General features: G+C 67.9%; 46 protein-coding genes and 2 tRNA genes (2 of these 48 only partly in view). 27 read left to right on the top strand and 21 right to left on the bottom strand.

Annotated elements, in window-relative coordinates:
- From C265_RS12725 to C265_RS12705, 4 genes are all read left to right on the top strand, one after another.
- Nucleotides 1-163: the 3' portion of a lipocalin-like domain-containing protein gene (locus tag C265_RS12725; RefSeq protein ID WP_010814593.1), read on the top strand. It extends 914 nt beyond the left edge of the window; the window shows 163 of its 1,077 coding nt (coding positions 915-1,077); its start codon lies off the left edge, out of view; its stop codon occupies nucleotides 161-163.
- Nucleotides 164-922: 759 nt separating this feature from the next.
- Complete coding sequence (locus C265_RS12715; protein WP_037024240.1) at nucleotides 923-4,186, top strand: BTAD domain-containing putative transcriptional regulator; 3,264 nt, start codon at nucleotides 923-925, stop codon at nucleotides 4,184-4,186.
- A 120-nt stretch (nucleotides 4,187-4,306) separates the two neighbouring features.
- Nucleotides 4,307-5,692 carry an FAD-binding oxidoreductase gene (locus tag C265_RS12710; protein ID WP_010814590.1) on the top strand — a complete coding sequence of 462 codons (1,386 nt, stop codon included), beginning with the start codon at nucleotides 4,307-4,309 and terminating at the stop codon, nucleotides 5,690-5,692.
- A gap of 206 nt (nucleotides 5,693-5,898) precedes the next feature.
- Nucleotides 5,899-6,252 (top strand): hypothetical protein, encoded by a 354-nt coding sequence (locus tag C265_RS12705; RefSeq protein WP_010814589.1) that lies wholly within the window; start codon nucleotides 5,899-5,901, stop codon nucleotides 6,250-6,252.
- 407 nt (nucleotides 6,253-6,659) lie between these two features.
- Here C265_RS12705 and C265_RS12700 read toward each other — a convergent pair whose 3' ends face one another.
- The 6 genes from C265_RS12700 to C265_RS12675 all read right to left on the bottom strand — a co-directional run bounded on the left by C265_RS12700 (nucleotide 6,660) and on the right by C265_RS12675 (nucleotide 12,583).
- Nucleotides 6,660-7,505: a phosphodiesterase gene (locus tag C265_RS12700; protein ID WP_010814588.1), complete on the bottom strand. Its 846-nt coding sequence runs from the start codon at nucleotides 7,503-7,505 to the stop codon at nucleotides 6,660-6,662.
- Nucleotides 7,502-8,560: an ABC transporter ATP-binding protein gene (locus tag C265_RS12695; protein ID WP_010814587.1), complete on the bottom strand. Its 1,059-nt coding sequence runs from the start codon at nucleotides 8,558-8,560 to the stop codon at nucleotides 7,502-7,504. The genes C265_RS12700 and C265_RS12695 overlap by 4 nt, the downstream gene beginning before the upstream one ends.
- A complete protein-coding gene (locus tag C265_RS12690) occupies nucleotides 8,553-9,428 on the bottom strand; it encodes an ABC transporter permease (RefSeq protein WP_010814586.1) in 876 nt (291 codons plus the stop codon). The genes C265_RS12695 and C265_RS12690 overlap by 8 nt, the downstream gene beginning before the upstream one ends.
- A 10-nt stretch (nucleotides 9,429-9,438) precedes the next feature.
- Entirely contained in the window at nucleotides 9,439-10,257 is an 819-nt protein-coding gene (locus C265_RS12685) for an ABC transporter permease (protein ID WP_037024235.1), read from the bottom strand.
- Nucleotides 10,258-10,400: 143 nt separating this feature from the next.
- Nucleotides 10,401-11,423: an ABC transporter substrate-binding protein gene (locus C265_RS12680; protein ID WP_010814584.1), complete on the bottom strand. Its 1,023-nt coding sequence runs from the start codon at nucleotides 11,421-11,423 to the stop codon at nucleotides 10,401-10,403.
- Between the two features lie 62 nt (nucleotides 11,424-11,485).
- Nucleotides 11,486-12,583, bottom strand: a complete 1,098-nt coding sequence (locus C265_RS12675; protein WP_081050156.1) for a substrate-binding domain-containing protein — start codon at nucleotides 12,581-12,583, stop codon at nucleotides 11,486-11,488.
- Between the two features lie 811 nt (nucleotides 12,584-13,394).
- On the opposite strand from C265_RS12675, the gene C265_RS12670 reads away from it, so the two are divergent.
- The 7 genes from C265_RS12670 to C265_RS12640 all read left to right on the top strand — a co-directional run bounded on the left by C265_RS12670 (nucleotide 13,395) and on the right by C265_RS12640 (nucleotide 20,320).
- Complete coding sequence (locus C265_RS12670) at nucleotides 13,395-14,495, top strand: acyltransferase (RefSeq protein ID WP_011617328.1); 1,101 nt, start codon at nucleotides 13,395-13,397, stop codon at nucleotides 14,493-14,495.
- Between the two features lie 276 nt (nucleotides 14,496-14,771).
- Complete coding sequence (locus C265_RS12665) at nucleotides 14,772-16,010, top strand: GTP cyclohydrolase II (RefSeq protein WP_010814581.1); 1,239 nt, start codon at nucleotides 14,772-14,774, stop codon at nucleotides 16,008-16,010.
- Nucleotides 16,007-17,329: a URC4/urg3 family protein gene (locus C265_RS12660; protein WP_010814580.1), complete on the top strand. Its 1,323-nt coding sequence runs from the start codon at nucleotides 16,007-16,009 to the stop codon at nucleotides 17,327-17,329. Before C265_RS12665 ends, C265_RS12660 begins: the two co-directional genes overlap by 4 nt.
- A 73-nt stretch (nucleotides 17,330-17,402) precedes the next feature.
- A complete protein-coding gene (gene upp / locus C265_RS12655; RefSeq protein ID WP_010814579.1) occupies nucleotides 17,403-18,089 on the top strand; it encodes a uracil phosphoribosyltransferase in 687 nt (228 codons plus the stop codon).
- Nucleotides 18,089-18,781, top strand: coding sequence for a TetR/AcrR family transcriptional regulator (locus C265_RS12650; protein WP_010814578.1), 693 nt, complete (start codon nucleotides 18,089-18,091; stop codon nucleotides 18,779-18,781). Before upp ends, C265_RS12650 begins: the two co-directional genes overlap by 1 nt.
- A gap of 70 nt (nucleotides 18,782-18,851) precedes the next feature.
- Complete coding sequence (locus C265_RS12645; RefSeq protein WP_010814577.1) at nucleotides 18,852-20,138, top strand: amidohydrolase family protein; 1,287 nt, start codon at nucleotides 18,852-18,854, stop codon at nucleotides 20,136-20,138.
- A 95-nt stretch (nucleotides 20,139-20,233) separates the two neighbouring features.
- Nucleotides 20,234-20,320, top strand: a tRNA-Leu gene (locus tag C265_RS12640).
- Between the two features lie 172 nt (nucleotides 20,321-20,492).
- Here C265_RS12640 and C265_RS12635 read toward each other — a convergent pair.
- Complete coding sequence (locus tag C265_RS12635; protein ID WP_037024232.1) at nucleotides 20,493-22,298, bottom strand: GGDEF domain-containing protein; 1,806 nt, start codon at nucleotides 22,296-22,298, stop codon at nucleotides 20,493-20,495.
- Between the two features lie 217 nt (nucleotides 22,299-22,515).
- Here C265_RS12635 and C265_RS12630 point away from each other — a divergent pair, with 217 nt between their 5' ends.
- Nucleotides 22,516-23,412, top strand: coding sequence for a hydrolase (locus C265_RS12630; protein ID WP_037024230.1), 897 nt, complete (start codon nucleotides 22,516-22,518; stop codon nucleotides 23,410-23,412).
- A 90-nt stretch (nucleotides 23,413-23,502) separates the two neighbouring features.
- Here the strand turns inward: C265_RS12630 and C265_RS12625 are convergent.
- Both C265_RS12625 and C265_RS12620 read right to left on the bottom strand, forming a co-directional pair.
- A tRNA-Arg gene (locus C265_RS12625) sits at nucleotides 23,503-23,579 on the bottom strand.
- 88 nt (nucleotides 23,580-23,667) lie between these two features.
- Nucleotides 23,668-25,365 (bottom strand): MBL fold metallo-hydrolase, encoded by a 1,698-nt coding sequence (locus tag C265_RS12620; protein ID WP_010814574.1) that lies wholly within the window; start codon nucleotides 25,363-25,365, stop codon nucleotides 23,668-23,670.
- 224 nt (nucleotides 25,366-25,589) lie between these two features.
- On the opposite strand from C265_RS12620, the gene C265_RS12615 reads away from it, so the two are divergent.
- The 6 genes from C265_RS12615 to C265_RS12590 all read left to right on the top strand — a co-directional run bounded on the left by C265_RS12615 (nucleotide 25,590) and on the right by C265_RS12590 (nucleotide 30,679).
- Entirely contained in the window at nucleotides 25,590-25,967 is a 378-nt protein-coding gene (locus C265_RS12615; protein WP_010814573.1) for a hypothetical protein, read from the top strand.
- Nucleotides 25,968-26,178: 211 nt separating this feature from the next.
- Nucleotides 26,179-27,519 carry a short-chain fatty acid transporter gene (locus C265_RS12610; protein WP_010814572.1) on the top strand — a complete coding sequence of 447 codons (1,341 nt, stop codon included), beginning with the start codon at nucleotides 26,179-26,181 and terminating at the stop codon, nucleotides 27,517-27,519.
- Between the two features lie 41 nt (nucleotides 27,520-27,560).
- Nucleotides 27,561-27,857: a YciI family protein gene (locus tag C265_RS12605; protein ID WP_010814571.1), complete on the top strand. Its 297-nt coding sequence runs from the start codon at nucleotides 27,561-27,563 to the stop codon at nucleotides 27,855-27,857.
- 53 nt (nucleotides 27,858-27,910) lie between these two features.
- Nucleotides 27,911-28,195: a muconolactone Delta-isomerase gene (gene catC / locus C265_RS12600; protein WP_010814570.1), complete on the top strand. Its 285-nt coding sequence runs from the start codon at nucleotides 27,911-27,913 to the stop codon at nucleotides 28,193-28,195.
- A 39-nt stretch (nucleotides 28,196-28,234) separates the two neighbouring features.
- Nucleotides 28,235-29,014, top strand: coding sequence for a 3-oxoadipate enol-lactonase (gene pcaD / locus C265_RS12595; protein ID WP_010814569.1), 780 nt, complete (start codon nucleotides 28,235-28,237; stop codon nucleotides 29,012-29,014).
- 249 nt (nucleotides 29,015-29,263) lie between these two features.
- The gene (locus C265_RS12590) at nucleotides 29,264-30,679 is read left to right on the top strand and encodes a DUF1254 domain-containing protein (RefSeq protein ID WP_010814568.1); all 1,416 of its coding nucleotides are present in this window, start codon (nucleotides 29,264-29,266) and stop codon (nucleotides 30,677-30,679) included.
- A 90-nt stretch (nucleotides 30,680-30,769) separates the two neighbouring features.
- Here the strand turns inward: C265_RS12590 and metE are convergent, their stop codons facing one another.
- A complete protein-coding gene (gene metE, locus C265_RS12585) occupies nucleotides 30,770-33,148 on the bottom strand; it encodes a 5-methyltetrahydropteroyltriglutamate--homocysteine S-methyltransferase (RefSeq protein WP_010814567.1) in 2,379 nt (792 codons plus the stop codon).
- A 130-nt stretch (nucleotides 33,149-33,278) separates the two neighbouring features.
- Between metE and C265_RS12580 the strand changes: the two genes are divergently transcribed.
- Complete coding sequence (locus tag C265_RS12580) at nucleotides 33,279-34,202, top strand: LysR family transcriptional regulator (protein WP_010814566.1); 924 nt, start codon at nucleotides 33,279-33,281, stop codon at nucleotides 34,200-34,202.
- A 7-nt stretch (nucleotides 34,203-34,209) separates the two neighbouring features.
- Here C265_RS12580 and C265_RS12575 read toward each other — a convergent pair whose 3' ends face one another.
- The gene (locus C265_RS12575) at nucleotides 34,210-34,551 is read right to left on the bottom strand and encodes a hypothetical protein (RefSeq protein ID WP_010814565.1); all 342 of its coding nucleotides are present in this window, start codon (nucleotides 34,549-34,551) and stop codon (nucleotides 34,210-34,212) included.
- A gap of 151 nt (nucleotides 34,552-34,702) precedes the next feature.
- Here C265_RS12575 and C265_RS12570 point away from each other — a divergent pair, with 151 nt between their 5' ends.
- Entirely contained in the window at nucleotides 34,703-35,173 is a 471-nt protein-coding gene (locus tag C265_RS12570; RefSeq protein ID WP_010814564.1) for an Lrp/AsnC family transcriptional regulator, read from the top strand.
- 8 nt (nucleotides 35,174-35,181) lie between these two features.
- Here C265_RS12570 and C265_RS12565 read toward each other — a convergent pair whose 3' ends face one another.
- On the bottom strand, nucleotides 35,182-35,712 hold the full coding sequence (locus C265_RS12565; RefSeq protein ID WP_010814563.1) for a hypothetical protein: 531 nt from the start codon (nucleotides 35,710-35,712) through the stop codon (nucleotides 35,182-35,184).
- A gap of 268 nt (nucleotides 35,713-35,980) precedes the next feature.
- On the opposite strand from C265_RS12565, the gene ribA reads away from it, so the two are divergent.
- The 3 genes from ribA to C265_RS12550 all read left to right on the top strand — a co-directional run bounded on the left by ribA (nucleotide 35,981) and on the right by C265_RS12550 (nucleotide 38,652).
- Nucleotides 35,981-36,577, top strand: a complete 597-nt coding sequence (ribA, locus tag C265_RS12560; protein ID WP_010814562.1) for a GTP cyclohydrolase II — start codon at nucleotides 35,981-35,983, stop codon at nucleotides 36,575-36,577.
- Between the two features lie 178 nt (nucleotides 36,578-36,755).
- Entirely contained in the window at nucleotides 36,756-37,235 is a 480-nt protein-coding gene (locus tag C265_RS12555; protein WP_010814561.1) for a MarR family winged helix-turn-helix transcriptional regulator, read from the top strand.
- A 46-nt stretch (nucleotides 37,236-37,281) separates the two neighbouring features.
- A complete protein-coding gene (locus tag C265_RS12550; RefSeq protein ID WP_010814560.1) occupies nucleotides 37,282-38,652 on the top strand; it encodes a serine hydrolase in 1,371 nt (456 codons plus the stop codon).
- A 51-nt stretch (nucleotides 38,653-38,703) separates the two neighbouring features.
- On the opposite strand, the gene C265_RS12545 is transcribed toward C265_RS12550, so the two are convergent.
- A complete protein-coding gene (locus C265_RS12545; protein WP_010814559.1) occupies nucleotides 38,704-39,039 on the bottom strand; it encodes a HigA family addiction module antitoxin in 336 nt (111 codons plus the stop codon).
- An 11-nt stretch (nucleotides 39,040-39,050) separates the two neighbouring features.
- Nucleotides 39,051-39,329: a type II toxin-antitoxin system RelE/ParE family toxin gene (locus tag C265_RS12540; protein ID WP_010814558.1), complete on the bottom strand. Its 279-nt coding sequence runs from the start codon at nucleotides 39,327-39,329 to the stop codon at nucleotides 39,051-39,053.
- Nucleotides 39,330-39,554: 225 nt separating this feature from the next.
- Here C265_RS12540 and uvrA point away from each other — a divergent pair, with 225 nt between their 5' ends.
- The 3 genes from uvrA to C265_RS12525 all read left to right on the top strand — a co-directional run bounded on the left by uvrA (nucleotide 39,555) and on the right by C265_RS12525 (nucleotide 46,739).
- Nucleotides 39,555-45,416: an excinuclease ABC subunit UvrA gene (gene uvrA, locus C265_RS12535; RefSeq protein WP_010814557.1), complete on the top strand. Its 5,862-nt coding sequence runs from the start codon at nucleotides 39,555-39,557 to the stop codon at nucleotides 45,414-45,416.
- Nucleotides 45,417-45,503: 87 nt separating this feature from the next.
- On the top strand, nucleotides 45,504-45,854 hold the full coding sequence (locus C265_RS12530) for a hypothetical protein (RefSeq protein WP_010814556.1): 351 nt from the start codon (nucleotides 45,504-45,506) through the stop codon (nucleotides 45,852-45,854).
- Nucleotides 45,855-45,878: 24 nt separating this feature from the next.
- On the top strand, nucleotides 45,879-46,739 hold the full coding sequence (locus tag C265_RS12525) for an endonuclease/exonuclease/phosphatase family protein (protein ID WP_037024227.1): 861 nt from the start codon (nucleotides 45,879-45,881) through the stop codon (nucleotides 46,737-46,739).
- A 103-nt stretch (nucleotides 46,740-46,842) separates the two neighbouring features.
- On the opposite strand, the gene C265_RS12520 is transcribed toward C265_RS12525, so the two are convergent.
- Genes C265_RS12520 through C265_RS12510 form a run of 3 tightly spaced genes read right to left on the bottom strand, consistent with a single transcriptional unit; the run spans nucleotide 46,843 to nucleotide 47,887 of the window.
- The gene (locus tag C265_RS12520; protein WP_010814554.1) at nucleotides 46,843-47,226 is read right to left on the bottom strand and encodes a hypothetical protein; all 384 of its coding nucleotides are present in this window, start codon (nucleotides 47,224-47,226) and stop codon (nucleotides 46,843-46,845) included.
- 30 nt (nucleotides 47,227-47,256) lie between these two features.
- Nucleotides 47,257-47,487, bottom strand: a complete 231-nt coding sequence (locus tag C265_RS12515; RefSeq protein ID WP_010814553.1) for a hypothetical protein — start codon at nucleotides 47,485-47,487, stop codon at nucleotides 47,257-47,259.
- A gap of 34 nt (nucleotides 47,488-47,521) precedes the next feature.
- Nucleotides 47,522-47,887 (bottom strand): BON domain-containing protein, encoded by a 366-nt coding sequence (locus tag C265_RS12510; protein WP_010814552.1) that lies wholly within the window; start codon nucleotides 47,885-47,887, stop codon nucleotides 47,522-47,524.
- A 417-nt stretch (nucleotides 47,888-48,304) separates the two neighbouring features.
- Between C265_RS12510 and C265_RS12505 the strand changes: the two genes are divergently transcribed.
- On the top strand, nucleotides 48,305-48,940 hold the full coding sequence (locus C265_RS12505; RefSeq protein WP_010814551.1) for a hypothetical protein: 636 nt from the start codon (nucleotides 48,305-48,307) through the stop codon (nucleotides 48,938-48,940).
- A 32-nt stretch (nucleotides 48,941-48,972) separates the two neighbouring features.
- Here the strand turns inward: C265_RS12505 and treY are convergent, their stop codons facing one another.
- The 4 genes from treY to malQ form a co-directional block, all read right to left on the bottom strand.
- Nucleotides 48,973-51,666, bottom strand: a complete 2,694-nt coding sequence (gene treY, locus C265_RS12500) for a malto-oligosyltrehalose synthase (protein WP_010814550.1) — start codon at nucleotides 51,664-51,666, stop codon at nucleotides 48,973-48,975.
- Entirely contained in the window at nucleotides 51,666-53,672 is a 2,007-nt protein-coding gene (gene treZ / locus C265_RS12495; RefSeq protein ID WP_010814549.1) for a malto-oligosyltrehalose trehalohydrolase, read from the bottom strand. Before treZ ends, treY begins: the two co-directional genes overlap by 1 nt.
- Before the next feature lie 218 nt (nucleotides 53,673-53,890).
- Nucleotides 53,891-56,434 (bottom strand): glycogen/starch/alpha-glucan phosphorylase, encoded by a 2,544-nt coding sequence (locus tag C265_RS12490; RefSeq protein ID WP_010814548.1) that lies wholly within the window; start codon nucleotides 56,432-56,434, stop codon nucleotides 53,891-53,893.
- 110 nt (nucleotides 56,435-56,544) lie between these two features.
- Nucleotides 56,545-57,671, bottom strand: partial view of a 4-alpha-glucanotransferase gene (malQ, locus tag C265_RS12485; protein WP_010814547.1) — the 3' portion only. The gene runs 1,123 nt beyond the window's last position; 1,127 of the gene's 2,250 nt are visible here — the last part of the coding sequence; its start codon lies off the right edge, out of view; the stop codon is at nucleotides 56,545-56,547.

Below are 57,671 nucleotides of genomic sequence, written 5' to 3'. Positions count from 1 at the left end.
CACGCTCGAACTGCTACCGCTGATGGATGATCAGGAACTCGATAGCCGCGCGAGTACCGGCGCGGTCTATTGGGAGGGCGCGGTGACGGCGTTGCGGGGAGGCAAGGTGGTCGGACGGGGCTACCTCGAACTGACCGGGTATTTCCAGCGCCTCAATCTTTGACTTGAGGCCCGGCCCGGGCAATTGGGAGCGGCCGGTCGGAGTGCCCGCCCGCCGCTTCGCTCGGCGATCCACACGATTTCCCTCAATCGCAAGATTCTCGCCATACCCCCTCTTTGGTGGGACCTTCTCCAGAGGAAAGCCGATTGCCCTGCTATTTCCGTCACGCTATGATGATTTTCAAACAGCGCGCCGCGTGCTCCCTACTCGTTGGTGATTGCGGGCAGCGTAAAGAAAGGTGCCGCCGGGCAATGGAGGGGTCAATTGGTGAAGGACGACTACAAGCACTGGAGACGCCGGTGGCTGCGGTGGCACTCGCGGTCTCTGCTGGCAAGCGCACTAGTATTGCAGCGAAGTGAGTGTGATGCCTACCTTAACCAGATGCTGAGGGCATACCTTGCCTACGGCGACTTCACCGAAAACGAAGTTGAATTCATTTTTCGGCGAGTCTCCCACGGCGTACGGAAGCTCGGGTCAAACCTGGATGCATCAGTCTTTGCCCGGCGTGCCCAGGAGCGAATCCGAGCCCATGGGCTTAGACTGATGACGGACGCATCCGAGGTCTTCGGCTAGGACCTGGCGGGAAAGGGAGTGACTGCTCGTCGACGTTGGCCGGATGGGACGAGCCAACGCGAGTATAGTCACGGAAGGCGCTCGCGCGGGCTTGGGTGTTGGAGAGTTCCCGCACGAGCGCTAGCGCAGCGCGCACCGCACGCTGCCTACAGGAGCTCCCCATCGCTTTGTGCCGCATTGCGCTCCAGCATGACTTCGCAGGCCCGCTCCTCCGTCCGTTTGTTTGGCGAGTTCCAGCTCGACGGCGCTGGCGCGCCCCTGTTTAACGCAAACTCCCCCCGCTTGCAGGCGCTGCTCGCCTGCCTTGTCCTGCATCGCGACGCACCGCAGACGCGGCAGCAGCTCGCCGTACTGTTCTGGCCTGATTCCTCGCAGGCGCAGGCGCGCAATGCCCTGCGTCAACTGCTGTTTCAGCTGCGCAAGACCTGGCCGGAGGCAGATCAGTTTGTCCATGCCGATGCGCAAACGGTGCGATGGCTGCCCGATTCGCCGCTTGACCTCGATGTAGCGCAGTTCCAGTCCGCGCTTGCGGCTGCGGCCAGGGCCTCGAGGCACGGCGACGCAGGCGCTGAAGAAGAACTGCTGACGCATGCCGCGGATCTCTATCGCGGTGACCTGCTGGCCAACTGCTATGACGAGTGGATCCACCCCGAGCGCGAAAAGTTGCGCGAACAGTGCATCGCGGCGCTCGCGCGCCTCGGTCAACTGAGTGAGGACCGGCGCGACTATGCAAAGGCGTTGAAGTACACACAGCAGTTGCAGCGGCTCGACCCGTGCCGCGAACCCACCTGCCTGGCGCTGATGCGCCTGCACGCGCTGAACCACGATCACGCATCGGCCATGCGCGCCTATCGTAGCTGTGTGGAAACGCTCGCTCGCGAATTGGGCGTCCTGCCCGGCGACCCCATGCGCGAGGCCTATGCGCGGTTGGCTGCGCAGGCTGCGTCAATGCAGCGCCAACGCCCGCGGCGGGATGCGATGCTGCCAATGATTGGCCGGCATGGCGAATGGCGCCGGCTGCTTGAAGTCTGGCAGCGTACCCAGCTGGGCGACAAGCAGTTTGTCCTGATCCTGGGCGAAGCCGGCATCGGCAAATCGCGCCTGGCGGAGGAACTGCTGGTCCATCTGGCCGAGCAAGGCATCACCGTGGCGCATTCGCGCGCCTATGCGGCCGAGGGACAGCTTGCGTTTGCGCCGGTGACCGGCTGGCTGCGCAGCCCTGGCCTGAGTGGTGCGATCGGCAAGCTCGACAGACTGTGGCTGACCGAGGTCACGCGCCTGTTGCCCGAACTCCTCACGCAGCAATCCGGACTGTCGCCGCCGTCGCCTCTTACCGAATACTGGCAACGCCAACGGTTCTTCGAGGCGCTTGCGCGAGCGGTGCTTGCACAAGGCGGGCCGCTTCTGTTGCTGCTCGACGACCTGCAATGGTGCGACGGCGAGACGCTCGAATGGCTGCGCTTCCTGATGCGTTTCGACGTGGCGGCAAGGCTGATGGTGGTCGCAACGGCGCGCCCCGAGGAAATCATGCCGCTGCACGCGGCGAACCGGCTGCTGGACGCACTACGCCGCGACGACCAGTTCATCGAGATCTCATTGGGGACACTCGACGCCGCGGAAACGGCAAAGATAGCGGCCCAGATCCTGGACCGGCCGCTGGCCGACACGGAGGCAACCCGGCTGTTCGAAGAGAGCGAGGGTAACCCGCTGTTCGCCGTCGAAATGATGCGGGCCCGCTCCGACACCATGCCGGTCGGGGACGCACAGGGCGGCATGGCGTCGAAGTTGCCGCCCAAGGTTTACTCCATCATCTCGAACCGGCTGGCACAGCTTCCTCCGGGCGCCCGCGAAATCGTCGGGGTTGCTGCAATCATTGGACGGGCGTTCACGACCGACATCCTCGCCCAGGCAAGCGACCTCGGCGAGGATGCCCTGGCAGGCGCACTGGACGAGCTGTGGCAGCGGCGCATCGTGCGCCAGACCGACGCTGGCGGCCTGGCCTTTGACTTCAGCCATGACAAGATCCGCGACGTGGCATACGCCGACGTGAGTCCGCTACAGCGCCGCCGCCTGCATTTGCGCGTGGCGCGAGCGCTCGAGCAGGCGTCAGGCGATGCGCCCGACGCGGCAAGCGCGCAGATCGCCTCGCACTATGAGCGGGCGGGCCTGCCAGCCCAGGCGGCGGCGTTCTATCGGCGCGCGGCCGTTGTCGCGCAGAGTGTGTATGCCTATGACGATGCCATTGCATTGCTGACGCGCGGGCTGGTGCAAGCGGACCGGATTGCCGATCCGCAGGAGCGCGCCAGTCAATCGCTGGCCCTGCAACTCGACCTTGCGCCACCGATTCGCATCGCCCGAGGCTGGGCGGCACCCGAACTGGAGGCGCCGCTGCGACGCGCGGTGGAACTGAGCCGGCTGGCGGGTGACGCCAGTCAGCAAGCACGCGCCCAGGTCAGCCTTTCATTTTTCCTGGTAGTGAGGGCGGAACTTGCACAGGCACGTAGCCTGAGCGAGGAACTGATTGCGGGATTGGGGCCGCTGGGCTCCGGTACTTACTCGGTGATGGCATGGACCAGCGTCATGGGTAGCCTGGTCCAGCAAGGCGACTGGATGGCTGCCGAGCCCGCGTATCAACGCGCGCACCGCGCTTATGACGAGGCCCAGCACGCCGAGCATGCGTCCCTGATGGGCGGTAACTTCGGCGTGCTGGCCGCCGCGTGGTCGGCGCACGCATTGTGGTTCAGGGGGCTTGCCGATCAGGCCCTTCAGCGTGGACGCGAAGCGCTGGAGGTGGCAAACCGGGTAGCACACCCGTTCTCCCAGGCGCTCGCGCTGTCATATCTCGCGACGCAGCATGCGCTGCGACATGAGCACGGTCTCACGCTGCACTATGCCCGCCTGGCACACGAGATCGCCGAACAGTACCACGTAGGCTACTACCTTGCCTGGGCAGGCATACTGCTCGCCTGGGCGAACGCGAAACAGGCGCCCGGCGCCGACGCCGTGGTGGCGATGCAGGCGGCGATCGAGGGCTTTCACGTAACGGGCGCACGCCTGCGTCTGCCGCTGTATCTGGCCATGCTGGCTGAATGCCTGGGCGACGTAGGAGAGACCGAGGCTGCGTTGGCGGCTTTGGACCAGGCGCTCGAATGCGCCGGGCGCACTGGCGAGCACTGGGTGGACGCCGAGCTGTACCGTCTGCGCGGTGAATTGCTGCTATGCAGCAGCGCCAGCCTCGCCGAAGCCGAGTCATCGCTGATCAAGGCGATCGAGATCGCCACAGCCCAGCACGCGCTACCGCTTGAACTACGTGCCACCCTGTCATTGACAACGCTGCGAACCTCGCAGGGGCGCGTCAATGCGCATGAGGTGGTCGAGGCGCCGCTTGCGCGATTCACCGAGGGCTTCGATCAGCCCGACATCGTCAAGGCGCGGGCGTTACTCGCGCGTTAGCTTCGGCTCGACCACCGCGCCCCGGTCGGGAGGCAGAATCCCCTTGTAACGGTTCACCTAACGCTTTCAAAACGCCGAGGTTGCTAAAACTCCTGCATACCAACCGGACAGGAGGCAACCATGGAAGCTTCATTGAGCGAACCCGTCGCAACCGCACTCAAGGCGCATTTTCGGGGACAACTGATTCAGCCGGGCGACGCGGCTTACGACCAGGCGCGTGCCGTCTACAACGGAATGATCGACAAGCGACCTGCGATCATCGCGCGCTGCGTCGATGTTGCGGACGTCATCGCGGCGGTGAACGCCGCGCGCGACGGCGGGATGCTGCTGGCCGTGCGTGGCGGCGCGCACAATGGCGCCGGGCTCGGCACATGCGATGGTGGACTGGTGATCGACCTGTCGCCCATGAAGGGCGTGTTTGTCAATGCCGGAAGCAAGACACTGCGGGTTGGCGGTGGCTGCACCTGGGGCGATGTGGATCACGCCGCCAGTGCCTACGGGCTGGCGACGCCGAGTGGCTTCATCTCGACCACCGGCGTGGGCGGACTGACGCTCGGCGGCGGCATCGGCTACCTCAGCCGCGCCTACGGCCTGACGATCGACAATCTGCTCAGCGCCGAGGTCGTTCTGGCCGACGGGCGCATCGTCACAGCAAGCGAGGACGAAAACGCGGACCTGTTCTGGGCGTTGCGCGGCGGCGGTGGCAACTTCGGCGTGGTGACGTCGTTCGAGTTCAAGGCTCATCCCGTAGCCACGGTCTATGGCGGCCCGATGCTGTGGCCGATGGAGCAGGCCCGCGAGCTGATGAAATGGTGGCGCGACTTCATCCTGAGCGCGCCGCAGCACATCAATGGCTGGTTCGGTTTCGTCACGGTGCCTCCCGCAGCGCCCTTCCCGGAGGAAGTTCACCTGCAGAAGATGTGCGCAGTGGTGTGGTGCTACACCGGCCCGATCGATCAGGCCGAAACGCACTTCCGTCCGATTCGCGAGGCCATGCCGCCAGCGGTGGACTTTGCCGGACCAGTCCCCTGGCCTGTCCTGCAGAGCCTGTTCGACGGACTGTATCCGGCGGGCTTGCAGTGGTACTGGAAAGCGGACTTCGTCAGCGACCTGAGCGACAAGGCCATCGATCTGCACATCAAGTACGGGCAGCAGTTGCCGTCGATGCACTCGACCATGCACCTGTATCCGATCAATGGTGCAGCGCATCGCGCCGGCTGCGACGACACGGCCTTCAGCTACCGCGATGCCAACTTTGCCAGCGTGATTGTCGGCGTGGATCCCGACCCGGCCAACAACGATCGCATCGTGCAGTGGGCGAAGGACTACTGGCTGGCCCTGCATCCGCACTCTGCTGGCGGCGGCTACATCAACATGATGATGGACGAGGGCAATGACAACGTGAAGGCGTCCTATCGCGACAACTATGCGCGGCTGGCGGAGATCAAGCGCAAATACGACCCGGCCAACCTGTTCCGCGTGAATCAGAACATCAGGCCCGCCTGACGCACCACGCTTTCGACATGGGGCGCAGGTACCCCTTATCCAGAAGCCCGGCGCGACACCGCTGCCACGGATGGCAGCCGGTACACGCCAGGCAACGGCTTGCACGGCAGAGGCGATCCCGTGTGGCCTGTACCGTTCCGTAGCTGGTCGCCTGCACGAGGAGTGCCGTCGCGGCAACGCCGCCGACACCCCTGTTGGAGATAGCAATGCATAAGACTCTTGCCAAGACCCTGCTTGCCGCTGCCGCACTTGCCGCCGGGCTCAGCCAGACCGCCCACGCCGGTGCCTATGCCGATGGGCTGATCGTCGCCGCGCCGGGACACAGCGACCAGCGCGACGCCTTTACCGATGGCGCGCACAGTCCGCCCACCGAGGCCGCCATGCTGCCCGTGGTCGCGTATCAGGGCAGGTCCGTGTGCGCGGTCCGTGGCTTTGATCCGTACCTGGACGGCATGCGCAAGCCTGACCCTTACACCGATGGCGCCCGCATCAGCTCGCGCGATGGCTTCACCGACGGCGCGCGCAGCGATGCGCGCGACAGCGGGGAATGCTTGTCCTGAGCAGGGCAGGGCAACGGGGCGGTTGGTCTGGGCCTGCTCCGTTGTCCAGGCGCGGGAATATGCGCCATGACTTGGGCATGCCCCGATATGACGCAACCCTGCGGTCAGGCAACCGAGTCCCGATCGACAGGGGTGTAGTCAAATCGCATTGCAATCGCAATGGCCTGTGACAGAACCCGCGTCGATTCGATCGTGGCGATCATGCGTCGTTGATTCTCCGTTTGGCAATAGCGGATCTGCAAAGCAGCAAACCACCTCGGTGAGGAGTCTCCGCGGTGGAATCATCGCGGATGACCCCACCTGCAAGCTGGGACATGACGCAAGCGGTTGCGAGGCATGGCTTCGCCATTCGTACTCTTGCAAGGCCATCACCTGGCGCTTACGAACAACTTGCCAGAGCGTCACCGCTAGTCGATCAGCTTGCCCTGCGCGTCAAAGAACGGATGCGCTGCCCCATAGTCCCCGATCGCTGCCGCATGCGTCACGAGTCCGTGTGCCGGATGCCACCAGTGCAGCAGGTAGCCGGGCGGCTCCATGCGAAAGCACGAGGGCGCCTGCGGGTCCAGGTCCAGCGCCACCTGGTGCGCCGGCCCGGGCGCGGTGATCGCGACCGTGCCACCGAAGCGGCGCGTGATGTGCCGATGCAGATGGCCGCACAGCACGCGTTCCACTTGCGGGTGGCGGCGCACGATGGCTTCGAGCGCGTCGGCGTTGGCCAGGCCCTGCTCGTCCATGTGGCCGATGCCGGTAAAGAACGGCGGATGGTGCAGCAACAGCAGGGTGGGGCGGGCCGGGTCGGCAGACAGTGCGGCTTCCAGCCATGGCAGCGCGCCGGGATCGACGCGCCCGCCGGGCTGGCCCGGCACGGTGCAGTCGAAGGCCACCAGCCGCAGCGGTCCCGAGTCGATGCTGTAGTGCACCGGGTCTTCGCCGCTGCCGGTGGCGAACAGGTAGTCGTGATCGGCAAAGACGCGGCGTAGCGCGCCGCGGCTGTCGTGATTCCCCGGCAGCAACCGCACGGGCATGGATAGCCGCTGCAGGATCTGGCGCAGGAACTGGTATTCGCTTTCGGCGCCGAAGTCGACCAGGTCGCCGGTGACAATCACTGCGTCGGGCTGTTGCGGGGCTGCCAGCAGGGTGTCGATGCAGCGGTGCAGTGCACCGGCGGTGTCAACCAGCCGGTACGACAGCTTGCCGCCGGCCTTGATGTGGAGGTCGGTGATGTGGGCGACCAGGTAGGGGGCGGTGTTCATGCTGCCAGGGCTTCGGGAAGTGTGATGAGGTGGCCGGTGTCGATGCGCAGGCCGACGCGGTCTCCGGCGTGCCAGTTGTCGCGGCGCGTGGTGTCGACGATGAGCGGCGCGGCGGCGCCGACTTCCACCAGCAGGCGGGTGCAGTTGCCCAGGAACAGGGCCGTGACCACGCTACCGTGCAGATGGGCGTCGTCCGTGTGCACCAGCGCCACGTCTTCGGGGCGGAACATCAGGTCGGCGCGCTGCGCCGGCGCGGATTCGTGCGTCCGGGGCACGACGCCGCCAGGCACGCGCCAGGCGCCGTTCTCGGCAGCGGCGGACAGGCGGTTCATGGTGCCGATGAAATCCGCCACGAAGGCATTGGCCGGCGCGCGGTAGATATCCTGCGGCGTGCCCGTCTGGGCGATGCGGCCCTTGTCCATAACGATGATGCGGTCGCCCAGCGCCATGGCCTCGGCCTGGTCATGCGTGACATAGACGGCGGTGATGCCCAGGTTGCGCAGCAACTGGTTGATGTCGGCGCGCAGGGCGTCGCGCAGCTTGGCGTCGAGCGCGGTCAGCGGCTCGTCCAGCAGTAGCACGCGCGGCTGCACGGCAATGGCGCGTGCGAGCGCCACGCGCTGGCGCTGGCCGCCCGAGAGCTGGTCCACGCGGCGGTCGGCGAAGGGTTCGAGATGCATCATCGCGAGCATGTCGGCAACCCGCGTGCGGCGCGTGGCGGCGTCCACGCGCCGCACGCGCAGCCCGTAGCCGATGTTCTCGGAGACGGTCATATTGGGGAACAGCGCGTAGCTCTGGAACACCATGCCCACGCCGCGCTGCTCGATCGGCAGCGCGGTCACGCAGGTATCGCCGAACCAGACTTCGCCGCCTGCATCGGGATACTCCAGCCCGGCGATGATGCGCAGCGTGGTGGTCTTGCCGCAGCCGGACGGGCCTAGCAGTACCACGGTTTCCGCGGCGCCGATGTCGAGATCCAGCGGCTGCAGCGCCAGCGTGCCGTCGGCAAACGTCTTGCCGCAATCGCGCAGCCTGATGGTGGTGGGTTCATGCATGACGGGTCTCGGTATGAGGGTTGGCCGGCGTGGCGGCAACAGCAGAGGCGGGCACCGCTTCGGGAACATACTTGCGGGAACGCGCGCCCAGCGCGCTGAGCGCCTGCATCAGCACCAGCAGCGGAATGATCATGACGAAGAAGACGATGGTGTAGGCCGAGCCGATCTCCAGCCGCATCGAGGCATAGCTGTCGGCCAGGCCCACCGGCAACGTCTGGGTGGTGGGCGTGTGCAGCATCCAGGTGAGGTTGAATTCGCCCACCGACAGCGTGACCACCATGAGCGCGCCGGCCAGGATGCCCTGGCGGCAATTGGGCAGCACCACGGTAAAGAAGCGCTGCAGGCGGCTCGCGCCAAGGCTGGCCGCTGCGTCCTCCAGCGTGCGGATATCGATGGCGGAAAGGATGGCCAGCACCGAACGCACCATAAAGGGCAGGGTGAACAGCACATGGCCGATCAGGATAAACAGCCAGCTCGTGCGCAGCGCCTGCCAGGTGCCGTAGAGCAGGATCAGGCCAAGCGCGGTCGCGAGGCCCGGAACGGCCACCGGCAGCATCAGCAGTTCCTCGATCAGCCGGGTGATGCGGTTGCGCCGCAGCGCCATGTAGTACGCGGCCGGCACGCCCAGCACCAGCGTGCAGGCAAGGCAGGCCAGCGCGATCAGCAGCGACAGGAAGATGGTATTGCGATAGAGCGACCAGACTTCCGCGAGCCAGCGCGTGGTCAGGCCGCTTTCCAGGCCGATGAAGATATTGTTGGTCAGGCCAGCCAGCACGGAGAGCACGACCGGCACGGTCATGAAGGCGCAGACCGCCAGTGTGAGCGCCAGTTGCAGCCAGTAGCCGGGGCGGCGATGGGTTGGGGTCATGGGATGGCTCCTAGGCGGTCGCGGCCACGGCGTCGCCGGAAAACCAGCGCGCGAGCGCCAGCAAGGCCCAGGTGACGGTGCCCAACAGGATGGACAGCGCAGCGGCCATGCCGAAGTTGGCGTAGTTGGTGAACTCGTTGTAAATGGTGAGCGGCAGCACGTCGAGTTGCGTGGCCAGCGTGAAGGCGGTACCGAACGCGCCCATGCTGGTGGCAAAGCAGATCGCGCCACTGGAGATCATGGCCGGCATCATCGCGGGCAGCATCACGTCGCGCACCACGCGCCAGGGCCCGGCGCCCAGCGAGCGGGCAGCTTCTTCCAGCGAGGCGTCGAGCTTCTCCACTGCCGCCATCACGGTCAGGATCACGCGCGGGATCGAAAAGTACAGGTAGCCGACGAACAGCCCGGCCAGGCCGTAGGCAAAGGTCCAGCGCTCGCCGGCGAGCTTGTCGCCGACCATGGCCAGCAGGCCGTTGCGGCCGCCGAGCATGATGACCATGAAGCCGATCACCACGCCGGGAAACGCCAGCGGAAAGGTCAGCATGGCCACCAGCACGGACTTGCCAGGCACCGCGTTGCGCTGCAGGAAGGTGCCGGCAATGCCGGCAATCACCAGCGTGACCAGTGTCACGGCTGCCGACAGCAGCACGGTGACCATCAGGCTGTGCAGGTAGCGCGGACTGGAGACCACGGTCCAGTACACGCCCGCGCCTTGCTCGCCGTTGATGCTGACCGCCACGAGCCGCGCCATCGGCAGGCAGAAGAAGGCCAGGAAGACCACCAGTGCCGGCAAGGCAAACAGGAAGAGGGAGGGGGATCGGTTTGTCATGGCAGTGACGGGGTGATGGGCGGTGGGCGATGGCTTGGGTGAGCCGCCCGGCTGTCTCCCCGCTTGCAGGAAGACAGCCATCAGACGGGAGACACCATCGCCAGTCGTCAGCGCGCTTGTCAGCGCACCTTTCAGCGCACCTGTCAGCGCACCTCCTTCAGATACTGCTCGCTGAACGCCTTTTGCACGTCGGCCATCTTGCCGAAGTCCACCGCCTTGGCCCGTGCGTATTCGGTGGCCGGCAGGAAACGCGCCTGTACTTCCTTAGGCACCACGCCGGCGCGCACCGGGCGCAGGTAGGCGTTGGCCCACAGCGCCTGGCCGGCGTCGGACAGCACGTAGTCGAGCACCTTGCGGCCTTCGGCCTCATGCGGCGCCTTGTTGACCAGGCTCATCACGTAGGGAACCACCACCGAGCCCTCTTTGGGGATCACGAAGGCAACGTTGGCGTGGTCCTTGTAGCGGGCGCGATAGGCGTTGAAGTCGTAATCGAGCAGGATAGGGATTTCACCGGACAGCACGCGCGCATAAGCGGTCTGCTTGGGCACGATCGGCTGGTTCTTCTGCAGGTCCTTGAAATACTTGAAGGCCGGGCCGAAGTTGTCGAGCGTGCCGCCCATGGCCTGGTTGACGGCCACTGCGCCCACGTAGCCGACGAAGGCGCTGGCGGGGTCGAGATAGCCGACCAGGCCCTTGTACTCGGGCTTGAGCAGGTCGGCCCATGACTGCGGCACCGGCTTGCCGCGCAGCGCGTCGACATTGACCATGAAGCCCAGCGTGCCGGAATGGATGGCGAACCAGTTGCCCTGCGGGTCCTTCAGGCCGTCGGGAATGTCGTTCCAGTGGGCGGGCTTGTAGGCGGCGGTGACGCCGTCCTTCTTGGCCTGGATGCCGAAGGTCACGCCGTAGTAGACCACATCGGCCACCGGGCTGGCCTTCTCGGCGACCAGCTGCGCCAGCGACTGGCCGGAGTTCTTGTTGTCCAGCGGCACGGCAACGCCGGTCTTTTCCTTGATGGCGCGGATCTGTGCCGCCCAGTCGGCCCATTCGGGCGGGCAGTTGTAGCAGATCGCGGTCTGGGCGGCCACGCCCTGGCTGAACGCGGCGGCGCTTAGCGCCAGGGCAATCCAGCGCAGCGGGCGGCGCCAGGAAGGAATAGGTTGCATGAGAGGCTCCTTGGTTGAGGACAGGGGTGGGGGATGCAACATGCGCACGCGGTTACGCGCGGTTACATTGATGGCGGAGCGGCCACGGTGCCGTTGACGCGCAGTGCGTGCGGCAGCAGCGTGACGCGCGGCGGCGCCGCCGAGGCTCGTCCGCCATCGTGCAGCCAGGCAAGCAGCCGGCCGACGGCGCTGGCGCCGATCTCCGAATTGGGTTGCACGACGGTGGCCAGCGGCGGTTCGACCACGCTGCCCAGCGCGATACCGTCATAGCCCAGTACGGAGATGTCGCGCGGCACGCTCAGGCCGAGGCGCCTGAGGTCGGAGATCACGCCGATGGCCAGCAGGTCATTGGTGCAGAAAAAGGCGGTGGGCGCATCGTTTGCCCGGACCAGCGCGCGGATCTGTTCGGCATTGCTGGCGGTGTGCGATGGCAGGCAGACTGGCGCGGCGGGCCTTAGCCCGTGCGCGCGCATGGCGTCCTGATAGCCGGCAAAGCGCTGGCGCGCGCGGTCCGAGGCGACGAAGGCGCCCGATACCACGGCGATGCGGCGGTGCCCGGCGGCAATCAGGGCCTCCACGCCGGCGCAGGCGCTGCGCCGGTTGTCCACCGATACCGAATGACGCCGGCTGCGCGGTCCGGCCTGGTTGTACGCCAGCACGTATGGCACGCCCTCGCCGTCGAGTTGATCCAGCACCGTGCTGTGCGCCGCGTCGGCCACGGTCAGCACCATGCCGTCCACGCGATGGCGCAGCAGGTACTCCACACGCTCGCATTCGCGAGCCGGATCGTAGCCGCTGGTGACCAGCATCAGCGAATAGCCGCCCGCCAGCGCCGCTTCCTCGATGCCGTGCCAGCATTCGGCGAACACCGCGTTTTCCAGCGTTGGCACCATCACACCGATCATGCGGGTCTGCTGGGCGCGCAGCTTGCTGCCGAGCAGGTTGGGGCGAAAGCTGAGCCGGCGCGCCGCCTCGCGCACGCGCTGCGCCGTGCTGTCGCGCACCAGGTGCGGGCTGCTGAACACGCGCGATGCGGTGGCGAGCGACACCCGCGCGGCTTGCGCCACGTCGATCAGGGTGGCGCCACCTGTCGTGTCGGGCCTGCCCCCCGCTGGATCTTTGCGATTCACGCTTAGAGCTCCGGATGAAAACGTTTTCATTGAAGGTGGAAAAAACGGGGCGTCAAGACATTCCGTCGCTGCACTGCCGCAGAAGGCGGCTGGCGGACGGGCGCCTGCACCCTGCCTGGATGGCATTTTGTTTGGCGTGGATGACAGGGGGATGACATCCGGGTGCAAAGGCCGGATGCCGGCCGCGTAGGAAAACGCCGCCTACGGAGTGCGCACCGCAGGTCGCGTGTCGCGTACCGTGGTCGGGGCGGGGTACACGTCGTCGCTGGGCGCAATCGGCTGACGCGGCGGTGGCGGTGTCGCCGCGGTATCCCGGGGGACTCCCTCGCATCCCGCCAGGGCCGCGGCCAGAAGGGCGATGAGGGAGCACTCAGCCAAGCCGCAACGGAAGGCGTGACCGGTGCGGGGGAAGAGCGTGCGGTGCTGCATAAGCGGACCCCAGGTAGCAATCCTGCCTCTAGCTTATGCTACTGGCGCACAACAGAGCTCTCCTGGAATGTGTGGTTCAAGCCTGACATCCCCGTATCCACCCGACAGCTGTATATTCTGGGCCGCGACGCATAAAGGCACGTGCCTGACTCACAAGCCTTGCTTCGTGGAAAGAGCTGCCGCCTGTGTATGCACTTCCTTATGCCGGCTCCTGTTGGCCCCTGACTGTTTTGCGCAGCATTTTCATAAGCCAATGCCTGCTGGCTAAGACATGAAGCCATGTGCCTGCAAACTCGCAACAAGCCGGGGCAGTGTGTAACGAATCTATATGTAGTGGTGCATATGCCACATTTGAGCGGATGCAAGCAGGTAGAATCGCGCCTTCCGTGCCAATCGCAACATTCCTATAACAATGAGCCCCCGTCCGTCGCGCCTGCCGTGCATTGACGCCCTGAAAGCGGTCAGCTCCCAGTTGATCGTGCTCCATCACCTGGCCTTCTATGGCCCGATGTCCGATACCGCGTATCGGCTGGCCCCGGGGCTGGTGGACTGGCTCTACGACTACGCTCGCATCGCCGTGCAGGTCTTTCTGGTGGTCAGCGGTTTCCTCGCCGCGCGCAGCCTGGCGCCGCATGGCCAGCTGGAAATCAGCCAGCATCCGCTGCTGGTGCTGTGGCGGCGCTACCAGAAGCTGGTGGTGCCCTTTGCTGCGGCGCTGCTGCTCAGCATTGCCGGGGCCGCCCTGGCGCGCCAATGGATGGTGCATGATTCGATCCCTGCGCCGCCCGGCCTGCTGCAGTTCCTTGCGCACGTGACGCTGCTGCATAACGTGCTCGATGTCGACGCGCTCTCGGCCGGGGTCTGGTACGTGGCCATCGACCTGCAGCTGTTTGCGCTGCTGCTGGGTGCGCTGTGGGCCGCGCGCGCCGTGGCGCGCGGGAAAGCGCCGGCGGGTGCCGGGGTCAGCATTGGCATTGTGGTGCTGGTGGCGGTGGCATCGCTGTTCTGGTTCAACCGCGATGCCGCGTGGGATATCTGGGCGCTGTACTTCTTCGGCGCCTATGGCATGGGGGCGCTGGCCTACTGGGCGTCCAACCCGGGTCGCCCGGTGTTGCCGCTGCTGGTCCTCGGCGCGGTAACGTTGGCGGCGCTGGCCTTCGATTTCCGGCTGCGCATCGCGGTGGCGCTGGCGACTGCGCTGCTGCTGGCGGTGGCGCGCCGCGGCGGCTGGCTGGAGCGCTGGCCGCGGGCGCGCGTGATCGGCTTCTTCGGGCGCATTTCCTATTCGGTGTTCCTGGTTCACTTTCCGGTCTGCCTGCTGGTCAACGCGCTGGTGTCGAACCTGGCGCCGGGCCAGCCGGTGCTGAACGCGCTCGGCATGGTTGCCGCATGGGCGCTCAGCAATGTGGCCGGCGCGTTGTTCTATCGCTACATCGAAAGCGCCCGGCCGTTGGCGGCGCTGCGTGCGCTGCTGGGCAACGGCCGCGACCGCGCCAGCCGGCAAAGCGTGTAACGTTTGCAGGCATGGCCGTGCAGCGGTGGTACGGCTTCTCCCGGACGGCGCCGTGCCAGCATGGCCGTGCGCGCTTCTTGTTGGTGCTTGTGCACCCGTCATGCCACGTCGCCTGCACGCCATGCGTGCATGCCGCCCGCGCAAACTTGCGTTCGGCGCCACACACATCGGAGCAACACTCGCGTAAATGGCATTGGGCGATGGCACAAAGGTTGCCTAGTATGGAATCGTAAACCTGACCATTTGGTCAGGATTCCATCGGGAACCGAGGGTGCCATGTCCGACCATATCGTCCTGACCTCGCACGCACGCCGCGACAAGCCGGCCGAGCCTATCCACTGGGGCGCCCCCACGGCGGCCGAGCGCGGGCCGGTCATCGCCAGCCTGGCGAATCCGGCGCAGCGCAATGTGATCGGCACTCACGCAGGTGCCTACGCCATCTACCGGGCCCTGGCGGTTGCCGCGGGCGCATTGCAGCGCGACCATCGCACCGACCTGACCGATACCGCGCCGGCGGAGGCGATCGGCCCGCATCCGCAGTGGGGCGACCCGGAGAAGATAGTTTCGCTGGATCCGTGGGGCCACCTGGTGTCCACCGTGTTTGCCGACCGCATCGCGGCCGGCGTGGATATCCGCCCGACCATCGCCGTCACCCGCGCGCATATCAACATGCCGGAGCTGATGTCGGCCATCGCGGCCGGCCGGCTCAAGCCCGACGGCGACATCCTCCATGCCAATGGCGATGTGCGCGTGACCAAGGCTGCGGTCGATCCGGTCTGGTATCTGCCCGGGCTGGCGGCCCGTTTCGGCATCAAGGAAAGCGTGCTGCGCCGCAGCCTGTTCGAGCAGACCGGCGGCATGTTCCCGGAACTGGTGACGCGGCCGGACCTGAAGGTGTTCCTGCCGCCCATCGGCGGCATGACGCTGTATTTCTTCGGCGACGTGAGCCAGCTGGGCAAGCCTGAAACCCGCGTGGCCTGCCGCGTGCACGATGAATGCAACGGATCGGATGTGTTCGGGTCAGACATCTGTACCTGCCGGCCGTATCTGGCACATGGCATCGAGGTGTGCATCGAGATGGCGCAGCAGGGCGGTGTCGGGCTGGTGGTCTACAACCGCAAGGAGGGCCGCGCGCTGGGCGAGGTGACCAAGTTCCTGGTCTACAACGCCCGCAAGCGGCAGGTAGGCGGCGACCGTGCCGAGACTTACTTTGCCCGCACCGAATGCGTGGCAGGCGTGCAGGACATGCGTTTCCAGGAGCTGATGCCGGATGTGTTCCACTGGCTGGGCATCCGCCGCATCGACCGCTGGGCGTCGATGAGCAACATGAAGCATGGCGCGCTGGTGGCGCAGGGCATCGAGGTGGTCGAGCAGGTGGCCATCCCCGAGACCCTGATTCCCGCCGACGCCCGTGTCGAGATCGATGCCAAGGTGGCCGCGGGCTACTTTACGCACTACACGCCGCCGGATGCGAACGAACTGGCCCTGGCAAAGGGCAGGGGGTTGAACGAATGACGATGTTTCCCGAGGATGGCAAGCCCGGCATGGACCGCCAGGGCACAGGTAACGAGATGCGGCCGGGTGCCGGCTGGCTGAGCCCGGTGCCGGAAGGGCATCCCGCTTCGGCGCTGCTGTGTGCCGAGGCGGTGCGCACGCATTGCGCGGCGGTCACCGAGAACGTGGCCAGCGGCGCGTCCGAACTTTTCACCTGGCATCCGGACCGCGTGCATGCCATTGCCGACTATGTCGCCAGCACCATCCGCCAGCGCTATCCTGACCTGCAGGTGCCGTACCACAGCCGCTGGCGCCATTTTGAAAGCGCCGGCGTCGACCAGCGCGCGGACCGGTGGCAGGTGCTGTGCGAGCGTGCCGCGCTGAGCGGGCCCGAGCACCGCGAGGAGCGCGCCCGCATCGGCATCGACCTGGTGATTCCAAGCGTATTGCTCGATGCCGGCGCCGGCCCTGACTGGCGTTACCGCGATCCGGCCAGCGACCTGGTGCTGACGCGCTCGGAAGGGCTGGGCGTGGCCAGTTTCGACCTGTTCGCGCGCGGCGGCTTCTCGGCCGCGCCGGGCGATCCGCTGCGCGCCGACGCCGAGCGGCTGCAGCGCATCGATGCCGACAGCATCGCCCACGCCTTCCAGGTCGCGCAGCACAACCCGCTGGTGGGGCTGGAAGGCCGCGCCGGCCTGCTGCGCCGCCTCGGAGAGGTGATGGAGGCGACCCCGGCGCTGTTCGGCCGGCCGGCACGGCTGGGCAACCTGTACGACTACCTGAAGGCGCATGCGGTCAACGGGCACCTCGACGCCGGCTTCCTGCTGCGCACGCTGCTGGTCGGCCTGGGGCCGGTATGGCCGGGGCGGATCATTGTCGAAGGCGTGTCGCTGGGCGACTGCTGGCGGCATCCGGCCGCGCCGGGCGGGCTGGTGCCGTTCCACAAGCTCACGCAATGGCTGACCTATTCGCTGCTGGAGCCGCTGGAGGACGCCGGCCTGACCGTGACCGGGCTGGACGCGCTGACGGGCCTGCCCGAATACCGCAACGGCGGCCTGCTCTACGACTTCGAGCTGATGGTGCCGCGCGACCCCGGCTTTGCCGCCGTGCCGCATGCGGTGGATGAGCCCGTGATCGTCGAATGGCGCGCGCTGACCGTGACCGGCCTGGACCTGGTGGCCGACGGCGTGCGCCAGGCGCTTGGCTTGCAGGAAGAAAATTTCCCGCTGGCGCGCGTGCTCGAAGGCGGCACCTGGGCGGCGGGGCGCCGCATTGCCGCCAAGCGGCGCCCGGGTGGCGCGCCGCCGTTCGCCATCATCAGCGACGGCACGGTGTTCTGAGCAAGGTCGGCCGCCAGGCGGCCGACCTTGCCGGCAGGCATTGCGTGTGAAACCTGGCATCTGGAGCGTCACCATGAACGACATGTCCGCTGTTCCCGCTGTTGAACCACTCGATGCCGATCCTGCCGGCCTGGCCGGGGTGCTGGTCGTCGACCACCCGCTGGTGCAGCACAAGGTCACCCTGGTGCGCAGTGAGGACACCACCACCGACAACTTCCGCCGGCTGGTGCGTGAAATCAGCCAGTTGCTGACCTACGAAGCCACGCGCGACCTGGCCATGGAGACGGTCGCCATCCGCACGCCGATCGCGCCGATGCAGTCGCGGGTGCTGTCGGGCAAGAAGCTGTGCCTGGTGTCGATCCTGCGCGCGGGCAACGGCTTTATCGACGGCATGCTGGAGCTGCTGCCGGCGGCGCGCGTCGGGCATATCGGCCTGTACCGCGACCCCGAGACGCTGGAGCCGATCGAGTACTACTTCAAGATGCCGGAAGACATCCAGGAGCGCATGGTGATCGTGGTGGACCCGATGCTGGCCACCGGCAACTCGGCCATTGCCGCGCTGAACCGCCTGAAAGAGGCCGGCGTCACCACCATGAAGTACGTGTGCCTGATCGCCTCGCGGCCGGGGCTGCGCGCGCTGCGCGCGGCGCACCCTGAGGTCGGCATCGTCACCGCGGCCATCGACGAAACGCTCAACGAGCACGGCTATATCGTGCCCGGGCTGGGCGACGCCGGCGACCGCCTCTACGGCACGCGCTGATGGACACGCAGGCCAGCGCCGCGGCGCGGCGCCCGCTGCCCGCGTGCGATGCGCCGGGCGGGCGCATCCGGCAGGAGAACCAGGCCATGATCCTGCGCGCGGCCGAGCATGTCTTTGCGCGCGCGGGCTTTGCCGGCGCCACCATGGCCGAGATCGCGGTGCGCGCCGGCGTGCCCAAGTCCAACCTGCATTACTACTTCCGCACCAAGCAGGCGCTGTACCGCGCCGTGCTGGCGCATACGCTGCAGCTGTGGCTGTCGGAGACCGACATCATCCGCGCCGAGCTGCCGCCGCAGGTGGCGCTGGAACAATACATCCGCGCCAAGATGCGGCTGTCGGCCAGTCATCCGGATGCATCGCGCGTATTTGCCAACGAACTGCTGCACGGCGCGCATGAGATCGGCGAGGTCCTGCGGCAGGTGCTGCGCGAACTGGTGTCGCGCAAGGCCGCGGTGGTGCAGCAGTGGATCGACCGCGGCCAGATGGCGCCGGTCGACCCCCAGCACCTGTTCTTCACGATCTGGGCGGCCACGCAGACCTATGCGGATTTCGAGTCGCAGGTATGCGCGGTGCTCGGCGTCAGCCAGCTGGAGCAGCGGGACTATGCGCAGGCCACCGAGCACCTGGTGGCGCTGCTGCTGCGCGGCTGCGGACTCGACCCCGAGCCCGCGGCGCCCGACCGGCGCGCATGACGCCGTGGCGCCGGAGCCGGCGCCGTGAGAACATCGCCGTATCGCCGTGCCTCCTGCCTGAGAGACCTCCATGCTCGACCTGATCCTGCGGCACTGCAACCTGCCCGACGGGCGCACCGACATCGATATCGGCATTGCCGCGGGCCGCATCGCCGCGGTTGAGCCGGCACTGGCCGCGCACGCCGCCGACGAGATCGATGCGGCCGGCCACCTGGTGACGCCGCCGTTCGTCGATGCGCACTTCCACATGGACGCCACACTGTCGTACGGGCTGCCGCGCGTGAACCAGTCGGGCACGCTGCTCGAAGGCATTGCGCTGTGGGGCGAGCTCAAGCCGATGCTGACGCAGGAGGCGCTGGTCGAGCGCGCGCTGGCCTACTGCGACTGGGCGGTGGCGCGCGGGCTGCTGGCGATCCGCTCGCATGTGGACGTGTGCGATCCGCGGCTGCTCGCGGTGGAGGCGCTGCTGCACGTGCGCGAGCGCGTGCGCCCCTACCTGGACCTGCAGCTGGTGGCGTTCCCGCAGGACGGCGTGCTGCGCGCGCCCGGCGCGCTGGACAACCTGAAGCGCGCGCTGGACATGGGCGTCGACGTGGTCGGCGGCATCCCGCATTTCGAGCGCACCATGGCGCAGGGCGCCGAATCTGTGCGGCTGCTGTGCGAGCTGGCGGCGGACCGCGGCCTGCGCGTCGACATGCATTGCGACGAGAGCGACGACCCGCTGTCGCGCCATATCGAGACGCTGGCCAGCGAGACCGTGCGGCTCGGCCTGCAGGGCAGGGTGGCGGGCTCGCACCTGACCTCGATGCATTCAATGGACAACTATTACGTGTCCAAGCTGATCCCGCTGATGCGCGAGGCCGGCGTGGCGGCAATCGCCAATCCGCTGATCAACATCACGCTGCAGGGGCGGCACGATACCTATCCGCGGCGCCGCGGCATGACGCGGGTGCCGGAGTTGCTGGCGGCCGGCGTGCCGGTGGCGTTCGGCCACGATTGTGTGATGGATCCGTGGTACAGCCTGGGCTCCGGCGACATGCTGGAAGTGGCGCACATGGGGCTGCATGTCGCGCAGATGACCGGGCAGGAAGCCATGCGCGCGTGCTTCGCCGCCGTGACCGCCATGCCCGCGCAGATCCTCGGGCTGGATGGCTACGGCGTGGCGCCTGGCTGCCGCGCCGACCTGGTGCTGCTGCAGGCGCGCGACCCGGTGGAGGCGATCCGCCTGCGCGCCACGCGGCTGCGGGTGCTGCGTGCCGGCAAGACCATCGCCAGCATGCCTCTGGCGATGGCTGCGCTGGACCTGCCTGGCCGGCCGGCGCAGGTGGATTTCCTGCGGCGCGGCGGCGGGCAATAAGGATCACAAATTTTTTGTGTCAGGGTGTTGACAGTCCCTGACGCGCTCGGCATAATTTCGTTCTTCGCATCGCGGCAGCAATGCAGCGAAACGAAGCCCAGATGGCGGAATTGGTAGACGCACTAGGTTCAGGTCCTAGCGGTGGCAACACTGTGGAGGTTCGAGTCCTCTTCTGGGCACCAATATTTAGAAAGGCTCGCGCAAGCGAGCCTTTCTTCGTTTTAGCCCGGCGTGAGTGACCGGGTCACCGCCATTCGATACCGAGGCGGCGGTGCCGGATATGTGGAAGAAGCCCGCAGCGATGCGGGTTTTTTTCGTCCATCGTTTCCGTGCTGGTGCCGGGGCCTGCCTGCTTCAGCCGGCTGCCACCCCTTCCTCGCGCTGTGCCTCGCGCACGCAGTTGCGCCCTTCGGCCTTGGCGCGGTACATGGCAGCGTCGGCCGCGCCGAACAGCCGCTGCCAGTGACGCTCGCCGCCGCGCCCGATGGCCACGCCGAAGCTGGCGGTGACGCACAGCTGGGTGCTGCCCGACAGGTAGACCGGGCGGGACGCGATTTCCGCGCGCAGGGTTTCGGCCAGCGCGGCGGCCTCGCCCGGCCTGCCGTGCGGCAGCAGCAGCGCGAACTCCTCGCCGCCGAAGCGTGCCAGCACGCCTTCGGGCGGCACCAGCGCGCGCATCATCGCAGCGATGTCGCGCAGCACCTGGTCGCCGGCGGCATGGCCATGGCGGTCGTTGATCTGCTTGAAGCGGTCCACGTCGATCAGCACCAGGCTGGCGCTGTCGTGTGCCGCGTACTGCGCGGCCACCAGCTCCAGCGCGCGCCGGTTCAGCAGCCCGGTCAGGCTGTCGGTGCGCGCCTGGTGTTCCAGTTGTTCGGTCAGCGAGGCGCGCTCGCGCAGCTTGCGGCGCAGGATCTCGATGGCATCGAACAGGCGCCGCATCTCCGCCGCGGGCCTGGCGGACGCCGCTGGCGCAGCGTAGTGCGGGTGTTCGCGCGCCTCGGCCAGGCCGATCACTTCGTCGCCGGCGCGCAGCAGCGGCAGGATCACCGAGCGCTGCATGAACACCAGCACGTAGCCCAGCACGGCAAGGATCAGCGCCGACGTGCCGCACGCTGCCGTCAGTTCGCGCAGCGCTTGTGCGCGCGCTGCGGTGAAATGCGCGACCACCTCGTCCAGGAATACCCTGCGCAACCGCTCCAGCGGCTCCAGCGTGCGCACGTAGCGGTTGGTCAGCTCCGTCGGCGTCATCGAGTAATTGCCCGAGACGCGGCCCTGCGCAACCAGGCTGTCGATCATCGACAGGCCCTGGCCGAAGAACTGGTGGCCGGCGTCGGCGTATGCCTGCTCCAGCGCGGGCACGGCGCCGAACATGTTGTACGCCGGCCCCGCCAGCTGCCATAGCTCCAGCAGCCGGCCGCGCGAGCGCGTGGCGTCCACCAGGCTCTGCACTGGCATCGGCTGGCGCGCCGCCACAGGCGCCATGATCTGCGAGGCGATGCGCCCGCCATACTCGCGCAGGTCGCCCAGCATCCTGCCGGTCAGCGCCGGCGCCGCCAGGCCGTCGTCGCAGGCGGACAGTTCGCGCACCTGCCAGGCGATGACCGGCTGCAGCGCGTCCACGACCTCGAACATGCTTTCGATGGCATGGCGGATCTCGTCCATGTCACGGTCCTGGCGCGGCCGCCCGGCGAGTTCGTCGATCTCGGCCCGCGCCCGCGCCAGGCGTTCGCGCACGCGCTCGACCATCAGCGGCGGCAGGTGGTGGTTGTGCAGGCCGAAGGGTGCCGGCGGCGGCGCGGCCAGGCGCGCCAGCGCGGCGTCGCTGCGGGCGCGGAACGCTTGCAGGCGCTCACGCGCGGAGGTGTTGGGCGAGGGTGGATCTCCCAGCACGCTGTTGGCCGGTCCACGTTCCGCGGACAGCACGTTGGCGGCCTCGAGCAGCTCGCGGTATGCCGAGATGTCGTACAGGTTCTGCCGCGCCGAGGTGAAGTCGCCATACGAGCGGGCCATCACCAGCGCGGCGAGCACCAGGGTGCAGAGCCCGCCGACCGCCGTGGCGATCGCCAGCTTGCGCTTCAGGCTGCGGCTGCGTCCGGCCGGCGGTGCCATGCCCCCGGGTTCGGACTCACGCCGGCGCGCACGTTGCCACAAGGCCATAAGGTTTGCTCCCGGCGGCAGCTTGCCGGGCGATGTCTGCAAGATTTGTCATTACCGCCATTATTGACGAAAAGGCGCAGCGGCCAGGCCGAATTTGCTCACTGACAGGGTCGTACGGGGCGCGCGCGGCCGAACATTCCCGGCTAACGCTGGCAGGGCATTTGACCTATGCTCGAACTCATCGGGCAGGCACATATAACGTCCGAAGGTGGTTGCCATGACTACGGTCTTGTCATCGAGAGAAAGGGAGGCGGGGACTTGCCCCGGGTGGCACGCATGTGCCGCGCATCACGGCATGGTCCTGCATCACCTGCAGTACAGCGTCATCCTGGCCATGCTGATGTGTGCACTGGCCCATGCAGATGACGCCGTTCCGGAAAGCCAGGGCGTCTCCGGCTGGGACCAGCCGCTGCAGGCGCAAGCCGGGCAGCCCGCCATGGCTGACGTGCCCGATCTGCTGGTTGCCGACACCGCTGCTCCTGCCTGGTCCGCCACGCCCGCCGAGCCCGTCACCGTCGAGTATGCCGCGCCGTCGCAGTCATCCCCATCCGCGTTAACGCTTGCCATGGGCCCCGGGCCCGATGACGATGCGCCCGGCCTTGCCGCGGTCGACCGTGAAACCGCCGCCATGGCCGAACGCCCGCGCCGGGTGTCGCTGCACCTGGATGACATCACCAGCGCAGGCGGTTTTGCCGACAGTCGCATGCGCACCATGGCGCTGGCGGTCGATGCCGTGGTGCCGCGCGCAGGCGGGCTGACCATCCAGCCGCGCTTGCAGCTGGCCTACCAGCCTGGCATGTCTCCCGTCTCCGGCATGCCGATGCAAGCCATGCCCGGCGATGCCAGCGCCGCCGGTATCGGCGTGCGCCTGTACGGCGCGCAGCCGACGCGGCTGGCCGGCATTTATCCCTTTGTCGAGGCTGACTGGTGGCAGGACAGCCGCAAACAGGTCATCAACATCAACGGCACCAAGATCGATGCCGACCTGCTGCGCGGGCTGTTCTCCTTCAACATCGGCGCGCATGGCAATACATCGACCGGCATGAAGCTGTGGTTCAAGGTGAGGGCGGGGCGCAACCCGGGCGGAACGGTCGGGGCGCGCTATCGGTGGTAGTGGTGGTAGTGGGGAGGGTGGCGCCAAATGCGAGCGCCGCAATGAAAAAAGGGCTTCCGTTTCCGGAAGCCCTTTTTCTTTCTGCATAGGTGGCGCGGCTGGCAGGATTCGAACCCACGACCCCTTGGTTCGTAGCCAAGTACTCTATCCAACTGAGCTACAGCCGCACACGAGAGGCGCCATTGTAGCGCAATTTCTGGTTTGCGCAAGCCCCCCGCCAAAAATCTTCAACTGGCCCCGATGCCCGCGCCGGTGCTACGCCGTGGCGTTCGACCAGATGCCGTCCGCTTCCTGCGCCTTGCCGTCATCGCGCAGCTTGAGCAGGTGCGCCAGCAGCGATCGCTGCGCAACCGGATGCATGCGCGGCGGCACATCGTCGTAGACGCGCAGCAGCAACTCGCCGATCGGTGCCGGGCCCAGTTCGCGCAGTGCGGCAACGACCTTGGCCTCGCGCTGCAGCCGGTGCCGGACCAGGATGCGGATGGCGTCCTGCGGGCGCGCGATCAGGAAGCCATGGCCCGGCGCCAGCCAGTCGAGGTCTTCATCCTGCAGTGCTGCGAGCGAGTCCAGGTAGGCGCGCATGTCGCCATCGGGCGGGCCGATGACGACGGTCGAGCCCTGCATCACGTGGTCGCCGGTAAAGAGTGTCTGTTCTTCTTCCAGCAGGTAGCAGAGGTGGTTCGAGGCGTGGCCCGGCGTGTGGCACACGCGCAGGGTGCAGTCCTCGGTGATGGCAAGGCGCTCGCCGTGGTTCAGTTCGCGCTGTGGCTCGAAGCTGAGGTCCTGCCACTGGCCGGCAGGCGCGGCACGCCCGAGCACCGTGGCGCCGGTGGCGGCCTGCAGCGCGGCGGCAGCGGGCGAATGGTCCAGGTGGGTATGCGTGGCGAGGATCCAGCGGATCGGGCCGGGTGCGGCAGCAAGGATGGCGCGCACATGCTCGCCATCGTCCGGGCCCGGATCGATCACGGCCCATTCATTGCGCGCGCCGCCGCCTATCAGGTAGGTGTTGGTGCCCGGGCCCGTCATCACGCTGCCGTTGTTGGCGGTCACGCGCCAGACGCGCTCGGACAGTCGTACCGGCACGCCCGGTACCAGCTCATAACGGCCGTGCGTGTTGCCGTCGGGATCGATGCGGCCGATCTCGGCGTAGCACGGCTCGTTCGGCATCACCGGGCGCACGCCGGCCGCGCCGGTGGCCAGCCGCGGCATGATGCAGGCAATGCCGCGCAGCTGCGAGTAATAAGCGAAGCAGGCCGCGGCGCTTTCAAACTGCGCGATCGAGCTCAGCGTGCGGCGCGTGACGTGCATCAGCGGCAGGCCGCTGGCGGGATCGGCGGCCTCGCCGGGGCGAATCCAGCGGTGCTCCACGATCTCGGTGCCGTCGGGCACGGCCACCTGGCCTTCGGGGGCGATGGCGACAAAGAAGCGGGTATCGAAACGCTTGGGCAGGCCGGGGGGCGTCAGCCAGTAGCTGTGATAGGCGAGCCGGTCGGCCGCCAGGCGCAGGCCCAGTTGCTCGCAAGCGTGGGCCAGGCCGGGGCCGCCGCGCTGCACTGCCTCGCGCAGCAGCGCCTGGCCGGCGGCGTCGAGCTGGTGCGGCGAATGCGGGCGCCCGTCGCGGTCACAGGCAAACAGCAGGCCGGCCTCTTCATAGCATTCTCGCAAGGCGGCCAGGTAGAAGTCCAGGCCGCTGGCCGGCATGCCCAGGCGTTCGCTGGCAAGGGCGTCGTCCAGGCCGTGGGCATGCGCGTGCAGGGCCTTGTCCTGCGCGTCGAGCGTGCCGCCCGGGAAAACGTAGGCGCCGCTGCTGCGGTCGTTGGCGCGTTCGACGCGGCGTACCAGCAGCACTTCCATGCCGGCCGGCGCATCGCGCACGACGAGCAGGCTGGCGGCGGTGCGCAGCAGGGGAGCAGGGGTGGCAGGGCGGTTGCCGCTTGTCTCTGTGGTTGTCATTGTGTCGGCATCGTGGTTGTGCTGGCGGCACGCACCTGGCCGGAACCCGGGGCGCTGCCGCGTGCCATAGTTTAGCCGCGTTCAAGGATTCGCTATCGGCGGGGCATTGCCGGGCTGCCCGGGCGCGCCGGCTTTGGCTTTTCCGGCCAGAGGCAGTAACCTGATAGCTCCGCTTCACTTTTTGGGGTGCCCGTTGCCGGCGCCCTCCTTCTGAGGAGGTCCGCGTGATCCGAGCTTCTTGCCTGTGCCTGCCGCTGGTGTGCCTGCTGGCCGCCTGCGAAACGCCGCCGCAGATGGCACCGCGCCCTGTGCCCCCGGCCACCACCCGCATCACCGTCGATCCACAAGCCGCATCCAGGGCCGCGTCCATGGCCTGCGAGCCGGCCGTGGCGGAAGCCCTCAAGCGCCGCTACCCGCAGCCTGGCAGCGTGATGCTGATGGCCGACCGCGAGCAGTACTACCTGCGCCCCAATGCGCAAACCTCGGTCAATGGCGAAGGCGTGTTCGAGCCTGACGACAGTTCGTCGGCGATCGGCTTCCACTACGCCTGCCTGTACAACGCGCGTACGGGCAAGGTCGATGATGTGCAGATGCGCTATTGATCCTGCCGATCGGCCGCATTGCATGGCCTGCGTAGAAAATTCCAGGCCTCATTCAACAATTGTTGCGCGAAACGAATGTAATCGCGCGTCCCCATTTCCTTGACCAACCGGTCGACCGGCTCTTAGCATAGCCACGCGTAATTTCGAAGTTCGCATATAGAACTGTAGTTCTAGTGGCGTAACTTTGGCCGAAACTGGAGACAAGGAAGCTATGAGCAAGATTGCCGGGTTCTTCACCGAACTCATGCGCCGGTACCTGCCGGATCCCTTTGTATTTGCCATCGGCCTGACCTTGCTGACGATGGCGCTGGCGGTGACGGTGCAAGGGCAGGCAGCGCCGGCCGTGATCGCCAGCTGGGGCAAGGGGTTCTGGAACCTGCTGGCATTTACCACGCAGATGGCGGTGATCCTGGCGATGGGCTACGTGCTGGCCACCGCGCCGTTCACTGACCGCATGCTCGACCGCATCGTCAGCGCCGTGCACTCGCCGCGCATCGCGGTGATCGTCGCCACGCTGGTGGGCGGCATCGGCAGCTACCTGAACTGGGGCTTCGGGCTGGTGATCGGCGGCATCATCGCCAGGAAGCTGGCGCTGAAGGTCCGTGGCGTGCATTACCCGCTCATCATCGCCGCCGCGTACAGCGGCTTCACCCTGTACGGGCTGGGCCTGTCGGCCAGCATCCCGGTGCTGATCTCCACCCCGGGCCACCCGATGGAAAAGCTGATGGGCGTGATCCCGCTGTCTGAAACCATCTTCTCCACGCCGATGCTGCTGACCAGCCTGGCGGTGATCGTCACGCTGCCGCTGCTCAATGCCTGGCTGCATCCGCGCAACCCGGCCGATGTGGTGGAGATCCGCCGCGACCAGGAATCCGCCAAGGCCGAGGCCGGCTCGGCCCACAGCATGGGCGGCGAGAACACCCTGGCCGCGCGCCTGAACAACAGCCGTATCCTGAGCCTGGCCATCGGCCTGTGCGGCATGGCCTACGCGGTCATCTACTTCACGCAGGGCGGCTCGCTCGACCTGAACCTGATCAACTTCCTGATCCTGTTCGCGGGCGTGCTGCTGCTGGGCACGCCGGTCAACTACGTGGCCAAGCTGAACGAAGGCATCAAGACCATTTCCGGCATCATCCTGCAGTATCCGTTCTATGCAGGCATCATGGCGATCATGGCCGGCTCGGGGCTGGTGGATACCATCTCGCGTGTGTTCGTGGAGATCGCCACGCCGCAGACGCTGCCGTTCTGGGGGCTGCTCAGTTCGTTCGTGATCAACTTCTTCGCACCGTCGGGCGGTGGCCACTGGATGATCCAGGGCCCGTTCATGGTCGATGCGGCCAAGGCCATCAACAGCTCGGTCAGCCAGACCTCGATGTCGGTGATGCTCGGCAATGCCTGGAACGACCTGGTGCAGCCGTTCTGGATATTGCCGGCGCTGGCGCTGTCCAGGCTGAACCTGAAGGACGTGATGGGCTACACCGTGATCATGATGTTCTGGGTGGGCCTGATCTACATTGCCGCGCTGCTGCTGTGGGGCGCGCAGATTACCTGACTTTGACCCGCGGCCAGCGTGCCGCTGACAGGAGGATTGCCATGCCGTACCTGATCGAAACCGTCGACAAGCCCAATCACCAGCACGTGCGCCAGGCCACCCGTGCCAGCCACCTGGATTACCTGGAAGCCAACAAGGACTTGCTGCTGGCTTGCGGCGCCAAGCTCAACGACGATGGCTCGGATGCCGGCGGCGGCATCTATATCGTCGATGTCGACACCCGCGACGCGGCACAGCAATTCATCGACGCCGATCCGTTCACCGAGGCGGGTTTGTTTGCCGAGGTGCGCATCGTGCGCTGGCGCAAGGCCTATCTCGACGGCGTGCGCCATCTTTGACGAGGCAGCCCGCGCTGCCTCCATCCCACCATACCCCCGGACAAGGAGACCCCATGTTGTTCATGGCAGAAATGACCGTCAAGATTCCCGCATCGCTCGATCCACAACTGGTGGAGCAGCTCAAGGCCGACGAGAAGGCCATGTCGCAGCGCCTGCAGCGCGAAGGCAAGTGGCGCCACCTGTGGCGTGTGGTGGGCCAGTACGCCAACGTCAGCATCTTCGATGTCGGCGACAACGACGAACTGCACACGCTGCTGACCATGCTGCCGCTGTACCCGTACATGGAGATCAAGGTCACGCCGCTGGCGCAACACGGTTCGGCCATCGCGCCGAACTGAGCGCCTGCCATCCAGCCACCTGATCCTGAGCCAAACGCCATGCCATACGCCGACCTCGCCAACCTCCGACTGCATTACCGCCTCGATGGCGCCGAGCACCTGCCGGTGCTGGTGCTGTCCAATTCGCTGGGCACCAGCTTCAGCATGTGGGAGCCGCAGGTGGCGGCCTTCAGCCAGCACTTCCGCGTGCTGCGCTATGACACGCGCGGCCATGGCGAGTCGTCGGTGCCGGCGGGTCCGTACAGCATCGCGCAACTCGGCGGCGACGTGATCGCGTTGCTCGATCACCTTGGCATCGGCGAAGCCAGTTTCTGCGGCGTGTCGATGGGTGGCATCACTGGCATGTGGCTGGCCCTGAACCATGGCCCGCGCCTGCGCAAGCTGGTGTTGTGCAATACCGCTGCCTATATCGGCCCGCCGGAGAACTGGACCAACCGCGCCGCTGCGGTCGGGCGCGACGGCGTGGCATCGATCGCTGCCGCGGTAGTCGACAAATGGCTCACCCCGCCGTACGCGGCCGCGCATCCGGCGCTGGTGGCATCGCTGCGCGCCATGCTCGGGGCCACCCCGGCTGCGGGCTACGCGGCCAACTGCCTGGCGGTGCGCGATGCCGACCTGCGCGCGCAAATCGAAAAGATCGCCACGCCGACGCTGGTGATCGCTGGCTCGGGCGACCTGCCCACGCCGCCGCGCGATGGCGTGTTCCTGGCGCAGACGATCCCGGGCGCCCACTATGTCGAGCTGGAGGCCGCACATATCTCCAACCTGGAGCAGGCCGAGGCGTTCAGCAAGGTGGTGCTGGATTTCCTGACGCGCTGAGGCTCTGAGGCGGAAAGGCCGAGCCATGCGTGCGGCTTTCATCACCCCTGATAGTGCTTCATGATTCACCCGTGACCGATGCCGCCGGCGTTCGGTGCGCTTGCCCTCGCTTCCCGGCTTCAGAGGAATTGACAGGTCACCGGCGCGCGGGACAAGATGCGCACGGAATAGATGCGCCTTCGGGACGACATGCCGGCAGTCATAGCCGCAACACCCGAAAAGCCGCAAAAACATTGGGAAAACGGGGTCATGAAGCCATCCTTGTGTCAACTGGCGAGCGCGGTCACGCTTGCCGTCATGCTGTCCGGCTGTGCGTCCGCGCCGGATCACGGAACCAGCCCGGCAGTCGCCGAGCAACCGCCGTCCGACCAGGCGATGAAGGCCTTGTCCGCCGAGGTCTTCACCTTCGCCTATCCGATGGTGCTGACGGACGTGACGCGCGAGCTGATGACGCTGCGCACGCCGGCCAATACCTTCCACCACAAGCGCACCTTCCCGGACGCCAGCTTCACCGACGTGGTCAGCCCCAACGCCGACACGCTGTATTCGTCGGCCTGGCTCGACCTGTCCAGGGAGCCGGTCATCCTGTCGGTGCCCGATACGTACGGGCGCTACTACCTGATGCCGCTGATGGATGCGTGGACCAATGTGTTCGCGTCGCCGGGCAAGCGCACCACCGGCACCCGCCGCGGCAACTTCGCCATCACCGGGCCTGACTGGCGCGGCACGCTGCCCAAGGGCATGCAGGAGATCCGTTCGCCCACGTCGATGGTCTGGTTGATCGGCCGTACGCAGGCCAATGGCAAGCAGGACTTCCCGGCGGTGCACCGGCTCCAGGACCAGTACCGGCTGACGCCGCTGTCGGCCTGGGGTGGCGGGCGGCGCGTGCCGGAGAGGGCCGCGCCGCGGCCCACGGCCATCGACCCTGAAAGCTCGCCCGTGGAGCTGGTGGCGGCAATGGATGCACAGGCTTTCTTCACGCGCTTTGCCGCCTTGCTGCCGGCCAATCCGCCGGCGCCCGCCGATGCCGCCATGGTGGACAAGCTCCGCCGCATGGGCATCACCCCGGGGGTGCCGTTTAAGACCACGGTGATGGAGCCCTCCACCGCGCGCGCGGTGCAGGAGGGTGCTACCGTTGCGCTGGCCGCGATCGTTCAGGGTGCGCGCAAGGGCAATGCCGATGCCGGCAACGGCTGGGTCATGCATCGCGACCTGGGCACCTATGGCACCAGCTACGGCCGCCGCGCGGTGACCGCGTGGGTGGGCCTGGGTGCCAACCTGCCCGAAGACGCGATCTACGCCTCCACCCGCACGGATGCCAACGGCAAGCCGCTGCAGGGCGGGGCGCGCTATGTGCTGCATTTCGACAAGGACCAGTTGCCGCCGGCGCGCGCGTTCTGGTCGCTGACGCTGTACAACGACCGGCAGGCGTTCATTCCCAACCCGATCCAGCGCTACGCCGTGGGCAGCCGCGACCGCCTGCGCTACAACCGCGACGGCTCGCTCGATATCTATATCCAGCACGAGCGCCCGGCCGGCGCCAAGGCGGCGAACTGGCTGCCGGCGCCGCCCGATGGCCTGAACATGATGCTGCGCGCGTACTGGCCGGAGCAGGTGCTGCTGGACGGCAACTGGATGCCGCCGGCGGTGATGCAGGTGGACTGACGAGGCCGCCATCGAGGACAAAGGCCGCATGCCTGTGAGGGGCATGCGGCCTTTGTCTTTTCCTGCCAGCGCAATTGGCGCTACGCCGTCTCAGTTCGCGTGCGTGGCGCAGGCCGTGCAGGCGTTGCCGGCGTGGGGCACTGCCGCGGCGGTGGCGGCTGCAGGCTTGCTGAGGCGCTTCCAGGTCGTTGCGCCCCGCGCCGACAGCCGCGCGCGCAGCGCGCGGGCCGCGCTGACCATATTGGCCAGCGCTGCTTCGGTCTCTTCCCAGCCGCGCGTCTTCAGGCCGCAGTCCGGGTTGACCCACAGCCGCTGCGGCGGCACCACCTCGCAGGCGCGGTCGAGCAGCCGCTCCATGGCCTGCACCGACGGCACGCGCGGCGAGTGGATGTCGTAGACACCCGGCCCGATCTCGTTCGGGTAGTCGAAGTCGCCGAAGCCTTCCAGCAGTTCCATCGCCGAGCGCGAGGTCTCGATGGTGATCACGTCCGCGTCCATGGCCGCGATGGCGGGCAGGATATCGTTGAACTCGGCATAGCACATATGCGTGTGGATCTGGGTCTGGTCCTGCACGCCGCTGGCCGACAGGCGGAAGGCAGTGACGGCCCAGTCCAGGTAGGCATCCCAGTCGGCACGGCGCAGCGGCAGGCCTTCGCGCAGCGCGGGCTCGTCGATCTGGATCACGCGGATGCCGGCCTGCTCCAGGTCGCACACTTCGTCGCGGATGGCCAGGGCCAGCTGGCGCGCGGTGGTGGCACGCGGCTGGTCGTCGCGCACGAAGGACCACTGCAGCATGGTGATGGGGCCGGTGAGCATGCCCTTCATCGGCCGCTCGGTCAGCGATTGCGCGTAGCGGGCGGTATCGACCGTCATCGGCTCGGGCCGGTACACGTCGCCGTAGATCACCGGCGGCTTGACGCAGCGCGAGCCATAGCTCTGCACCCAGCCGTTCTCGGTAAAGCCGTAGCCGCACAGCTGCTCGCCGAAGTACTCGACCATGTCGTTGCGCTCGGCTTCGCCGTGCACCAGCACGTCCAGGCCCAGTGCTTCCTGCTTGCGCACGGCCACCGCGATCTCGGCACGGATGCGCTCCAGGTATTCGAGCGCGCCGATCTCGCCACGCTTGAACGCGGCGCGGGTCTGGCGGATGGCCGCGGTCTGAGGGAACGAGCCGATCGTGGTGGTCGGCAACAGCGGCAGCTGCAGCGCCTGGCGCTGGCGCTCGATGCGCTCGGCAAAGGGGCTGGCGCGGTCGGCCATGCCGGCGCTCACGGCTGCCAGCCGCTGCTGCACCCGCGGGTTGACCACCCGGCGCGAGGCGCGGCGCGAGGCCTGCGCGGCGTCGGATGCTGCCAGCGCTTCGGCGACCACGGCGTCGCCTTGATTCAACGCGCGGCCCAGCACGGACAGCTCGTCGAGCTTTTCGGTGGCAAAGGCGAGCCACGACTTCAGCTCGACATCGAGACGCACTTCATGCGCGAGCGACACCGGCACATGCAGCAGCGAGCACGACGGTGCCAGCCACAGGCGCTCGCCCAGCGCGGCCTGCACCGGGCGCAGCGTGTCCAGGACTCGGCGCAGGTCGGTGCGCCAGATATTGCGGCCGTCGATCACGCCCAGCGACAGCACGGCGTGCGCGGGCAGCGCGGCCTGCCATGCGGCCAGTTGTTCCGGCGCCCGCACCAGGTCGATATGGAAGCCGTCGACCGGCAGGGCGGCGGCGCGCTGCGCATGGTCGGCGGCGGTGTCGAAATAGGTGGCCAGCAGCAACTTGGGGCCGGCTTCGCGCAAGGCAGCGTAGGCGGTGTCGAATGCGTCGAGCCAGGCCGGCTCCAGGTCCAGGCACAAGGCCGGCTCGTCGATCTGCACCCATTCGATGCCGCGCGCCTTGAGCTGGCCGAGGATGCGGCGATAGCCCTGCAGCAGTTGCGGCAGCAGGGTCAGGCGGTCGAAGCCCGCCACATGGCTCTTGGACAGCCACAGGTAGGTGACCGGCCCGATCAGCACCGGGCGGGCGCGCAGGCCAAGCGCCAGCGCCTCATCGGCTTCCTCGAAGAACCAGGCCGGGCCGCCGCCGAAAGTGGTCTCGGCGTCCAGCTCAGGGACCAGGTAGTGGTAGTTGGTGTCGAACCACTTGGTCATTTCCATGGCCGGCTGCTCGCGGTTGCCGCGTGCCAGCTCGAAGTACTGCGTCAGCGTGAGCCGGGCCGGATCGAAGCCGAAGCGGCGCGGCAGCGCGCCCAGCAGCGCGGTCAGGCTCAGCATCTGGTCGTAATACGCAAAGTCGCCGGTGGCCACCGTGTCCAGGCCGTGGTCGGCCTGCAGCTGCCAGTGGCGGCGGCGCAGTTGCGCGGCCACGTCGCGCAGCTCGGCTTCGGTGCGATCGCCGCGCCAGAACGCTTCTTGCGCAAATTTCAGTTCGCGGCGTTCGCCGATGCGGGGAAAGCCGAGGATATGGGTGCGTGCCATGGAGGTTGCTCCGGAAGATGTCTGGCGCACAGTGTCGGTTTGCCCGTAAAATGAATCAAGCGACAAGTTTTAAACAACATATGAATGAGTTTCATATCAAGACAGACGGGCAACAGGTTGGGGGCGCCGCATGATCGAAGTCCGCCATTTGCGCTCGCTGGTGGCGATTGCCGAGTCCGGCAAGCTGGCCACCGCGGCCGAGCGCGTGCATGTCAGCCAGTCAGCGCTGTCGCACCAGATCAAGGCGATCGAATCGCACTACGGCCTGCCGCTGTTCGACCGCACGCGCCAGGGGCTGCGCTTCACGCCGGCGGGCGAACGCCTGCTGGCGCTGGCGCGCGAGGTGCTGGCCGCGGTCAGCGCCGCCGACCGCGATATCGAACGGCTCAAGGGCGACACCCGTGGCGAGCTGCGCGTGGTGCTGGAATGCCATACCTGCTTCGACTGGCTGATGCCCGTGATGGACGAGTTCCGCCGCCGCTGGCCGGAAGTGGAGGTGGATCTGGTGGCGGGCTTCCACGCCGACCCGATCGCGCTGCTCAGCGACGGCCGCGCCGACATGGTGATAGGCTCGCAGCCGGCGGCCCGACGCGGGCTGGAGGTGGCGCCGCTGTTCCGCTTCGAGATCCTGGCGGTCATCGCCAATGAACACCGGCTGCGCAACAAGCGCCGCATCGAAGCCGGAGACCTGGCCGGCGAAACGCTGATTACCTATCCGGTGCCCGAGCAGCGCATCGACCTGATCCGCGAGGTGCTGGAGCCCGCGGGCATCCACCTGGAACGGCGCACGGCGGAACTGACGGTGGCGGTGCTGCAGCTGGTAGCCAGCCGCCGCGGCGTGGCGGCGCTGCCCAACTGGGGGGTGAAGAACTACGTCGACCACGACTACGTGCTGGCCAAGCGCATCGGTGCCAGAGGCTTGTGGAGCGAGCTCTATGCCACGGTGCCGGCGGCGATGGCGCGCAGGCCCTATGTGGCGGACTTTGTCTCGATCGTGCGCGATACGTGCGCGGCGCAGCTCGATGGGATCGAACTGCTGCCGCAGGCTGCTTAGGCGCGGTTCACGCGGGCAGGGCCAGGGCCGGCTCACTGTTGGTGCGGCGCATGGCGGCGCGCGGTGCCGGCTCGGCCACGGCGTCGCTGTCGGGGTCATCCACGTCGGCAAACAGCAGTTCCACGTCGAAGCCATTGTCGAGGCGGCGCAGGAACAGCCACAGCTGGCCGGCATCCTGCGCCGTCAGGGTGGCATGCAGCACGGCCTGCCGGGCCGCGTCGAAGCTGAGTTGCGCGGGCGCCAGGCCGGTACGGCGCGCATTGGCCAGCACCCATTCCATGGCGCCGAACAGGTCGGCGGTTTCGAGTCGCAGCGAGAGGTGCAAGGTGGGGAGGGTGGTGGCTGGCATGTGTTGTTTTCGGCAGGTCGTTCGATAAGGTAAATTTACCAGCCGTTACGCAAAATTGGCTTCTGAATTTTCTTCGATATGGCTTCTATTGGAGAATAAACATCCATTCATGGCAGAATCTAAGGATGTTTCTTTTCTTGTGGGTATTGCGATGGCACAGCCGCCCAAACTCGACGACACCGACCGGCGCATCCTGCGTGAACTGCGGCGCGATGGCCGCCTGTCCAATGCGCGGCTGGCCGAGCAAGTCGGCCTGTCGGCCACGCCCTGCTGGAACCGTGTGCGCGCGCTGGAAGAAAGCGGGGTGATCGAAGGCTACGCCGCGCTGCTGAACCAGAAGGCGCTGGGATTGCCGGATACCGTGCTGATCGAGGTCACGCTGGAGCGGCACGACGACGACATGCTGTACCGCTTCGGCAAGGCCCTGGCGGAATTGCCTGAGGTGATGGAGGCCCACTTGCTGACGGGCGAATATGACTACCTGATCAAGGTCGCCGTGGCGGGGACCCTGGGTTATGAGGAGTTCCTGCGGCACAAGCTATACAAGCTGCCTGGCCTGCGCCACAGCCGCTCGACCTTTGTGCTGCGCACGCTCAAGCGCGAGCCTTCGGTCGAGCCCTGAGCAGCTTGTCAGGCTGTCCTGAGCACCTCGGCGGTGGTATTGCGCAGCGCGCGCATAGCCTCGTTGCATTGCTGCGGCGTGGTCGGGTGTACCAGTAGCGCCCAGCGGCCATGTTGCACGGCCTCACGCACCGGCGTTATTACCAGTTGATGGTCCGGTCGTGCGGTCACCAGCCCCGCCAACAGCATGCCGAACACCATGCCCAGGAAGAGGGCCGCCCCGATTGCGAATCCCGGGCTGTCCATGACGGCCTCGACTCCCTGCCGGTGCAGGATGCCGACAATGGCCAGCCCGACCACCGCGCCCAGCGTACCCATCATCAGGTGCGAGCGCACCGCGGTGCGCGCGATGGCGTCGTTCTCGGGCTCCAGCTTGCGGCCGAAGTGCGCTTCGTATGGATGCACCAGCCGCACCTGCCCGCGCCGGAGATGGGCCTCATGGCAGACCCGTTCGGCGGCGTCGTTGGCTGCCGACCTGGTATCAAACAGTGCTGCGATCTTGGTACTGGCTTGCTCAGCGTTCAAGGGATTACCGGTCATGGCCTGCTCCTGCTGGGGCCGAGGGCCGCCGTCAGGTGATGCGCACTGCGCTTTTTGTCGCCTGGAACGGCTCCGGCGATGTCCTGTAAACCGAGTCTACCGACCCGCTTGAAGCGGCTGCATAAGGGGATTGCGCGTACTGCTGTAGGACTTCGCCGACGGCTGTCCCGCCCCGCCTCGGCGGGGAATCCGAGCGCGAAGGTGCAATTCCGCTCATAATGTCGGCGGTGCCGGGCCGCGCCCCCGCCTTTTGACCAAGAATTCCGGTATGAATGACACAGAAATTGAGCTGATCGACTCGGCGCGCCTGCCGACGCGATTCGGCGACTTTACGGCGCACGCCTTCAAGGGCGCCGATTCAGGCATCGAACACCTGGCCCTCAGCGTGGGCGATGTGACGGGCGATGGCGTCCTGATCCGCATGCATTCCGAATGCCTGACCGGCGACGTCTTCGGTTCCTGCCGGTGCGACTGCGGTCCGCAGCTCGAGCTCGCCATGGAAAAGATTGCCGCCGAAGGCCGCGGCATCCTGCTGTACCTGCGCGGGCATGAAGGCCGCGGCATTGGCCTGGCCGAGAAGATCCGCGCCTACCGCCTGCAAGACGGCGGGCTCGACACGGTCGACGCCAACCTGGCCCTGGGCCAGGCGATCGACGCACGCAACTACGCCTTCGCCGCCGACCTGCTGCACCAGTGGGGCGTCAAGTCCGTGCGCCTGATGAGCAACAATCCGCTCAAGGCCGCAGCGCTCGAGAAGGCCGGCATCACGGTTACCGAGCAGTTGCGCCACATCGTGCCGTCCAACGCCGAGAACGAGAAGTACCTGGCTACGAAGCGCACGCGCATGGGGCACCTGCTCGACTGATCGCGCTTGAGCGCTGCAGGCAGCCGCCGCGCTGCCTGGACCGGCCCGCTGCCAGGAATCCTGGGGCGGGCCTTTTCTTTTGCCCGGCGATCCCGCGAAGAACCGTACTTACCCTTGGTTAGTTGCTCATGGAAACTATTGCCCATAGAATCTATCGGCCGCCTGATCACCCGTTCCCATGTCCAACACTGCCAGCACTACCGATTCCATCCTGGAATTCATGTCGTTTCGCCTGAACCGCCTTTGCGAAATGACCAAGAGTTCCGCCTCCGGCTTTTACGAGCGCGAGTTCGGCATCGGCCTGCGGGAGTTGCGTGTGCTGCGTTTTGCCGGGCTGGAGCCGGGCCTGACGCTGACGCGCCTGATCGAACTGGTGTTGCTGGAGAAAACGGTGACTTCCAAGCTGGTCACCGCGCTGGCAAAGCGGGGCCTGCTGCGCCGTGAAGTCGGCGAGGCCGACGCCAGGCAGCTGAACCTTTACCTGACCGCGGCGGGCGAAGCACTGGTCGCACGGACGTATCAGCGCGGCGACATGCTGGAGAAGATGTTCCTCTCGGTGCTGACGGAAGCGGAAGTGCAGACGCTGGACCGCTGCATCGACAAGCTGACCGCGGCCTTGATCGAGCACCAGCAGGGCGCGGATGCGCAGGCTGGCTAGGCCCGCGCGCGGCAATCCCTCAAACAAAACAAAGCAAGGAGACAGCATGTCGTTGAAGACCTATCCGGAATCCTCGCGCCCCTGGCGCCGCCTGGCATGCATGGCGCTGTGCGCGGCCAGCCTGCCGGCCTGGAGCCAGAGCGCCGGCAGCGCTGCCGGGAGTGTGGCCGCCCCGGCAGCCGCGGCGCCGACCCTGGTTGCAGCGCTGGACAGCGACCCGAACCGCATGGGCTGGATGCAGGGCTTCCCGCCGCCGCCGGACAAGCTGATCACGCATACGCCGGGCGCCGACAGGTTTCCGCGCAATCGCTGGCTGTTCTCGCATATCCGAGAACTGGTGCCGACCGCGTCCGTCTGGCGCGGCGCCGGCCCGGCCAGCGCGCTGCCGCGTGCGGAACGGGATGTCGGCTCGGTGCAGTTCACCGATGCGGACGGCACCCGCCGCACCTTCGACGAGATGCTGGCGCTGACCTACACCGACGGCATCCTGGTGATGCACAAGGGCAAAGTCATCTATGAGCGCTATTTCGGTGCGCTCGACGGGCACACGCCCCATATCGCCATGTCGGTCACGAAGTCATTTGTCGGCACGCTGGCCGCGATGCTCGCGGCCGACGGCAAGCTCGACCCGGCGGCATCGGTGACGCGCTACCTGCCCGAACTGGCTGGCACGGCCTACGGTGACGCCACGGTGCGGCAGGTCATGGACATGACCATCGGCGTGCGCTACTCCGAGGACTATGCCAATCCCAAGGCAGAGGTGTGGGACTACGCGCGTGCGGGCGGCATGCTGGCCCGCCCGGCGGGCTACAGCGGCCCGGGGACGTTCTACGACTTCCTGAAGACCCTGCAGAAGGAAGGCGACCACAATGCGGTGTTTGCCTACAAGACGGTCAATGCCGAGGTGCTGGCGTGGATCGTGCGCAGGGCCTCGGGCCAGTCGCTGGCCAAGCTGCTCTCGGAGCGGATCTGGCAACCGATGGGCGCGGAGCAGGATGCGTACTTCACCGTGGACAGCATCGGCACGGAGTCGGGCGGCGGCGGGCTGAACACCACGCTGCGCGACCTTGCGCGCTTTGGCGAGACCATCCGCGGCAACGGGCGCTTCAATGGCAAGCAGATCATTCCGGCCTCGGTCGTGGCGGATATCCGCAGCGGCGGCGACCGGGACCAGTTTGCCAGGTCGGCCAGCGCGCCGGTGCTGCCGGGCTGGAGCTATCGCGACATGTGGTGGGTCTCGCACGACAGCCACGGCATGTTCCAGGCCGCCGGCATCCATGGCCAGCGCATCTATATCGACCCCAAGGCCGAGCTGACCATCGTGCGATACGCGTCGCACCCCGTGGCCGGCAACGCGGCCAACAATCCGATCACGTTCCGTGCTTTCCGGGCGCTGGCGGAAACGCTGATGCGATAGGGAGATGGCCCCGGGGCGGCGTGGGCAGCGCCGCCCCGGCAATACCGTTTTCTACTTTTCAGCGGCCGGTTGACCGGCCGCCGCGGCATCGCGCGGCGCCACTTCCGCCATGATGCGCTCGCCGTGGTCGCGCTGCGCGACCTTCAGGTCATAGTCCAGCTGCAGGTTCAGCCACGACTGCGCATCGCCGCCAAAATAGCGCGCCAGGCGCAGGGCGGTGTCCGGCGTGATGCCACGTTGCTCGCGGACGATGTCGTTGATGCGCGCCGCGGTCACGCGCAGCGCGAGGGCCAGGGCGTTGGCGCTCATGTTGAGCGGTACCAGGAAATCCTCGCGCAGGATTTCGCCCGGGTGGATGGGACGCATGCCGTCCTTGAAGCGAACCATGTCTGTCTTCCTCAGTGGTAGTCGATGATCTCAACGACCGCGGGGCCGTCGTGGGTCCAGATGAAGCAGATTCGCCATTGCTCGTTGATGCGGATGCTGTAGCGGCCTTTGCGGTCGCCGGTCAGCAACTGCAGGCGATTGCCCGGCGGGGAGCGCAGGAACTCCAGCGTCGACGCTCTCTGCAGCAGCCGCAGCTTGCGTTCGGCCACGGCGCGGATATTGCCGAAGCGCGGTACACAGCGGCCCGCGAACAGTTCAGCGGTGTCGGAACATCTGAATGACTGAATCATATCGTATATCGGTAATCGATAAATAGCAATGCGGCGAAAGTCAGGCTTTGGCCTGGCGCGAACGGTCATGAAAGCCGCTCGCCTCTCGCACCGCACCGTCACTTGTCTGATTCCGTGCGACGTGATCGATACCAATTCTTTTCCAACCTGATAGACTGTATGGATGTACAGTGGTCGGACCGTCCCCGGTCTCCTCCTTAACGTCCTGATTCGAAAAGAGAAATCGTGTCGAGCAAGCAGCTAATCCGCATTCGCGGCGCCCGCCAGCACAACCTCAAGAATGTCGATCTCGACCTGCGCCCCGGCGAGATGACCGTGGTGACCGGGCCGTCCGGCTCGGGCAAGTCCAGCCTGGTGTTCGACACGCTCTATGCCGAAGGCCAGCGCCGCTACGTCGAGACCTTCAGCGCCTACGCCCGCCAGTTCCTGGACCGGATGGACCGGCCCCAGGTGGAGCGCGTGGACGGGGTGCCGCCCGCCATCGCCATCGACCAGACCAACCCGGTGCGCAGCTCGCGTTCGACGGTGGGCACGATGACGGAGCTGAATGACCACCTGAAGCTGCTCTATGCGCGCGCGGCGGAGCTGTTCGACAAGCAGACCGCGCTGCCGGTGCGCCATGACTCGCCCGAAACCATCTACGCCGAGCTGCTGGCGCGCACGGCCGAGGGCCAGCCGCATCACGACGCGCGCCTCGTGGTGACCTTCCCGGTCGAACTGCCCGAGTCCGCCACCGACGAAGAGGTCCAGCAGTGGCTGTCGGTCAGCGGCTATACGCGCGTGCAGGCGCAGCGCGTGGTGCAGTCGCCCACCGGCGCACGCAAGCTGCTCGATGTGGTGGCGGACCGCTTCCGCATCGGCAATGCGGAGAAGGTGCGCGTGGTGGAGGCGATCGAAGCTTCGCTCAAGCGCGGCGGCGGCCGCGTCAACATCTATGTGCTGGCTGACAGCGACGAGGGCCCCGTATGGCGCTTTTCCACCGGCCTGCACGGCCCCGACAGCGACCTGCGCTATGCGGACCCGCAGCCGGCGCTGTTCTCGTTCAACTCCGCCTACGGCGCGTGCGAGACCTGCCGCGGCTTCGGCCGCGTGATCGGCGTCGATCTTGGCCTGGTGATCCCCGACGCGCGCAAGACGCTGCGCGGGGGCGCGATCAAGCCGATGCAGACCCCGGCCTGGAAGGAGTGCCAGGACGACCTGATGCGCTACGCGGGCAAGGCCGGCATTCCGCGCGACACCCCCTGGGCGGAGATGACCGAGGCCGAGCGCCACTGGGTCATCCATGGCTCGCCGGACTGGACCGGCCAGTGGAACAAGCACTGGTACGGCGTGATGCGGTTCTTCAACTACCTGGAGTCGAAGGCGTACAAGATGCACATCCGCGTGCTGCTGTCGAAGTACCGCAGCTACACGCCGTGCGAAACCTGCGGCGGCGCACGCCTGAAGACCGAGTCGCTGCTGTGGCGCCTGGGCTCGAAGGACAATGCCGACGCCGTGCTGGCGCCGCCGCGCCGCTTCCTGCCGCGCGGGGTGGACTGGGACCGCACCCGGCTGGAGGCTTTGCCCGGCCTGACCGTGCATGACCTGATGCTGTTGCCGATCGAGCGCATCCGCCGTTTCTTCGACGAGCTGACCCTGCCCAGCGCGATGCTGGACGATGCCCTCAAGCTGCTGCTGGCCGAGGTGCGCACGCGCCTGAAATACCTGTGCGACGTGGGTTTGGGCTACCTGACGCTGGACCGCCAGAGCCGCACGCTGTCCGGCGGCGAGGTGCAGCGTATCAACCTGACCACGGCGCTGGGTACCTCGCTGGTCAACACCTTGTTCGTGCTGGACGAGCCCAGCATTGGCCTGCACCCGCGCGACCTGAACCGCATTGTCGAGGCCATGCACCGGCTGCGCGATGCGGGCAACACGCTGGTGGTGGTTGAGCACGATCCGTCCGTGATGCTGGCTGCCGACCGACTGATCGACATGGGCCCGGGCCCCGGCGAGCGCGGCGGCAATATCATCTTCGACGGCACGCCGGCGGACATCCGCAATGCCGGCACGCTGACCGGCGAGTACCTGGGCGGGCGCCGCCGCGTGGCCGATGCCTCGCACTGGCAGCGCCGACCGGTGGATGCCAAGCTGCCGCGCATCGTGCTGGAAGGCGCCACCGAGCACAATCTGCAGGACGTCACGGTCGAGATCCCGCTGCAGCGGCTGGTGTGCGTGACCGGCGTGTCGGGTTCGGGCAAGTCCACGCTGCTGCAGGACGTGCTGCATCCGGCCATGGTGCGCCACTTCGGCAAGGCCACCGAGTCGCCGGGCGCGTTCCGCCAGCTGACCGGCGCGGACCTGGTCGACGATGTGGTCTTTGTCGACCAGTCGCCGATCGGCAAGACCGCGCGTTCCAACCCGGCCAGCTACGTGGGCGCGTTCGACGAGATCCGCAAGATCTTCGCCAAGGCGCCGATGGCGCTGCAGCGCAGCTACACCGCGGGCACCTTCAGCTTCAACTCGGGCGACGGGCGTTGCCCGACCTGCGGCGGCTCGGGCTTCGAGCATGTCGAGATGCAGTTCCTGAGCGATGTCTACCTGCGCTGCCCGGATTGCGACGGCACCCGCTATCGCCCCGAAGTGCTGGAAGTGAAGATCGAGCGTGCCGCCCTCGGCCAGCCGCCGCGCTTGCTGAGCATTGCCGACGTGCTGGAGCTGACCGTCAGCGAAGCGGCCGCCTGCTTTGCCGCCGACCCCGCGGTGCTGCGCGTGCTGCAGCCCATCGTCGATGTCGGCCTGGAATACATGAAGCTGGGCCAGCCGGTGCCGACGCTGTCGGGCGGCGAGGCGCAGCGCCTGAAGCTGGCCGGCTTCCTCGCCGAAGCGGTGCAGGCCACGCCGTCGCGGACCCGGCCCAGCGCCATCCCGCGCCGGCTGTTCATGTTCGACGAGCCGACCACGGGCCTGCACTTCGACGATATCGCCAAGCTGATGCGCGCCTTCGGCAAGCTGCTGGACGGCGGCCATTCGCTGATCGTGATCGAGCACAACCTGGACGTGATCCGCGCCGCGGACTGGCTGATCGACCTTGGCCCCGAGGGCGGCGACGCCGGCGGGCGCGTGGTCTGCACCGGCACCCCGGAAGACGTGAAGCGCTGCGCCGAATCGCATACCGGCCAGGCGCTGATCCACTATGACGCGGCGCTCGGCGAGGCCGGCACGCTGGCCGCCGAGCGCGCCGAGATCGAAGGCGTGCCGCTGCAGGCCGCGCTGCAGGCACGGCGCGCGCGCCGCGAGGTCGAGGGCGAGGACGTGGTGCGCATCGTCAATGCGCATGAGCACAACCTGAAGGCGCTCAACGTCGATATTCCGCACGGCAAGTTCAACGTGGTCACCGGTGTGTCCGGATCGGGCAAGTCGACGCTGGCCTTCGACATCCTGTTCCACGAAGGCCAGCGCCGCTACCTGGAGTCGCTTAATGCCTATGCGCGTTCCATCGTGCAGCCGGCGGGCCGGCCCGAGGTGGATGCGGTCTACGGCATCCCGCCGACGGTGGCGATCGAGCAGCGCCTGTCGCGCGGCGGCCGCAAGAGCACGGTGGCGACCACCTCCGAGGTCTGGCACTTCCTGCGCCTGCTGTACGTCAAGCTGGGCATCCAGCATTGCGTGCATGACGGCGCGCCGGTGACCTCGCAGAGCCCGGAGTCGATTGCCGCCCAGCTGCTGCGCGACCATCGCGGCCAGCACGTGGGGCTGCTGGCGCCGCTGGTGGTCAACCGCAAGGGGGTCTATACCGACCTGGCCAAGTGGGCCAAGGCGCGCGGCAATACTCACCTGCGTGTCGATGGCGAATTCCTGCCGGTCGACCCGTGGCCGCGGCTGGACCGCTTCCGCGAGCACACCATCGAGCTGCCGGTGGGCGACCTGGTGGTCTCGCCTGAGAACGAGGCCGAGTTGCGCGCGCTGCTGGCGCAGACGCTTGAGGCCGGCAAGGGCGTGATGCACCTGCTGGCGCCGCTGGACGGCCTGCACCACGCCATGCACAACGGCGGCACCGCGCACGTGGGCGAGGTCAAGGTGTTCTCGACCAAGCGCGCCTGCCCGGTGTGCGGCACCAGCTACCCTGAGCTGGACCCGCGCATGTTCTCGTACAACAGCAAGCACGGCTGGTGCACCACCTGCGTGGGCACCGGGCTGGCACTGACGCGCGAGCAGCGCGCGGCGTTCGACGATACCGTGCTGGTGGAAGACAACCGCGGCCGCGAGCAGAGCCTGCCGTCGGAAGAGCAGGAGCCCGAAGGCGTGGTCGACACGCCGTGCCCGGATTGCCACGGCACGCGCCTGAACCTGGTCGCGCGCGCGGTGACCTTCGACGAGAATGCAATCGTCGACGTAGCGCAGTGGACCGTGTCCGATACCCGCCGCTGGGTCGATGGCCTGCGCCTCACGGGGCGCGATGCCGAGATCGCCCGCGATGTCATCAGCGAGATCGGCAGCCGCCTGCAGTTCCTGGAGGAAGTGGGGCTGGGCTACCTGAGCCTGGACCGTGCCGCGCCCAGCCTGTCTGGCGGCGAGGCCCAGCGCATCCGCCTGGCCGCGCAGCTGGGCAGCAACCTGCAGGGCGTCTGCTACGTGCTGGACGAGCCCACCATCGGCCTGCATCCGCGCGACAACCAGATCCTGCTGGACGCGCTGCGCAAGCTCGGCGACAAGGGCAATACGCTGGTGGTGGTCGAGCATGATGAAGACACCATCCGCCGTGCCGACCACATCATCGATATCGGCCCCGGTGCGGGCAAGCGCGGCGGCACGCTGGTGGCACAGGGCGGCGTGGCCGACCTGTCGGCGGCGCCGGACTCCACCACCGGGCAGTTCCTGGCGCACCCGATCATCCATCCGCTGCAGGCCAGGCGCAAGGTGAAGCCCGGCGCCGCCGGCAAGCCCGCCGATCCGCCGGAATGGCTGACCGTGCACGGCGCGTCGCTGCATAACCTGCGCAAGGTGACGGCGCGCATTCCGCTGTCGCGGCTGGTGGCCATTACCGGCGTGTCCGGTTCGGGCAAGTCCACGCTGGCGCGCGATGTGCTGATGACCAACCTGCTCGATGCGGTGGGCCGCTCGGTGCTGTCGTCGCCGGCGACCCGGCGCGCGCGCAACGCTGCGAAGGATGAGGCCAAGGCAGCCAAGTCGAGCGCCAGGAAGCCGCTCAATGTCGAGCACAACTGGCATGGCTGCGACGCCGTCACCGGCTGGGAATCGATCGACCGCGTGCTGGAGGTGGACCAGACCCCGATCGGCAAGACGCCGCGCTCATGCCCGGCCACCTATATCGGCGTGTGGGACACCATTCGCCGGCTCTTTGCCGATACGCTGGAAGCGCGCGCACGCGGCTACACGGCGTCGCGTTTCTCGTTCAACACCGGCGACGGGCGTTGCCCGGCATGCGAAGGGCAGGGCGTGCGCACCATCGGCATGAGCTTCCTGCCGGATGTGAAGGTGCCGTGCGATGTCTGCCACGGCCAGCGCTTCAACCCCGAGACCCTGGCGGTCACCTGGCGCGGCAAGAATATCGGCGACGTGCTGACGATGGAGATCGACGAGGCGGTGGAGTTCTTCTCGGCCATGTCGAACATCGCCCATCCGCTGCAGCTGATGAAGGACGTGGGCCTGGGCTACCTGACGCTGGGCCAGCCGTCGCCAACGCTGTCCGGCGGCGAGGCGCAGCGCATCAAGCTGGTGACTGAACTGAGCAAGGTGCGCGACGACATCACGCGACGTGGCCAGAAGGCGCCGCATACGCTGTACGTGCTGGACGAGCCCACCGTGGGCCTGCATATGGCCGACGTGGCGCGCCTGATCCGCGTGCTGCATCGGCTCACGGACGGCGGGCACAGCGTGGTGGTGATCGAGCATGACCTCGACGTGATTGCCGAGGCCGACTGGATCATCGACCTTGGCCCCGAAGGCGGTGCGGGCGGGGGCGCCATTGTCGGCGCGGCCGATCCGGAGGCCTTGTCGCGCAATGCGGCCAGCCATACCGGTGCAGCGCTGGTGCCGGTGCTGGCACGGGGCAATGCCGGGGCAGGCAAGGTGAGCATCGCCTGAGGGATTGGCGCAGCGAAGGGCGTACGGGCACGCCTTTCGCTTGACCATGGCTACTGGCGCGCACATCGCGCGCAACCGGAGGTAACCATGAAGCATATCCGTCCCAGCCGAATCCTTGCGGCCGTGGCCCTGGCCGCTGCCGCAATCCCCGCCCTGGCGCAGGCGCCGGGCACGCCGCGCGGCACCTATGACCCGTATTCGCAAGGCGCGCGCAGCACCGACAAGTTCGACCCGTACACCCAGGGCGCCAACGCCCCCACCCGGACCGACCTGGCACCCGCGCCAGAGGCCCAGCCTTCGACCGTGCCGGCGCAGCCTGGCGTGCCTGGCACGACCATGCAGCGCGCCCCGGATCCATACACGGAGGGCGCACGTTGGGAAAGCCCAGACCTCGGCCGCCGCATCGGCAAGCCGAACCCGTTCCTGGATGGCGCCTGAGCATAGCGGCCAGCGCTGCCGGCCATGCGAATGCAACCGGACTTACCGCCTCTTGTAAATCCTGCCCAGGCGCGTGACCCTGGCGACACGCCTGCGGTCGCCAGCGCGCGGGCAGGGCTGCACTGCGCGGCGGACGCGGCCGGCATCGCCAGCATGACGGTGGTCAGCTACAACATCCACCGCGCCGTGGGCACGGACCGCCGCTATCGGCCTGACCGCATCGCAGCGGTGCTGGAGGAACTGGACGCCGATATCGTCGCGCTGCAGGAAGTGGAATCCGGCAGCAGCAACGACCATACCCTGGAATACCTGGCCGGCCATACCGGCATGCACGTGGTCTCTGGATTTACGCGCGTGCGCGGCAATGCCGACTATGGCAATGCGCTGCTGGCGCGCTTTGCGCCGCAGGCGGTGAACCAGATCGACCTGACGGTGAAGGGCTGCGAGCCGCGCGGTGCCATCGATGTCACGCTGGCGTGCACGGCCTCGGGCTGGGAGAGCGCGCTGCGCGTGATTGCCACCCACCTGGGCCTGCGCCCCGGTGAGCGCCGGCGCCAGGTGCAGCAGTTGCTCAACTACGTGGCCGCCGCACCGCCGTTGCCGACCATCCTGCTCGGTGACGTCAATGAATGGTTCCTGTGGGGCCGGCCATTGCGCTGGCTGCATGCGTATTTCGAGCATGCGCCGCACACCGCCACCTTCCCGTCGCGCTGGCCGGTGTTTGCCCTCGATCGCATCTGGGTGTCGCCGCGCGCGCACCTGGTGTCGGTGGCCAGCCACCGTTCGCCGCTGGCGCGCGTCGCCTCCGACCACCTGCCGCTGCTGGCTCGCTTTGAGGTGCCCGCAGCGCCGCAGTATGACGGTGGAGACCTCAGTACGACATAGCGGTGGCTTTGATGAGCGTCCCGGCCGGATCAAGACGGGGATTCCGGGCGCACCGGGGCCCCCGTTCGTCTTGCCGCACGGATACGTCCTTGCCGGGCGCTAGCTAACGCGGTGCGCGGGGTGGGCGTTCCTCGCGCTCATCGGTGTGGTCGGCCTTGTCGACCGGCACTTCGGCCGGCAGGTCTTCGGCGGCATGCATCACTTCATCGGCGATCTCTTCCTCCGGGCTTTCCTCATCCTGCGCGGTGTGGGCCTCGTTCTCGCGCTGCTCGATTTCTTCGTCGATATCGTCGGTTTCCTGTTCGAGATCGGGGTCGAGCGTGCTCGGGATATGGCCCGCGTCGGCGCGCGCGGCACCGGACGCGGTGTTCTCGCGCGAACGGCGGCCGGCGGAAGCCTGCGCGCCTTCGCGCGGCGCGGGCGCGGTGCCGCCCACACGGTCACCGTGGCGTGGGCCGATACGGTGGGTACGTACGGTCTTGCTCATCGTGCCTCCTGTTCGGTTGGCTCGGCGGATTCAGTGGTTCTCCACTGGCGCTTCGCTGTCATCGGGCCTGTCGCCGCGGCGCCTGACTGAAGGCGGCTCGGTGTTCTCATCCGGGATGTCATGCTCGCGCTCGACATCGTGGCGGCGGTCGCGCCCGGGCTTGCCCCGTTCATGTTCGGTGTCGGGGCCGCCCTTGTGCGGGTCGGGACGCTCGCTGCGGCGTCGCGTGGTGTCATGGTCGGGCTGGCGATGGGTGCTCATGGCGTCTCCACGGAGGTTGGCATGGCGCTGCCGGTCAGTCGGTGCCGGCGCGCAGCTCGTCGGATACGGCGCTCACACCGCGCACCGAACGAGCCAGTTCCATTGCCATCGTACGCTGTTTATCGTCGCGCACGGTGCCTTCCAGCTTGACCACGCCGTCAGTGGTGGATACGCGGATCCTGGCGGGGTCCAGCGTGCGCGCGTTGGCCAGGCGGGCCTGGACTTCGGCAGTGATGGCGCGGTCGCTGGCGGCTGCGGTGTCGCGCGGCGCGGCCGTGCGGCCCGTTGATGACGGCGCCGCCGGCGCATCGGTCGGGGCGGCCGCAACGGCCTGGGAGGCGGCCATCGCCAGCACCGCCAGAGGCAGCGCCAGGCGGGCGATGCGGAAGCGTGGTGTCATGACGATCCTCCTGTACTTGGCAGCGGGCAGGGCGATTCCTGCTCCGCATCTGTCTTTGACCTGCAAGCTCCGTTCCCGGCGCCGGCGCCGGCGCCGCCGGTGCGGAGCAGGGTCCTGTGCGGCTTGCGACGCTGCCGGTTCGGCGCACACGGCGTAGTTTTTACAGCCGCGGCAGAAACTGCATGTGCAGCCTGCCAGCGCCCGCGCGGCATGACCGGCGCGATGCTTGCGCCGTCGTGTGATTGCGTGCCGTCGTGTCTATAGTGGAGGAAATGCTGGCAAAAACTGGCGAGCGGCAAGTGCCGGCGAGCACAGCCCGCAACGCCGGCCCCATGCCGCGGCGGCCCCCTGTGCGCCGCGTGCCGCCGGGCCCGACAGCGCAGCCGGGGGGAGCGGCTCATCCGTTGCGAGGTAGTCATGAACCTAGCCAGCATCCTGTCCACCGTCGTCCTGGCCTCGTCCGTCTCGGTGTCTTCGGCGCCGGTGGAGCGCCAGCTGCTTGCGATGACGCCCACGGACTTCGCCCAGCGCTTCAATGCCGTGGCCCACGACACCGGCTCCGGCCTGGCCCTGCCCAGCTTCAAGGTCAAGCCGGGCTGGCACCGCGCCGCGCCCAGCTCGGGGGTGTCGGTGCTGGTGCGCGCCAGCCGCTCGGGCTACGCCATCGATGAGGTGGTGGTGGTGTGCCGCGAGGTCGAGCGCTGCTTCCTGACCATCTGCACGGCCGCGCTTGCGATTGACGACAGCGTCAACCCGCTGCTGCTGCAGCGCTTTATCGTGGCGCGCATCGCGACCGAGCTCGGTGAGGTCGGCCTGGTGATGTCGGGCCTGGCGTATATCGTTGTCACGCCCAAGGAGGACGATTACGTTGCCGTCGTGATCCGGCCCTACCTGCCGCAGGAACGCGGCGCTTCGCCCGGCCAGGCGAGGCGCGGGCCGCACGACGGCGCGCAGCCGCCGCAGCACGGCCAGGCGGCGCCGCATGGCACGCCACGCCATCACCATGGCCCGCTGACGCCGATCGTGTTGCACACGGCGGTGCAGAAGTCCTGAGGCCGCGAGCGTTCGCGCTGCCCCTGGGCCGCTTACGGCTGGCGCAGCAGCAGCGCCACCGGCAAGCCGCCCAGCACCTCGCGCAGGCGCAGCCGGCCCATGGGTGCGTCCAGCACGTGGCCGGTCAGCGCATCGGTCCAGCGGCTCGGCTGCGGCGCGCCCACGTTCAGGGCGGTGTCGCCCCAGCCCGCGGGCGGGATGCGCGGCATGGTCGGGTCGACCTGCGTGGCCACCAGCCGCGTCACCACGGTGATGGCCTGGTGCGCATCCGCGGTGCGGGCAAAGGCCAGCACCTGCGGCACCAGCGCGCCTTGCGCCGCCAGCATGCTGTATTGCCCGTCGGCAAAGAGCCGGGGATGGGCGTGGCGTACTGCCAGCACCTGGCGTATCAGCTGCTGCTTGATGCGCCCGTCGCGCCAGTGCGCCAGCCAGTGGGCCCAGCCAGCGCTGCAGCCCAGGCGCGCGCGCAGTTGCGCAAAATCGGGCGGGCGCCGGTTGTCGGGGTCTACCAGGCTCAGGTCCCAGCCTTCGCATCCCTGGTAGCGGTCGGGGATGCCTGGTGCGGTCAGCTGGACCAGCACCTGTGCCAGGCTGTTGACGGCGCCTGCCACGGCAATGTGCTGCGCAAACTGGCCGATATGCGCCAGCACACCCGATGGCCAGTCCGCCGCGATGGCGCGCAGGAAGCCCTCGCACGCGGCTTCGTAGGCTGCGTCGGGGCAGGTCCAGTTGCCGTGGCGCTTGGCTTCGCGGATGGCCTTGAGCTGCCACGCGGACACGCGCTCCAGGAAGGCCTCGACGGTGTTGCTGCCTGCAGGCTTGCCGATGTCCTCCATCGGCCACGCGCCGACCAGGGTCTGGTACAGCATCAGGCGGTCGCCGGGGTCCGGGGCCTGCGGCAGCGTCGACAGCAGCGGTGCGCAGGCGCGTTCCCATGCCGCCACGGCCTCGGCCCAGGCAGCGGGCATCTCGCTCAGCACGGCCAGGCGCATGCGTGTGTCCTCGCCGCGCTTGTGGTCGTGGGTCGCAGTGGCCAGCATGGCATGAGGACAGGCCATGCGCCGCGCCGCCATGCGCGCGTGGAACTGCGCCGGCGGCAGCGCCAGCGTGCCGGGGTCGCTGCCTACCTCGTTGCGCGACAGCAGCCGCCCGTAGCGGTAGAACGCGGTGTCTTCGCCGGCCTTGGCTGCCAGGGCGGGCATCAGTTGCTGCAGGCGGCGGCGCAGCACGCCGGTTTCGCTGTCGGGCGGGGCTGGCGTGCGCAGGCAGCCGCCGATAAAGGCCAGTGCCACGGCCTCGTCCGGGGCGAGGTCGGCGCGTGCCGCCTGCATGGCCTGGTCCAGCATGGCATGGTCGGCCTGTGCGGCAGAGGCGTCGCGTGCGCCGGGTTGCGCGTCAAAGTAGCTGCGGTAGACGGGCACCGCCGCCATCAGCGCGGCCAGCGCGCGCCGCAGCGCCGCGCGTGTCAGGTCACGCGTGCCGGGCTCCTGCTTCGCGCAGTCGTGCAGGCAGGCGGCGGCGCCTTCGTACTCGGTTACCAGGTGCCGCTCCAGCACCTGGCGCCGTGCCGCCGCGACATGGGCGGCATACGGGCGCGCATCGCCGCTGGCCGAAGTCCACAGCGCGCCCAGCGGCGCCTCGCCGTTGCCGTCGTGCAGCACGGCGGCAACCTCGTCCATGAAGTCGTAGCCCGTGGTGCCATCCACCTGCCAGTCCGGCGCCAGCCGTTCGCGCGGGCCCAGGATCTTCTCGACCACCAGCCACGGGTGCGCCAGCCGCAGCAACGGCGGGCGCGCGGCGGCGTGCCGGTCCAGTTCGGCGCGCAGCCGGCGGCAGTAGCCGGCAGGATCGGCCAGGCCGTCGACATGATCGACACGCACGCCGTCGATCCAGCCTTCGCGCAGCAGGCGGAAGACCAGCGCGTGGACGGCGTCGAATACCTGCGGGTCTTCCTCGCGCACGCCGACGAGATCGCTGATCTCGAAAAAGCGCCGCCAGTTCAGTGCCGCGGCGGCGGTGCGCCACCAGGTCAGCCGGTAGTGCTGGCGCTCCAGCAGTGCGTGCAGCCGGGTGCGGCCTTCGGCCTGCGTGGGGTCGTACCAGCCGGGCTGGGTTGCGGCGGCGGCATCCACGCTGCCCGGCGCCAGCGGCAGCGAGTGCTCGAAGTAGCGCAGGTGGGCGGCATCGTCTGCGCTTGCAGGCACCCATTGCAGCTCGCCCGCCACCAGCGTGTCCCAGTAGGACTGGCCCAGCATCGGCAGCAGCACCTTGCCATGCAGGGCGGGGTCGCGCGGGGTCCAGTCGATGTCGAAGCTGGCGGCGCAGCGGCTGGCGCGTCCGTGGGTCAGCACGTCGCGCCACCAGTGGTTGTGGGTGGGGTCGGCCGCCATGTGGTTGGGCACGATGTCCAGCACCAGGCCGAGGCCGGCGGCGCGGGCGCGCCCGGCCAGCGCTTTCAGGCCGGGCTCGCCGCCCAGCTCGTCGCGCACGCGGGTGAAGTCGGTGACATCGTAGCCATGGGTGGAGGCGGGCCGCGCGCTGCACACAGGCGACAGGTACAGGTGGCTGACGCCGAGCGCGGCGTAGTAGTCGACCACGGCAGCAGCATCGGCAAAGGTAAAGCCCGGGTGCAGCTGCAGCCGTGCGGTGGCGCGGGGCAGGTCATGGTCGCCGCCATCGCCATCGCCATGGCTGCCTGGCAGGGATTCCGGCAAGCCGGCGGGCATTATCTGGCGCGCGCCGCTGCGGGCTCGCACATGGTGGCGACGCAGGCCAGCGGCGGCAGCATGCCCGCGGACAGCTCGGCCGCGGCGCCGGGCAGGCTTTCATGCAGCGCCGCGCTCATGTCGTGGCATGGCCGCATGCATGGCACGGCTTCGCTGCCCAGGTTCAGCCACAGGCTCAGCTCCATGCCGTCCATCAGCCGCCAGCGTGCGCACAGCGCGGCCGGCCCCAGGATATCAACGCCGGCCGACTGGCAGCCGGCCAGCCGGTCCAGCAGTTCACGGCGGCGCACCGCGAGCAGCTCGTGGTAGTACGGAGTCCAGTCGCCGTCGTCTTCCAGCTCGGGGCGCGACGCCTCGAAGGTGGCCGGGTCGTTGGGATCGGGGATGGCCGCGGCGCGCGTATCGTCGCGGAATGCCGTGGAAGCCGCAAACTCGCGGCGCCGGCCGTCGCGCACGGCCTGCGCCAGTTCGGGCGGGTGGCTGGTGAAGTAGAGGAAGGGCCGCTGCGTGCCGGTTTCCTCGCCCATGAACACCAGCGGCACCTGCGGGCACAGCAGCTGCAGCGCCACCGCCGCGCGCAGCGCATTGCGGTCCGCCAGGCCGGCCAGCCGGTCGCCCAGTGCGCGGTTGCCGGTCTGGTCGTGGTTCTGCAGGAAGCAGACGAAGGCCGTGGGCGGCAGGTGCGCGCTGGGCTGGCCGCGGCGCACGCTGTCCGCGCTTGACGGCACGCCCGGCGCGGCGGCGGAGCGGTGCGCCGACAACTCGCCCTGGTAGGCAAAGCCTTCGCCCAGCACGCGCGCAAGGTGGCGCAGCGCGGGCTCGCCGCGCCCCGCGGGCGCATCCTCGCCCTCATCGGCGCAGCGGGTGTAGTCGCAGTAATAGCCGTCGCCCTCGCCGGTCAGCAGCACGTGCAGGGCATGGTGGGCGTCATCGTTCCACTGTGCGTCGTAGCCCTTGGCCAGCAGTTCGGCATCGTTGTTGTCGTTTTCCAGCACCAGGTGGAGATGGCGGCTGGCGCCGTCGCCTTCGGCCAGCATGGTGCGCAGCTCGCCGGGCAGCGCCGCCAGCCAGCCTTCGTCCTCGATCGCGTGCACGGCGTCCAGGCGCAGGCCGTCGAAGCGGAACTGCTCCAGCCAGTAGCGCGCGTTCTCGGTGAAAAAGCGCCGCACCTGCGGCCGGCGGAAATCGATGGCTGGCCCCCACGGGGTCTGCCGGTCCGCGCGGAAGAACGCGCTGGCGTAGCGGTGCAGGTAGTTGCCCTCCGGCCCGAAGTGGTTGTAGACCACGTCCAGCAGCACCATCATGCCGAGCTGGTGGGCGCGGTCCACCAGCGCGCGCAGTTCGTCCGGGGTGCCGTAGGCGGACTCCGGCGCGAACGGCAGCACGCCGTCATAGCCCCAGTTGCGCGTGCCGGGGAACTCCGCCACCGGCATCAGCTCGACCGCGGTGAAGCCCAGCGCCGCCAGCCGCGGCAGCTGCTGCGCCGCTCCGGCAAAGCCGCCGCACAGGCCCACGTGCAACTCATAGACGATGGCCTCATGCCAGGGGCGCCCGCGCCAGTCCGGACACGCCCATGCAAAGGCGCCGGCGGCGTCGGGCGCGGGCACGATGCTGGGCCCGTGCACATCGTCGGCCTGGCAGCGCGAGGCCGGGTCGGGCACAGTGGTGCCGTCGTCAAGCCGGAACCAGTAGCGTGCCCCATTGCAGCACGGAACGATGGCCTCGAACCAGCCGTTGGCGCCGGCCGCCATGCGCACCGGACCGAGCCCGGCGATCTCCAGCCGTACCGCCTGGCCTTGCTCGGCTGCGTCCGGGGCCCACAGGCGGAACCGCACGCGGCCGTCCGGCAACCAGGCCGGCCCGAACAGGTAGTCGTGCGCATTGTCGTCGTTGCCGGGCAGGCCCAGCGGCCCGGCGGCAGTGGGCGCTGCAAAGCAGTCGTGCGGGGCCAGGCTGGGCATGGCGGAGCGGGCGCCGGGGGCGAGCAGAAACGGGTTGGCGTGCAAATTCGGCTCCTGGCTTTGGGACGGCCGTGGGGAATGCCAAGGGAGAGCCGGCCGGATGGCCGGTCTTGGCACAATGCGAACTCCATGCCCGCAGGACAACGCTTGGCGAGGCCGCGGGCTGGCGGGGGCAAGCGCCAGCGCGGGCTTTGTTACATGGGCCATTGTAGAAACTACCTGCGCGATGCGGACGTGCGCTAGCCCACGCCCGCAGTGCCGCCTTAGGCGGCGCGCGGGGCGTGCGCCGGAGATTCAACCTGCCAGGGCGCACCGCTGGCGCGGTGCAGCAGCCGCACCGGCACCGGCTCGATGTGCCAGATGCGCTCGCAATACTCGCGGATCGCCCGGTCCGAGGAAAAGCGCCCGGAGCGCGCGCACGACAGCACCGACATGCGTTGCCAGCGCGCCGGCTCGGCAAAGGCCTGGGAGACTTTCTCCTGGCACTCGATGTATGAGGCGAAGTCGGCCATCAGCAGGTAGGGGTCGTGCCTCTGCTGCGGGTCAAACAGCGGACGGAACAGCGCCGGGTCGCCGCGCGAGAAGAAGCCTTGCTGGACCAGGTCGATCACTGCGCGCAGCTGCGGGTTGCCGTGGTAGTAGGCGGCAGGGTCGTAGCCGCTTGCACGCAGCGCATAGACCTCAGGCGCGGTCAGGCCGAACGGGAAGAAGTTGTCGTTGCCCACGGCTTCGCGCAGCTCGATGTTGGCGCCGTCCATGGTGCCGATATTGAGCGCGCCATTCATCGCGAACTTCATGTTGCCGGTGCCGGACGCTTCCTTGCCCGCCAGCGAGATCTGCTCGGCCAGGTCGGCCGCCGGGTAGATGCGCTGCCCGTAGGTGACATTGAAGTTGGGCAGGAACACAACCTTGAGCCGGTCGCGCACCTGCGGGTCGCGGTTGACCACGTCGGCCACCGAGGTGATGAAGCGGATCATCAGCTTGGCATAGGCGTAGCCCGGCGCCGCCTTGCCGCCGAACAGGAAGGTGCGCGGCTGGATCTCGGTGCCGGGGTCGGACTTGATGCGGTGGTACAGCGCGATCACATGCAGCACCGCCAGGTGCTGGCGCTTGTATTCGTGGATGCGCTTGACCATCACATCGAACATGGAGGACGGGTCCACCACCACGCCGGTGGTTTCGCGGACCAGCTCGGCCAGCGCCACCTTGTTCTGGTGCCGCGCGGCCTGCCATTGTTCGCGAAAGCCCGCGTCCTCGGCATACGGCTCGAGCGCGCGGAGCTGCGCCAGGTCGGAGATCCAGCCGTCGCCGATCGCCTCCGACACCAGCCGCGTCAGGCGCGGGTTGGACAGCGCCAGCCAGCGCCGCGGCGTCACGCCATTGGTGATGCTGGTGAACTTCTCCGGCCACATCTCGTAGAAATCCTTGAGCACGTCCTCGCGCATCAGCCGTGAGTGCAGCTCGGCCACACCGTTGATGGCGTGGCTGCCCACACACGCCAGGTTGGCCATGCGCACCTGCTTTTCGCCGTACTCACTGATCAGCGACAGCCGTGCCAGGCGCGATTCGTCGCCGTAGAAGCGGATCCGCACCTCGTCCAGCAAGCGCGCGTTGATTTCCAGGATGATCTCGAGATGGCGCGGCAGCACCCGGGCAAACAGCGGCAGCGGCCACTGCTCCAGCGCCTCGGGCAGCAGCGTGTGGTTGGTGTAGGCAAAGGCATTCTGCGTGATGTGCCAGGCCTCGTTCCAGGGCAGGTCATGGTCGTCGACCAGCAGCCGCATCAGCTCGGCAATGCCCACGGCCGGGTGGGTGTCGTTCAGCTGCACCGCGAACTTCTCGTGGAAGCGCGTCACCGGGATGCCGTCGACGGCGAGCAGCCGCAGCATGTCTTGCAGCGAACAGGCGACGAAGAAGTATTGCTGCTCCAGCCGCAGCTCCTTGCCCTGGCTGGTCTCGTCGTTGGGGTAGAGGACCTTGGTCAGGTTCTCGGAAGTGACCTTCTTGCTGACCGCGCCCAGGTAGTCGCCGCGGTTGAAGGTATGGAAGTCGAACGCCTCGGTGGCGTCCGCGCGCCACAGCCGCAGGGTGTTCACGGTATTGACGCGGTAGCCCAGGATCGGCGAGTCGAACGGCACACCCACCACGGTCTTGGCCGGCACCCAGCGTACGCGGTAGTGGCCGCGGTCGTCGGTGTAGTGCTCGGTGTGCCCGCCCAGGCGCACCTGCACGGCCCACTCTGAGCGCTGGATCTCCCAGGGGTTGCCGTTGCGCAGCCAGGTATCGGTGGATTCCACCTGCATGCCGTCGATGATGGTCTGCTGGAAGATGCCGTACTCGTAGCGGATGCCATAGCCGAGCGCGGGGATTTCCAGCGTCGCCAGCGAATCCATGAAGCAGGCCGCGAGCCGGCCCAAGCCGCCATTTCCCAGCCCCGGCTCGACCTCTTGCTCCAGGATGCGGTCTAGATCCAGCCCGGCAGCGGCCATGGCCTCGCGCACCTCGTCGAAGATGCCCAGGTTGATCAGGTTGTTGCCCAGGTGCGGGCCCATCAGGAATTCCGCCGACAGGTAGGCGACGGTGCGCGAGGGCTGGCCCAGGTAGGCCTCGGCGGTGCTGATCCAGCGCTGCACCAGGCGGTCGCGCACGGTATGCGCCGCTGCCTGGTAGAGATCGTTCTGGCTGGCGTGGCCGGGCAGCTTGCCCTGGGTATGGAAGACGTGGTCGAGGAAGGCCCGGCGCAGGCTGGCGCCGGACAGGGCGGTACGGGTGTCATCGGCATGCTCGGGCCGGACAGATTCCTTCATGGCGAGGCTCCTGCGCATGTACGTGGGTCAAGCTTAGTGGATGGAGCAATCCCTGCAGGGAGATCGCGGAGCTGGTCTTGCAAGCGGCACTTTTTGCGGGCGAGCCGTGGCTACGCGCGTGGCGGCGGATGGCGTGCGCCGTGGCGGCCGCCGCGCAGGGCGTTGGCGCGCGCCCGCACCATCGGGGTATCGAACAGCGCACGTACATCGGCGTCGAGCCGGCGCTGCCAGTTGGGGTGGACGCTGGTGGTGCCGGGCAGGTTGGGTTGCTCGGCCTCGCCCAGCAGGTCTTCCAGTGGCACCAGGCGCATGGCGGTGCGCGCGGTGCCCAGCCACGCCAGCACGGCATCGAGCGGGGCATCGGCGGGGTCCGGCACGGCGCCGCTGCACAGCCCCGCTGCGCACAGCGCCTGCCAGAGCGCGCCGCGCTCGCGCGCACGGCCGGCCTGCATCGCCGCGAGGGTTTCGCCCGGCGCCAGCAGGTGCAGCCGGTCGCGCCACGCAAGGTCGCGGCCGGCCCACCAGCCGGTGACTGTGGGGAGGTCGTGGGTCGAGGTGGTGGCGATGGCATCGGGCGGCCAGGCTGCGGGAGGCAGGAAGGCCGGCACGGTGTCGGGCGCCGGGGCGGGCACCCGCTGAGCTGCCTCGGCCGCATCCACTGGCGCGCTCTCTTCGCGCTGGAACCACAGCACATCGATGCCCAGCACGCCACGGGCCGACAGCGCCGCATTCAGCTCCGGCGGCACCGTGCCCAGGTTTTCGCCGATGATGATGGCGCGGTGCCGCCATGATTCCAGCGCCACCAGCCGCAACATGTCCTGCAGCGGATAGCGCAGGTAGGCGCCTTCACTGGCCGGGGCACCGGCAGGCACCAGCCACATGCGTGCCAGGCCCAGCACATGGTCGATGCGCAGCCCGCCGGCATGGGCCAGGTTGGCGCGCAGCATCTCCAGGAAGGCCGCGTAGCCGCGGCGGCGCAGCCCGCGCGGCGAGAACACCGCCACGCCCCAGTCCTGCCCGAGCGGGTTGTACAGGTCCGGCGGTGCGCCGGCATGGAAGCCCGCCAGGATTTCCTGTTGCCGCGTCCAGGCCTGACTGCCGCCAGGGTCGGCCCCCACCGCCAGGTCGGAGACGATGCCGACCGCCATGCCCGCGCCGCGCGCCGCACGCTGCGCGCGTGCCATGCCGTCGGCCGTAATCCATTGCAGGAAAGCGTGGTAGGCGACCTCATCGGCAT

The sequence above is a fragment of the Cupriavidus sp. GA3-3 genome, assembly GCF_000389805.1.
GTDB classification, from domain to species: domain Bacteria; phylum Pseudomonadota; class Gammaproteobacteria; order Burkholderiales; family Burkholderiaceae; genus Cupriavidus; species Cupriavidus necator_D.
This window is presented reverse-complemented; position numbering and strand designations above follow the sequence as displayed.

Coding starts and splice junctions, on each gene's coding strand:
- C265_RS12590 (WP_010814568.1), top strand. CDS start 29,264: ATGAAGCCATCCTTGTGTCAACTGGCGAGCGCGGTCACGCTTGCCGTC.
- C265_RS12530 (WP_010814556.1), top strand. CDS start 45,504: ATGAAGCATATCCGTCCCAGCCGAATCCTTGCGGCCGTGGCCCTGGCC.
- metE (WP_010814567.1), bottom strand. CDS start 33,148: ATGGCACGCACCCATATCCTCGGCTTTCCCCGCATCGGCGAACGCCGC.
- C265_RS12700 (WP_010814588.1), bottom strand. CDS start 7,505: ATGAACACCGCCCCCTACCTGGTCGCCCACATCACCGACCTCCACATC.
- C265_RS12610 (WP_010814572.1), top strand. CDS start 26,179: ATGAGCAAGATTGCCGGGTTCTTCACCGAACTCATGCGCCGGTACCTG.
- upp (WP_010814579.1), top strand. CDS start 17,403: ATGAACGACATGTCCGCTGTTCCCGCTGTTGAACCACTCGATGCCGAT.
- pcaD (WP_010814569.1), top strand. CDS start 28,235: ATGCCATACGCCGACCTCGCCAACCTCCGACTGCATTACCGCCTCGAT.
- C265_RS12520 (WP_010814554.1), bottom strand. CDS start 47,226: ATGAGCAAGACCGTACGTACCCACCGTATCGGCCCACGCCACGGTGAC.
- ribA (WP_010814562.1), top strand. CDS start 35,981: ATGAATGACACAGAAATTGAGCTGATCGACTCGGCGCGCCTGCCGACG.
- catC (WP_010814570.1), top strand. CDS start 27,911: ATGTTGTTCATGGCAGAAATGACCGTCAAGATTCCCGCATCGCTCGAT.
- C265_RS12570 (WP_010814564.1), top strand. CDS start 34,703: ATGGCACAGCCGCCCAAACTCGACGACACCGACCGGCGCATCCTGCGT.
- C265_RS12550 (WP_010814560.1), top strand. CDS start 37,282: ATGTCGTTGAAGACCTATCCGGAATCCTCGCGCCCCTGGCGCCGCCTG.
- C265_RS12620 (WP_010814574.1), bottom strand. CDS start 25,365: ATGACAACCACAGAGACAAGCGGCAACCGCCCTGCCACCCCTGCTCCC.
- C265_RS12540 (WP_010814558.1), bottom strand. CDS start 39,329: ATGATTCAGTCATTCAGATGTTCCGACACCGCTGAACTGTTCGCGGGC.
- C265_RS12680 (WP_010814584.1), bottom strand. CDS start 11,423: ATGCAACCTATTCCTTCCTGGCGCCGCCCGCTGCGCTGGATTGCCCTG.
- C265_RS12660 (WP_010814580.1), top strand. CDS start 16,007: ATGACGATGTTTCCCGAGGATGGCAAGCCCGGCATGGACCGCCAGGGC.
- C265_RS12665 (WP_010814581.1), top strand. CDS start 14,772: ATGTCCGACCATATCGTCCTGACCTCGCACGCACGCCGCGACAAGCCG.
- C265_RS12490 (WP_010814548.1), bottom strand. CDS start 56,434: ATGAAGGAATCTGTCCGGCCCGAGCATGCCGATGACACCCGTACCGCC.
- C265_RS12650 (WP_010814578.1), top strand. CDS start 18,089: ATGGACACGCAGGCCAGCGCCGCGGCGCGGCGCCCGCTGCCCGCGTGC.
- C265_RS12515 (WP_010814553.1), bottom strand. CDS start 47,487: ATGAGCACCCATCGCCAGCCCGACCATGACACCACGCGACGCCGCAGC.
- C265_RS12690 (WP_010814586.1), bottom strand. CDS start 9,428: ATGACCCCAACCCATCGCCGCCCCGGCTACTGGCTGCAACTGGCGCTC.
- C265_RS12575 (WP_010814565.1), bottom strand. CDS start 34,551: ATGCCAGCCACCACCCTCCCCACCTTGCACCTCTCGCTGCGACTCGAA.
- treY (WP_010814550.1), bottom strand. CDS start 51,666: ATGCCCGCCGGCTTGCCGGAATCCCTGCCAGGCAGCCATGGCGATGGC.
- C265_RS12605 (WP_010814571.1), top strand. CDS start 27,561: ATGCCGTACCTGATCGAAACCGTCGACAAGCCCAATCACCAGCACGTG.
- C265_RS12555 (WP_010814561.1), top strand. CDS start 36,756: ATGTCCAACACTGCCAGCACTACCGATTCCATCCTGGAATTCATGTCG.
- C265_RS12710 (WP_010814590.1), top strand. CDS start 4,307: ATGGAAGCTTCATTGAGCGAACCCGTCGCAACCGCACTCAAGGCGCAT.
- C265_RS12715 (WP_037024240.1), top strand. CDS start 923: ATGACTTCGCAGGCCCGCTCCTCCGTCCGTTTGTTTGGCGAGTTCCAG.
- C265_RS12675 (WP_081050156.1), bottom strand. CDS start 12,583: ATGAAAACGTTTTCATCCGGAGCTCTAAGCGTGAATCGCAAAGATCCA.
- C265_RS12580 (WP_010814566.1), top strand. CDS start 33,279: ATGATCGAAGTCCGCCATTTGCGCTCGCTGGTGGCGATTGCCGAGTCC.
- C265_RS12705 (WP_010814589.1), top strand. CDS start 5,899: ATGCATAAGACTCTTGCCAAGACCCTGCTTGCCGCTGCCGCACTTGCC.
- C265_RS12525 (WP_037024227.1), top strand. CDS start 45,879: ATGCGAATGCAACCGGACTTACCGCCTCTTGTAAATCCTGCCCAGGCG.
- C265_RS12545 (WP_010814559.1), bottom strand. CDS start 39,039: ATGGTTCGCTTCAAGGACGGCATGCGTCCCATCCACCCGGGCGAAATC.
- C265_RS12635 (WP_037024232.1), bottom strand. CDS start 22,298: ATGGCCTTGTGGCAACGTGCGCGCCGGCGTGAGTCCGAACCCGGGGGC.
- C265_RS12645 (WP_010814577.1), top strand. CDS start 18,852: ATGCTCGACCTGATCCTGCGGCACTGCAACCTGCCCGACGGGCGCACC.
- C265_RS12505 (WP_010814551.1), top strand. CDS start 48,305: ATGAACCTAGCCAGCATCCTGTCCACCGTCGTCCTGGCCTCGTCCGTC.
- C265_RS12565 (WP_010814563.1), bottom strand. CDS start 35,712: ATGACCGGTAATCCCTTGAACGCTGAGCAAGCCAGTACCAAGATCGCA.
- C265_RS12695 (WP_010814587.1), bottom strand. CDS start 8,560: ATGCATGAACCCACCACCATCAGGCTGCGCGATTGCGGCAAGACGTTT.
- C265_RS12685 (WP_037024235.1), bottom strand. CDS start 10,257: ATGACAAACCGATCCCCCTCCCTCTTCCTGTTTGCCTTGCCGGCACTG.
- C265_RS12670 (WP_011617328.1), top strand. CDS start 13,395: ATGAGCCCCCGTCCGTCGCGCCTGCCGTGCATTGACGCCCTGAAAGCG.
- C265_RS12510 (WP_010814552.1), bottom strand. CDS start 47,887: ATGACACCACGCTTCCGCATCGCCCGCCTGGCGCTGCCTCTGGCGGTG.
- C265_RS12630 (WP_037024230.1), top strand. CDS start 22,516: ATGACTACGGTCTTGTCATCGAGAGAAAGGGAGGCGGGGACTTGCCCC.